The organism is Streptomyces spiroverticillatus (assembly GCA_014650415.1).
In the GTDB taxonomy this organism is placed as follows: Bacteria; Actinomycetota; Actinomycetes; order Streptomycetales; family Streptomycetaceae; genus Streptomyces; species Streptomyces spiroverticillatus.
Genome location: BMUX01000027.1, coordinates 1 through 56,654, shown reverse-complemented (window position 1 = coordinate 56,654; position 56,654 = coordinate 1). Strand labels below are relative to the sequence as shown.

The 56,654-nt window shown below is 70.9% G+C and carries 51 protein-coding genes and 7 pseudogenes (1 of these 58 running past the window's edge); 31 read left to right on the top strand and 27 right to left on the bottom strand.

The features are described from left to right. From IE269_RS39185 to IE269_RS43520, 4 genes are all read left to right on the top strand, one after another. Positions 1-959, top strand: partial view of a serine hydrolase domain-containing protein gene (locus IE269_RS39185; protein WP_189828104.1) — the 3' portion only. Its footprint begins 448 nt before the window's first position; 959 of the gene's 1,407 nt are visible here — the last part of the coding sequence; its start codon lies beyond the left edge, outside the window; the stop codon is at positions 957-959. After that, positions 956-1,915, top strand: a complete 960-nt coding sequence (locus IE269_RS39180) for a serine hydrolase (RefSeq protein WP_229898575.1) — start codon at positions 956-958, stop codon at positions 1,913-1,915. The genes IE269_RS39185 and IE269_RS39180 overlap by 4 nt, the downstream gene beginning before the upstream one ends. Continuing rightward, a complete protein-coding gene (locus IE269_RS39175; protein WP_189828103.1) occupies positions 1,912-3,534 on the top strand; it encodes an ABC transporter substrate-binding protein in 1,623 nt (540 codons plus the stop codon). Before IE269_RS39180 ends, IE269_RS39175 begins: the two co-directional genes overlap by 4 nt. Positions 3,535-3,914: 380 nt before the next feature. Continuing rightward, positions 3,915-4,073, top strand: a complete 159-nt coding sequence (locus IE269_RS43520) for an alkaline phosphatase family protein (protein ID WP_229898574.1) — start codon at positions 3,915-3,917, stop codon at positions 4,071-4,073. Between the two features lie 282 nt (positions 4,074-4,355). On the opposite strand, the gene IE269_RS39165 is transcribed toward IE269_RS43520, so the two are convergent. Further along, the gene (locus tag IE269_RS39165) at positions 4,356-4,517 is read right to left on the bottom strand and encodes a hypothetical protein (RefSeq protein ID WP_189828102.1); all 162 of its coding nucleotides are present in this window, start codon (positions 4,515-4,517) and stop codon (positions 4,356-4,358) included. 3 nt (positions 4,518-4,520) lie between these two features. Then, positions 4,521-6,080 carry an alpha/beta fold hydrolase gene (locus IE269_RS39160; RefSeq protein ID WP_189828101.1) on the bottom strand — a complete coding sequence of 520 codons (1,560 nt, stop codon included), beginning with the start codon at positions 6,078-6,080 and terminating at the stop codon, positions 4,521-4,523. A 311-nt stretch (positions 6,081-6,391) separates the two neighbouring features. Here IE269_RS39160 and IE269_RS39155 point away from each other — a divergent pair. Next, positions 6,392-7,026, top strand: a pseudogene (locus IE269_RS39155) (IS5 family transposase); the annotation flags it as partial. Here IE269_RS39155 and IE269_RS39150 read toward each other — a convergent pair. Continuing rightward, complete coding sequence (locus tag IE269_RS39150; protein ID WP_268253654.1) at positions 6,969-7,961, bottom strand: LacI family DNA-binding transcriptional regulator; 993 nt, start codon at positions 7,959-7,961, stop codon at positions 6,969-6,971. The pseudogene IE269_RS39155 and the gene IE269_RS39150 overlap by 58 nt on opposite strands. Before the next feature lie 283 nt (positions 7,962-8,244). On the opposite strand from IE269_RS39150, the gene IE269_RS39145 reads away from it, so the two are divergent. Further along, positions 8,245-8,844, top strand: a complete 600-nt coding sequence (locus IE269_RS39145; protein ID WP_189828100.1) for a DUF4383 domain-containing protein — start codon at positions 8,245-8,247, stop codon at positions 8,842-8,844. Positions 8,845-8,946: 102 nt separating this feature from the next. Here IE269_RS39145 and IE269_RS39140 read toward each other — a convergent pair whose 3' ends face one another. After that, positions 8,947-11,019, bottom strand: coding sequence for a glycosyltransferase family 4 protein (locus tag IE269_RS39140; RefSeq protein ID WP_189828099.1), 2,073 nt, complete (start codon positions 11,017-11,019; stop codon positions 8,947-8,949). Between the two features lie 329 nt (positions 11,020-11,348). Between IE269_RS39140 and IE269_RS39135 the strand changes: the two genes are divergently transcribed. The 5 genes from IE269_RS39135 to IE269_RS39115 all read left to right on the top strand — a co-directional run bounded on the left by IE269_RS39135 (position 11,349) and on the right by IE269_RS39115 (position 17,886). Continuing rightward, positions 11,349-12,578, top strand: coding sequence for a glycosyltransferase (locus IE269_RS39135; protein WP_229898573.1), 1,230 nt, complete (start codon positions 11,349-11,351; stop codon positions 12,576-12,578). 400 nt (positions 12,579-12,978) lie between these two features. Beyond that, complete coding sequence (locus tag IE269_RS39130) at positions 12,979-14,130, top strand: polyprenyl synthetase family protein (RefSeq protein WP_229898572.1); 1,152 nt, start codon at positions 12,979-12,981, stop codon at positions 14,128-14,130. 68 nt (positions 14,131-14,198) lie between these two features. Further along, positions 14,199-15,785 carry a phytoene desaturase gene (locus IE269_RS39125; RefSeq protein ID WP_229898571.1) on the top strand — a complete coding sequence of 529 codons (1,587 nt, stop codon included), beginning with the start codon at positions 14,199-14,201 and terminating at the stop codon, positions 15,783-15,785. Beyond that, complete coding sequence (locus tag IE269_RS39120; protein ID WP_189828096.1) at positions 15,782-16,816, top strand: phytoene/squalene synthase family protein; 1,035 nt, start codon at positions 15,782-15,784, stop codon at positions 16,814-16,816. The genes IE269_RS39125 and IE269_RS39120 overlap by 4 nt, the downstream gene beginning before the upstream one ends. A gap of 77 nt (positions 16,817-16,893) precedes the next feature. After that, positions 16,894-17,886, top strand: a complete 993-nt coding sequence (locus IE269_RS39115) for a Rieske (2Fe-2S) protein (protein WP_189828117.1) — start codon at positions 16,894-16,896, stop codon at positions 17,884-17,886. Positions 17,887-17,947: 61 nt separating this feature from the next. Here IE269_RS39115 and IE269_RS39110 read toward each other — a convergent pair whose 3' ends face one another. The 7 genes from IE269_RS39110 to IE269_RS39080 all read right to left on the bottom strand — a co-directional run bounded on the left by IE269_RS39110 (position 17,948) and on the right by IE269_RS39080 (position 25,250). Further along, on the bottom strand, positions 17,948-19,498 hold the full coding sequence (locus IE269_RS39110) for an FAD-dependent oxidoreductase (RefSeq protein WP_189828095.1): 1,551 nt from the start codon (positions 19,496-19,498) through the stop codon (positions 17,948-17,950). Continuing rightward, entirely contained in the window at positions 19,495-20,247 is a 753-nt protein-coding gene (locus IE269_RS39105; protein WP_189828094.1) for a class I SAM-dependent methyltransferase, read from the bottom strand. The genes IE269_RS39110 and IE269_RS39105 overlap by 4 nt, the downstream gene beginning before the upstream one ends. Positions 20,248-20,530: 283 nt before the next feature. After that, a complete protein-coding gene (locus IE269_RS39100; protein ID WP_189828093.1) occupies positions 20,531-21,763 on the bottom strand; it encodes a lycopene cyclase family protein in 1,233 nt (410 codons plus the stop codon). Positions 21,764-21,889: 126 nt separating this feature from the next. Further along, entirely contained in the window at positions 21,890-22,900 is a 1,011-nt protein-coding gene (locus IE269_RS39095; RefSeq protein WP_189828092.1) for a MerR family transcriptional regulator, read from the bottom strand. A gap of 50 nt (positions 22,901-22,950) precedes the next feature. After that, positions 22,951-23,697, bottom strand: coding sequence for an anti-sigma factor (locus tag IE269_RS39090; RefSeq protein ID WP_189828091.1), 747 nt, complete (start codon positions 23,695-23,697; stop codon positions 22,951-22,953). 76 nt (positions 23,698-23,773) lie between these two features. Then, positions 23,774-24,394 carry a class F sortase gene (locus IE269_RS39085; protein ID WP_229898570.1) on the bottom strand — a complete coding sequence of 207 codons (621 nt, stop codon included), beginning with the start codon at positions 24,392-24,394 and terminating at the stop codon, positions 23,774-23,776. A gap of 34 nt (positions 24,395-24,428) precedes the next feature. Next, a complete protein-coding gene (locus tag IE269_RS39080) occupies positions 24,429-25,250 on the bottom strand; it encodes a DUF4397 domain-containing protein (protein WP_189828090.1) in 822 nt (273 codons plus the stop codon). Between the two features lie 308 nt (positions 25,251-25,558). On the opposite strand from IE269_RS39080, the gene IE269_RS39075 reads away from it, so the two are divergent. Both IE269_RS39075 and IE269_RS39070 read left to right on the top strand, forming a co-directional pair. Then, entirely contained in the window at positions 25,559-26,269 is a 711-nt protein-coding gene (locus IE269_RS39075) for an RNA polymerase sigma factor (protein ID WP_229898568.1), read from the top strand. 88 nt (positions 26,270-26,357) lie between these two features. Continuing rightward, positions 26,358-26,945: a lipocalin family protein gene (locus tag IE269_RS39070; RefSeq protein WP_189828089.1), complete on the top strand. Its 588-nt coding sequence runs from the start codon at positions 26,358-26,360 to the stop codon at positions 26,943-26,945. Positions 26,946-27,661: 716 nt separating this feature from the next. On the opposite strand, the gene IE269_RS39065 is transcribed toward IE269_RS39070, so the two are convergent. The 3 genes from IE269_RS39065 to IE269_RS39055 all read right to left on the bottom strand — a co-directional run bounded on the left by IE269_RS39065 (position 27,662) and on the right by IE269_RS39055 (position 29,225). After that, positions 27,662-27,928 carry a hypothetical protein gene (locus IE269_RS39065; protein WP_189828088.1) on the bottom strand — a complete coding sequence of 89 codons (267 nt, stop codon included), beginning with the start codon at positions 27,926-27,928 and terminating at the stop codon, positions 27,662-27,664. 14 nt (positions 27,929-27,942) lie between these two features. Further along, positions 27,943-28,218 carry a hypothetical protein gene (locus tag IE269_RS39060; RefSeq protein WP_189828087.1) on the bottom strand — a complete coding sequence of 92 codons (276 nt, stop codon included), beginning with the start codon at positions 28,216-28,218 and terminating at the stop codon, positions 27,943-27,945. Positions 28,219-28,412: 194 nt separating this feature from the next. Then, positions 28,413-29,225 carry a DUF4389 domain-containing protein gene (locus IE269_RS39055; protein WP_189828086.1) on the bottom strand — a complete coding sequence of 271 codons (813 nt, stop codon included), beginning with the start codon at positions 29,223-29,225 and terminating at the stop codon, positions 28,413-28,415. A gap of 271 nt (positions 29,226-29,496) precedes the next feature. Between IE269_RS39055 and IE269_RS39050 the strand changes: the two genes are divergently transcribed. Beyond that, positions 29,497-31,455, top strand: a complete 1,959-nt coding sequence (locus IE269_RS39050) for a PAS domain S-box protein (RefSeq protein WP_189828085.1) — start codon at positions 29,497-29,499, stop codon at positions 31,453-31,455. Positions 31,456-31,793: 338 nt separating this feature from the next. On the opposite strand, the pseudogene IE269_RS43510 reads toward IE269_RS39050, so the two are convergent. The 4 genes and pseudogenes from IE269_RS43510 to IE269_RS39035 all read right to left on the bottom strand — a co-directional run. Further along, positions 31,794-32,051: pseudogene (locus IE269_RS43510) on the bottom strand (transposase); the annotation flags it as partial. Positions 32,052-32,472: 421 nt separating this feature from the next. After that, complete coding sequence (locus tag IE269_RS43505) at positions 32,473-32,973, bottom strand: hypothetical protein (RefSeq protein WP_229898566.1); 501 nt, start codon at positions 32,971-32,973, stop codon at positions 32,473-32,475. A gap of 440 nt (positions 32,974-33,413) precedes the next feature. After that, positions 33,414-36,293, bottom strand: a complete 2,880-nt coding sequence (locus tag IE269_RS39040) for a bifunctional serine/threonine protein kinase/MFS transporter (RefSeq protein ID WP_189828084.1) — start codon at positions 36,291-36,293, stop codon at positions 33,414-33,416. 10 nt (positions 36,294-36,303) lie between these two features. Beyond that, entirely contained in the window at positions 36,304-36,636 is a 333-nt protein-coding gene (locus IE269_RS39035; RefSeq protein ID WP_189828083.1) for a hypothetical protein, read from the bottom strand. Positions 36,637-36,870: 234 nt separating this feature from the next. Here IE269_RS39035 and IE269_RS39030 point away from each other — a divergent pair, with 234 nt between their 5' ends. From IE269_RS39030 to IE269_RS39015, 4 genes are all read left to right on the top strand, one after another. Further along, positions 36,871-37,308, top strand: a complete 438-nt coding sequence (locus IE269_RS39030; protein WP_189828082.1) for a VOC family protein — start codon at positions 36,871-36,873, stop codon at positions 37,306-37,308. A gap of 134 nt (positions 37,309-37,442) precedes the next feature. After that, positions 37,443-37,901, top strand: coding sequence for an SUKH-3 domain-containing protein (locus IE269_RS39025; protein ID WP_189828081.1), 459 nt, complete (start codon positions 37,443-37,445; stop codon positions 37,899-37,901). A gap of 243 nt (positions 37,902-38,144) precedes the next feature. Next, positions 38,145-38,372, top strand: a complete 228-nt coding sequence (locus IE269_RS39020) for a hypothetical protein (RefSeq protein WP_189828080.1) — start codon at positions 38,145-38,147, stop codon at positions 38,370-38,372. A gap of 12 nt (positions 38,373-38,384) precedes the next feature. After that, positions 38,385-38,756, top strand: coding sequence for a fic family toxin-antitoxin system, toxin component (locus IE269_RS39015; RefSeq protein ID WP_189828079.1), 372 nt, complete (start codon positions 38,385-38,387; stop codon positions 38,754-38,756). 138 nt (positions 38,757-38,894) lie between these two features. On the opposite strand, the gene IE269_RS39010 is transcribed toward IE269_RS39015, so the two are convergent. Both IE269_RS39010 and IE269_RS39005 read right to left on the bottom strand, forming a co-directional pair. Continuing rightward, entirely contained in the window at positions 38,895-39,335 is a 441-nt protein-coding gene (locus IE269_RS39010) for a hypothetical protein (protein WP_189828078.1), read from the bottom strand. Between the two features lie 146 nt (positions 39,336-39,481). Next, on the bottom strand, positions 39,482-40,009 hold the full coding sequence (locus IE269_RS39005; RefSeq protein ID WP_189828077.1) for a hypothetical protein: 528 nt from the start codon (positions 40,007-40,009) through the stop codon (positions 39,482-39,484). A gap of 166 nt (positions 40,010-40,175) precedes the next feature. Between IE269_RS39005 and IE269_RS39000 the strand changes: the two are divergent. Further along, positions 40,176-41,230: pseudogene (locus tag IE269_RS39000) on the top strand (MFS transporter); the annotation flags it as partial. Between the two features lie 93 nt (positions 41,231-41,323). Here the strand turns inward: IE269_RS39000 and IE269_RS38995 are convergent. Next, positions 41,324-42,247, bottom strand: a complete 924-nt coding sequence (locus IE269_RS38995) for a LysR family transcriptional regulator (RefSeq protein ID WP_189828076.1) — start codon at positions 42,245-42,247, stop codon at positions 41,324-41,326. A gap of 117 nt (positions 42,248-42,364) precedes the next feature. On the opposite strand from IE269_RS38995, the gene IE269_RS38990 reads away from it, so the two are divergent. The 8 genes and pseudogenes from IE269_RS38990 to IE269_RS38955 form a co-directional block, all read left to right on the top strand. Continuing rightward, positions 42,365-43,348: a fumarylacetoacetate hydrolase family protein gene (locus tag IE269_RS38990; protein ID WP_189828075.1), complete on the top strand. Its 984-nt coding sequence runs from the start codon at positions 42,365-42,367 to the stop codon at positions 43,346-43,348. Next, the gene (locus tag IE269_RS38985) at positions 43,345-44,307 is read left to right on the top strand and encodes a cyclase family protein (protein ID WP_189828074.1); all 963 of its coding nucleotides are present in this window, start codon (positions 43,345-43,347) and stop codon (positions 44,305-44,307) included. The genes IE269_RS38990 and IE269_RS38985 overlap by 4 nt, the downstream gene beginning before the upstream one ends. 35 nt (positions 44,308-44,342) lie before the next feature. Then, positions 44,343-45,479: an FAD-dependent oxidoreductase gene (locus IE269_RS38980; RefSeq protein WP_189828073.1), complete on the top strand. Its 1,137-nt coding sequence runs from the start codon at positions 44,343-44,345 to the stop codon at positions 45,477-45,479. After that, positions 45,476-46,477, top strand: a complete 1,002-nt coding sequence (locus IE269_RS38975) for an amidohydrolase family protein (protein ID WP_189828072.1) — start codon at positions 45,476-45,478, stop codon at positions 46,475-46,477. The genes IE269_RS38980 and IE269_RS38975 overlap by 4 nt, the downstream gene beginning before the upstream one ends. A gap of 5 nt (positions 46,478-46,482) precedes the next feature. Then, positions 46,483-47,421, top strand: a complete 939-nt coding sequence (locus IE269_RS38970) for a VOC family protein (protein WP_189828071.1) — start codon at positions 46,483-46,485, stop codon at positions 47,419-47,421. Between the two features lie 89 nt (positions 47,422-47,510). Then, positions 47,511-48,482 carry a fumarylacetoacetate hydrolase family protein gene (locus tag IE269_RS38965; protein ID WP_189828070.1) on the top strand — a complete coding sequence of 324 codons (972 nt, stop codon included), beginning with the start codon at positions 47,511-47,513 and terminating at the stop codon, positions 48,480-48,482. Continuing rightward, positions 48,479-48,800 (top strand): annotated as a pseudogene (locus IE269_RS38960) (SDR family NAD(P)-dependent oxidoreductase); the annotation flags it as partial. The gene IE269_RS38965 and the pseudogene IE269_RS38960, both read left to right, overlap by 4 nt. Continuing rightward, positions 48,795-49,163, top strand: a pseudogene (locus tag IE269_RS38955) (transposase); the annotation flags it as partial. The pseudogenes IE269_RS38960 and IE269_RS38955, both read left to right, overlap by 6 nt. Positions 49,164-49,195: 32 nt before the next feature. On the opposite strand, the gene IE269_RS38950 reads toward IE269_RS38955, so the two are convergent. The 4 genes from IE269_RS38950 to IE269_RS38935 form a co-directional block, all read right to left on the bottom strand. Further along, entirely contained in the window at positions 49,196-49,531 is a 336-nt protein-coding gene (locus IE269_RS38950) for a VOC family protein (protein WP_189828069.1), read from the bottom strand. A 124-nt stretch (positions 49,532-49,655) separates the two neighbouring features. Then, entirely contained in the window at positions 49,656-49,955 is a 300-nt protein-coding gene (locus IE269_RS38945; RefSeq protein WP_189828068.1) for a DUF6506 family protein, read from the bottom strand. Positions 49,956-49,979: 24 nt separating this feature from the next. Next, positions 49,980-50,855, bottom strand: coding sequence for a LysR family transcriptional regulator (locus IE269_RS38940; protein WP_189828067.1), 876 nt, complete (start codon positions 50,853-50,855; stop codon positions 49,980-49,982). Positions 50,856-50,884: 29 nt separating this feature from the next. Continuing rightward, complete coding sequence (locus IE269_RS38935; RefSeq protein WP_189828066.1) at positions 50,885-51,772, bottom strand: SRPBCC family protein; 888 nt, start codon at positions 51,770-51,772, stop codon at positions 50,885-50,887. Positions 51,773-51,955: 183 nt separating this feature from the next. Here IE269_RS38935 and IE269_RS38930 point away from each other — a divergent pair, with 183 nt between their 5' ends. Further along, the gene (locus IE269_RS38930) at positions 51,956-52,732 is read left to right on the top strand and encodes a hypothetical protein (RefSeq protein WP_189828065.1); all 777 of its coding nucleotides are present in this window, start codon (positions 51,956-51,958) and stop codon (positions 52,730-52,732) included. 118 nt (positions 52,733-52,850) lie between these two features. Beyond that, the gene (locus IE269_RS38925) at positions 52,851-53,255 is read left to right on the top strand and encodes a hypothetical protein (protein ID WP_189828064.1); all 405 of its coding nucleotides are present in this window, start codon (positions 52,851-52,853) and stop codon (positions 53,253-53,255) included. Between the two features lie 58 nt (positions 53,256-53,313). Here IE269_RS38925 and IE269_RS38920 read toward each other — a convergent pair. Next, a pseudogene (locus IE269_RS38920) lies at positions 53,314-54,084 on the bottom strand (transposase family protein). A gap of 133 nt (positions 54,085-54,217) precedes the next feature. Between IE269_RS38920 and IE269_RS38915 the strand changes: the two are divergent. Both IE269_RS38915 and IE269_RS38910 read left to right on the top strand, forming a co-directional pair. Next, a pseudogene (locus tag IE269_RS38915) lies at positions 54,218-54,989 on the top strand (IS5 family transposase); the annotation flags it as partial. 131 nt (positions 54,990-55,120) lie between these two features. Then, positions 55,121-55,525: a DUF4265 domain-containing protein gene (locus IE269_RS38910; protein WP_189828063.1), complete on the top strand. Its 405-nt coding sequence runs from the start codon at positions 55,121-55,123 to the stop codon at positions 55,523-55,525. Positions 55,526-55,552: 27 nt separating this feature from the next. Here the strand turns inward: IE269_RS38910 and IE269_RS38905 are convergent, their stop codons facing one another. Further along, the gene (locus IE269_RS38905; protein WP_189828062.1) at positions 55,553-56,014 is read right to left on the bottom strand and encodes a hypothetical protein; all 462 of its coding nucleotides are present in this window, start codon (positions 56,012-56,014) and stop codon (positions 55,553-55,555) included. Positions 56,015-56,654 lie beyond the last annotated feature (640 nt).

Here is a 56,654-nt window from a genome sequence, read left to right as displayed (position 1 = left end):
CCCAGCTCTTCGCACCGGGCGAGCGGTTCTCGTACAACAACGCCGCCTACTGCGTGCTCGGCCGGATCGTCGAGGTGCTGCGCGGAAAGCCGTACGACGCATGCCTGCGCGACCATCTGTTCACCCCGCTCGGGCTCACCCACGCCGCCACAGGACCGCACGAGGCGATCCTGCACCGGGCCGCGGTCGGTCACCTGAGGCCCACCCCGGACGCCGCCCCCGAGCCCGCTCCGGTGTGGGCGCTCGTCCGCTCGAACTCGGCGGCGGGCTCGATGCTCGCCATGCGCCCCCGCGACCTGCTGGCCTTCGCCCGCATGCACCTCGCCGACGGTCTTGGCCCCGACGGCACGCGCGTACTCGGCGCCGAGAGCGCGCGGGCCATGCGCCAACCCCGGGTGGGACTACCGCCCTTGGGGATCCTGGGCGACTCCTGGGGGCTCGGCTGGGAGATCTTCGACTTCCCCGGCGGCACCGTCGTCGGCCACGACGGCGGCACCGTCGGCCAGTCCGCGTTCCTGCGCGTCGTGCCGGGTCAGGACGTCGCCGTGGCGGTCCTGACCAACGGCGGCGACCCGCTCGCCCTGTACACCGAGATCGTCGGCCGTGTCCTGCGCGAGCTCGCGGGCGTCGAGCTGCCGGCGCTGCCGGTGCCGGACCTGGCCGCACCGCGCGTCAACGCCTCGCGCTACGTCGGGACGTACACCTCGTCGGCAGCCGACACGGAGGTCAGCCAGGACGCCGAAGGGCGGATCTGGGCCGAGCGGCGCCCGAAGGGAGTCTTCGCCCGACTCGGCGGCAGGCGGGAGAAGATCGAGCTGGTCGGCGCGGGCGAGGACACCCTGATCGCCGTCGAGCCCGAGAACGGCATGCACGGGCTGCACGCCTTCGTCGGCGACGACGGCGCGGGCCGTGCGCTGTTCCTGCACACCGGCCGGGCCGACCGCAGGGTCGCGCCGTGAGCGACGTGAGCGCCATGGGCGACGTGAGCGACGTGCACGAGCAGATCGCAACGGTCTTCGAAGAAGCGGGCGCCCAGGGCTTTCTGCACGCCCGCGAGATAGGCCCCGGGACAGCGTCCGAAGTGGCGTTCGGCGCGGACACACCCGTGGTCCTGGCATCGGTCTTCAAGATCCCCGTCGCGGTGGCGTACGCCCGCGAAGTGGCCGCGGGGCGTCTGGACGAAAGGGAACGGACGACAATCCCCGCGCGCTACCGCATCGGAGGCATCGGCACGGCGGGCTGCGCCGACGACGTGGAGATGACCTGGCGCGACGTGGCGCTGTTCATGCTGACGATGAGCGACAACGCCGCCACCGACGTCCTCTGCCACCGGCTCGGGCGCGCGACCGTGGAGAAGGTGCTCGCCGAACTGGGGCTTTCCCGGACCCGGTTGATCGGCTGCTGCGAGGACCTCTTCGCCTCGTTCGCGGCGGATCTCGGTGTGGTGTGGGGAGACATGGCAGGCCCGGGGGGCGAGCCCGGGGAGCTGGAGCGCGTGCTCGCCGCGGCGACGCCCGAGCAGATCTGGCAGAGCTCGGTGCTCGACCCCGCGCGCACCTCGGCCTCGACGCCGCGCGACATCACGGAGCTCCTCGACGCGATCTGGACCGACCGTGCCGGGGCACCCGAAGCATGCGAGCGCGTACGGAGCATGATGGGCCGTCAGATCTGGCCGCACCGCCTCACGTCCGGCTTCGCGTCCGACGTCACGATCGCCGCGAAGACCGGCACGCTGCCCGCCGTACGCAATGAGGCCGGAGTGGTGGCCTACCCCGATGGGCGCCGGTTCGCCGTGGCCGTCTTCACCCGGGCCGCCACCCTCGACGACCGGCTGCCCGCCGTCGACGCCTCGATCGGGCGGGCCGCCCGCATCGCCGTCGACCACCTGCGGCAACCCGCCGGGAGGCACGGATGAGGACTGCGACGAGATCCGCGGCGAGATCCGCGCGGATCGCAGCATCAGCCGTCGGCGCCGCCGCCCTGGGCCTGACCGGTTGCGCCGGGCCGTACAACACCGCGGGACCGGCCTCGGGCGGAACCCTGGCCGACGGCAGGACCTTCACCATGGCGCTGTCGGCCGACCCCGGCACGCTCGATCCGGGCCTGACCGCCATGTCCATCGCCTTCCAGGTCGACCGCTTCCTGTATGACCCGCTGGTCCATGTGGCCAAGGACGGCACCGCGCGCGCGGGCCTGGCCGAGGAGTGGCAGGCGGACGCGACCACCGCCCGCTTCACGCTGCGCTCCGGCGTCACCTGCGCCGACGGTACGCCGCTGACCGCGCGGGACGTCGCCGCGAACATCGCGTTCATGGCCGACGTGAAGAACAGGTCGCCCATGACCGGCCTGCTGGTGAACCCGGGCACCACGGTGAAGGCCGACGCCGCCACCCGTCAGATCACCGTCACGAGCAAGATTCCCGACGCCTTCCTGCTGCGCAACATCGGCATGGTGCCGATCGTCTGCGGCAAGGGCCTCGCGGACCGCGGATCGGTCGCCAGGGGGCACCACGGCACCGGCATGTTCGCGGTGACCGAGGCCGTGCCGGGCGACCACTACACCTTCACACGCCGCAAGGACTACACCTGGGGCCCCGGCCCGTGGAAGGCGGACCAGCAGGGGCTGCCCGACAAGGTCCGCCTCCGCGTCATCCCCAATGAGACGACCGCCGCCAACCTCCTGCTGTCCGGCGAACTGAACGCCGCGCGGCTCAGCGGACCTGACCGGCAACGTCTGCTGGGCCGAGGCCAGTTCCACGCCGATTCGGCCGACCCGTTGGGCGAGATCTGGTTCAACCACGCTCCGGGGCGGCCCGGCCAGGACCCGGCCCTGCGCCGCGCCCTCGTCCAGGCCGTCCGGCTGACGGACATCGGCAAGGTGCTCAGCAGCGGAACCGGCAAGCCCTCCCGGGGTTTCATCACCAACGAACCGAAGGTCTGCAAGGACGACACAGTCACCGGAAGGCTGCCGCCGCACGACGTGGACGCCGCCAAGTCCCTCCTGGACCGGGCCGGTTGGAAAGAGGACGCCGAAGGAGACCGCAGGAAGGGCGGCAAGCGGCTGGCGCTCACGTTCGTCTACCCCAGCCAGCTCGGACAACCGGCGGCGTCCGCCGCCGAGCTGCTCCAGAAGGCCTGGCAGGCCATGGGGGCCGAGGTGACGATCAAGGGCATCGACACCACGGGCGTCACTCAGCTGATCGCGGGCAACGCTTCCTGGGACGCCGCCGTCCTGCCCGTCGGTCCGGCACTCCCGTCCCAGCTCAGGCCCTTCGTCTCAGGGCCGACACCCCCGAACGGCACGAATTTCGCCCACATCGGGAACGACGCGTACACGGCCCTGGTCGGCAGGGCCTCGCGCATGCCTGGCACCAAGGGCTGCCCCCTCTGGGGCCGCGCCGAATCGGAACTGATCGCACAGGTGGACGTGATCCCGTTCGTCGACTCCGTCGTACCGACCTTCGGGGCGGGAGCACGGTTCGAGGTGAGTTTCGGCGGCATCACACCGTCGTCGATCCGGATGTACGGGAACTGAACGGCCTCAGCGTCAACCGCGCGCCACCGGGCCCGCCCTCACGTCCCGGCGCGACGCCGGACGGTCGGTCGGTTTCGTCACGGCCGGTGGCGTGGCGGCGGCGCGGATCCTACGGGCTCCGTCCCGGATCCGGGCGACTCGGCCGATCTCAGCGCTGCCAACGGCACCACGGTCCACGACGCCGGGCGGTGGTGCCGTTCCGGGCTGCGGCCGCTGGCAGCGGGAGGCGACGGGTGTCTGGTTTGGTGCGAGCAACCGACCGCGCCGGGAGCTGGCCGACGAGGCATGGGTCGACCCCCGGGGCCACCCCGGCTTCCTGCTGCACGGCACGTCCGGCAGCCGGACCGCGCAGCGGCCGACCCAGGCGACTCGGACAGCTTGTGCGACCACGGCAGCCGGCCGCCCACAGGCGGCTCGGGCTGCGCGTGCCGACCGTCCTCGTGTCGCCGTTGATCGAGCCGGGCACCGTCTTCTGTGCCCCGCCCGACGCCGGCCAGCTGGACCACACCTCGATCCTCAAGACCGTCCAGCGGCGCTGAACACTGCCCTCGCTCACCGTGCGTGACCGCGCCGCCAGCGACGTCGGCGCGGTGCTCACGCGGACCGCGCCGCGCACGGACGACCCACTGGACGGCGTCGCCGTGCCGGTGGCGGCCGGGCCCAACCCAGCGGCCGGAACCCTCTCCCACATCGCCGAGGTACACGCGGAACTCACCGCCCGCAGGCTCATCCCGCCAAGCGAGGGCCCCGTCCGAGCTGGGTCTAGCAGGAACCGGACACCCCGGAAGCCGTGTTCCTGTCGATCGTGAGGACGGTTCTGCTCACACGGGAAACCCGGTCGAGAGGACTGCCCGCACCGCGATGGCGGTGGTCACGGCGCCGGTACCGGCAGTGACTGCTGCGGCCGGCCCGCACGCCGTGAGGGCGAGTGCGCGGTGGTCGTGCGGGCGCCCGGAGCCGACCGTGAAGGTCACGGTGGTCATGGATCAACTGGCCCCGCAGGCATAGTCGTTGGCGGGCAGCCGATCTTGGGCCAGGTAGCGCGTGACGGCGGCGTCCGCGCAGGACGGGCCGGCCACCACCGCGCCGTGGCCCTCGCCACCGGCCACCGTGACCATCCGCGCTCCGTGCAACGCCCGCCGCATGCCCTGTGCCATGGCCAACGTCGCCTGTGGGTCCCACTCGTTCTGCACGATCAGCGCGTGGGCGTCGTTGCTCACCACGGTGGCCGGCTCGCCTGCCGCCGACTTCCAGAAGGCGCACGGCTGGACACCGGCCCCCAGGTCGCCGGCCAGCGGGTACTTGGCCCGGTCCCGGAGCACGTCCCGGCGGTACTGCTCGGGGTCGCGCGGCCAACTACGGGTATCGCCGCAGAAGGTGGCCCAGGTGACGGCGGGCTGGTTGTCCACCGGAACGTCCGCGCTGAACGCCCCGTCCTTCGCCCTCGCGTCGGCGGACCGGACCGGGGCGGACTCAGGGGCCACCGCCCCTGCCGTCACCGGCGATGCGGCCGGGCCGGCCGGGGCGGGCGGCCCGCCTGCGGCCGAGGCCTTCAGCGCGACGATCCACGGGGTGACGGTCCTGACGCCGACGAACGCACCGTACTGGGAACGGATGTAGCCACCGTCGACTGCCCCGCCCGTCGTGTCGACGGGCGTGCGGTCGGCACGGGCGACGAGATCCCAGTACGCCTTGCGGACCTTCTCCGGGGTCGGGCCCAGCCCGTAGGTGGCGTGGCGGGCGGCGGCCCACTCGGTCCACCGGGTGAAGGCGAGTTCGGCCCCCGGCGCCACCCCTCGGAGCGACCCCCGCCACACGAGCTTCGGGTCGAGCGCGCTGTCGAGCACGAACCGGTCCGAGCGCCGCGGGAACATCTGCGTGTAGACGGCGCCCAGGTAGGTGCCGTACGAGTACCCGAAGTAGGAAATCTTGCGCTCTCGCAATGCGGCCCGGACGATGTCCATGTCCCGTGCCGTGTTGCGGGTGGTGAGGTGCGGCAGCACGTCCCCCGCCTTGGCCCAGCACTTGTCGGCGACCGACCGGGCCCGGGCCACGTCCTTCGGGAACGTCCGCGCGGTGTGCGGGTGGTAGCTGGTCATTTCGTCGGCCGTCAGGCCGCAGCTGATCGGCGCGCTCTGCCCAACCCCTCGCGGGTCGAAACCGATCAGGTCGAAACGCGCCCGCACCTCCGCCGACAACCGCGGTTCCATCCCGAGGGGCATGGTCAGGCTCTCGATGCCGGGCCCCCCGGAGTTCATCAGCAGCACGCCGTGCCGCTCCTTCGCATTGCCCGCCTTGATCCGCGATATCGCGAGGTCGATCGTCCGGCCGCCGGGGTCGCTGTAGTTCAGCGGCACCTTGACCTTCGCGCACTCGAACCCCGCAGGCCCACCCGCTTCGCATCGCTCCCAACGGAGTTTCTGCTGCGCGTACTTCTGGAGCGGATCCCCCGCCGCGAACGCCGTCGCGGGGGTGAGCGCCGCCATCACGGTCGTCACCGCGCCGACCGTGAGTACGGAAATTGTTCGGGCGCCTCGTAGTGCCATGCCAGTCCTCTGTGGGGAGTTCAGTGTCTCGTGTTGCCTCAAGTCTCTGGTTCGCCGCACCCGTATGTCCTGGTGCGCGGGGATGGCTTCAAGATCCAACCAGCGGTGGACGACGGCACGTCGGCGTCCCTCTGAACTCCTGCCCCATGCCGCTCGCCGCTCGGGGTCGGTCCGGGTGAACGGGGGTCCGGGTGGGGGCGGCGCGTAGTTCCCCCAACGCCCTCTGGCTGCCGGACTCCCCTACGGGGCCGCCCGATTCCCCTACGGGGCAGGCCCAACCCCTAGGGCCTGTCGGCAAATGGTGATCTTGAGTGGTGGATCATGGTCGGGTGATACGTCGTCTTGAACTGTCCGATGCTGAGTGGGAGTTCGTCCGGCCGCTGCTGCCCGTGTCGTTGCGGGGGCGTAAGCGGCTGGACGACCGGAGGGTCCTGAACGGGATCGTGTGGAAGTTCCGTACCGGCACGGCCTGGCGGGACGTGCCCGAGCGGTACGGGTCGTGGGCCACGCTGCACACCCGTTTCCGCCGGTGGGCGAAGGACGGCACGTTCGAGGCGATGCTGCGGGCCGCGCAGGCGAAGGCGGACGCTGCCGGGGACATCGACTGGCTGGTGTCGGTCGACTCCACCGTCGTGCGGGCCCACCAGCACGCGGCCGGGGCCCGAAAAGGGGGCTCCGCCCACCGGCCCTCGGACGCTCGCGCGGCGGCCTGACCAGCAAGATCCACCTTGCCTGCGATGCGGCTGGCCGTCCGCTGGCCTTCACTCTCACGGGCGGGAACACCAACGACTGCACCCAGTTCGAAGCCGTGATGGCAGCGATCCGGGTGCCCCGGTGCGGGCCCGGACGGCCCCGCACCCGGCCCGCCCACGTGCTCGGCGACAAGGGCTACAGCTCCCGCGCGATACGGACCTGGCTGCGCCGCCGGGGCATCGACCGGCCCATTTCCGCCACGTCCTGACGGACCGTCGCCAACGGTGGGTGAACCCTCTCCACCACCGAGGCCATGTCGTCGAAGCCCACCACGGCGACGTCCAGCGGAACCCGCAGCCCCCTCTCGCGCAGCGTCGCCAGCGCTTCGGCCGCCATCAGGTCGTTGGCGGCGAACACCGCGTCCACGTCCGGTCGGCGGTCCAGCAGTCCGGCCATCGCCCGCGCGCCGCTCTCCTCGGTGAAGGCTCCCTCACCGATCAGCGCGGACCCGGCGTCCGGCAGTGCCTCGCGGTACCCTTCGGCCCTGTCCAGTGCGGACGTCTGATCCAGCGGGCCCGCGATGTGCGCGATGTTCTTGCCCGAGCGAGACCAGATGCCGCATCGCTTCGCGTGCTCCGCCCCGGTTGTCGCAGTCGACATACGGCACGACGGGAGCCGAGGGCGACCCCTCCGCCGTGACCCGGGCCGGCCGCCGAACACGGACGGCACCTTGGTCCGGGCGACGATCGCGGGCAGTTCGCCGTCGTCGTGCAGGGAGAGTGCGAGGGCCCCGTCGACGTGACCGCCTCCCAGATAGCGGGCGATGCGCTCGTAGTCGCCCGGCCCCTCCACCCAGAGCAGGACGAGCTGGGAGTCGTGCGCCGCCAACTCCCGGCTGATGCCGCGGATCTGCTGGGCGAAGAAGGGGTCTGAGAAGATCCTGAACTCCGGCTCCGCGATGATCACGGCGACGGCACCGTTGCGCCGGGCGACCAGGGTGCGGGCCGCGTGATGGGGAACGTATCCGAGCTCCTCCACCGCCCGGCGCACCCTCTCCACCACCGGCTCGCGGACCCCGGCACCGCCGTTGACCACGCGCGAGACGGTGGCTCGGGAGACACCGGCACGGGCCGCGACCGCTTCCAGGGTGGGGCGGGCCGTTCCGAACCCCGGATTCCGCTCGGGCAAGGGGCGCTCCTCGGCTGCGTCACTCGACTGCCGGGACAGGTTACCCGCCCCCGATCCGCGTCCGCCGGTGCCGTCGTGTGCGCGAACGTGCTCCCCCTGGGCGCGAGGAGCGTCAGATTCACTCCTCGCCCGACGGCCCGTACAACGTGGGGCGGCTCGCTGCGGGGAGCGGCCGGCGCGAAGCGATGCGTGAGCGATGCACCGCGCCGACTTCTGGTGGCAGAGCCACGATCAAAGTCCGGGGAGGGCGCATCGACCGTCAGCCGCACGTGAGGACAGCGCAATGAAACTCAAGGACGAACTTCCACAGGACCATCGCCTGGCACAGGTCTACCGGTTCGGGGCAGCCGGCTGCGGTGTGATCCTGGTGGCCTTCGGCTGCCTCGGATTCGCGGACCGGCTCGCCTTCTTCGACACCCGCGGGGTCAGCGTGGCGGGCATGTCCTCCAACGGCCTGCTGAGCCTCATCTCCGTGCTCGTAGGGCTCCTGCTGGTGGGGGCGGCGTTCGTGGGAGGGAACTTCGCCTCCACGGCGAACATGGTGGTCGGGGTGCTCTTCCTGATCGCCGGGTTCGCGCACCTGTTCGTCCTGGACAGGTCGGCCAACATCCTCAACTTCCGGATGTCCAACGTCCTCTTCAGCTTCGTGATGGGGCTGATGATCATGACTTTCGGCATGTACGGCAGAGTCAGCGGCGGTCTTCCGCACGACAACCCGTACTGGCGCAGCCGCCACCCGCGCGAAGCCGCCGCTGAGGACGCGCGGCGTGCCCGGGCCGCTCTGGCGGCGCGAGGCCTCGCGCCGGCCGGCCCGACCTCGGCCGATGCGCTCGTACGCGGGGGTGCGGTGCAGCTGCCGTCCGCCGAGGGGCAACAGGGGTAGGGCAGGTGACGGCCCACCCGTACCAGAAGGAGGTGTCCCGAGAATGCGCCGAGGTGCATCCTCGGGACACCTCCCGGAGTGACGCGCGGGGAACCCACTGCGTCAGACGGGGGTGACGTCCGGCGCCTCGCTGGGGCGGGCGAGCGCCAGGTATTCGTGTGCCAGGGTCTTGGCCATGTCGGAGACGCGGTACGACCGCACCACCGTGTCCCTGGCGGCGTCCCCCATCGCCCTGCGCCGTGAAGCGGGGACGGCGACGAGGCGCCGCAGTCCGCGCGCGAGGCCGGCGGCGGAGGACGTGTCCAGCAGCGTTCCGTTGACACCGTCGCGCAGGTAGTGGGCCACTCCGCCGTTCCGAGGACCCGCTGCGGGCAGCCCCGCCTCCATCGCCTCCAGCACGGCGATGCCGAACTCCTCCTTGGCGCTCGGGCAGACGTACCAGGCCGCGATGTCCGCGCCGGGGTCGCCGAGGGCGTGCTCCAGGCGGCGGACCTCGTCATTTCCCAGGGCCGGCAGCAGGGCCAGACGTCGCGACGCCTTCTCCTGTCCGACGAGCATCGACCCCAGAACGGCGCGCATCCGCTGCTCCTCCGCGGTGGGCCGCTCCGTGCCGCCGCCGATGAGGACCAGTGCGGTGGTGCGCCACAGCTGCGTGCTGAGCCAGGTGCGCAGCAGTAGGTCCTGCTGTTTGACCGCGTGGAGACGGCCCACGCACAACAGCAGCGGCAGCGACCTGTCGGCGGGTGCCAGCGCGTCCGGGCGGTCGCCTCCGGCATAGAGATCCGCCAGCATCTTCCGTCGTCGTGCCTCCTCGTCACTCACCGCTACGTACGGCACGAGCCCCTCGGGCGGTGCCGGGGGTCCTGCGGGGCCGTAGCGCTCGGCCAGCACGGGAAAACAGTGCAGCAGCTTCTCGGTGCCGCACCGGCCGGGGATGCCCACCACCGTGTCGGCACGTTCCACCAGCTGGTCGGCGCAGAACACCCGGTGCAGGTCCGCGCGCAGCCGCTGCCTGCGCCCCGGATCCTGCGGAGGGGCCGTCGCGTACGCCCGGACCACGGTGCGGTGGGGGTCGGGGGTGGCGGTGAAGCACAGGCCGCTGCCGATACGGGCCGCCGCCTGCGCGAGTGCCAGACCGCCGTCGTCCGCGAACCTCACGTGGAGGACGTCGACAGGGCGCGGCAGGCTGCCCAGGAGGCGGGTCGCCCACCAGCGGACGGCGGCCCGGTGTGCGGGCCACTCGTCGGGCGCGGGCGACGTCGGCGCGTCGACGGGCAGGCTGAGCACCCAATGATCCGCGAGGCGTCTGCGCAGCAGCGTCTGCCTGCGCCCCAGTTCGTCGCGTCCTGCGGCGACCAGGGTCAGAACCGATGCGATGCGCTCGGTACGGGCCAGTGCGTCGCCGAGTCCGCCCAGGAGAACGGACATTCCGCCGCTGGATCCCTGCCCGGGAGTGTCGAGCCCGCCCTGGAGCATGCTCTGCGCGACGACGAGTCCGGCCTGCGGCCACCTGTCTTCGGTGAGGCGACCGGGTGGAGCGAGGAGTAGGCGCTCGTAGGGATCGGTGGCGGTGTGCGCTGCGGGCAGGTGTGCGCGTCCGTCGCGGACATGGTGCAGGTAGCGCCACAGGGCGTGCCGGGCACAGCGGTCGTCGTACGGCGCCAGACGGACGGCCTCAGCGGCGGACAGCGGGCTCAGTCGGGCCGACTCGGCGCAGTCCAAAAGGAATGCGAGGCGGGCGGCTTCACACCGTTCGTCCAGCAGCGACGCGCGCAGCACCTTCTCAGCATGATCGGCCCCGTGCCGGCGCACCGTCTCCGGCCACATCTCTGCGAGCACCGTCAGGGTGCGCGGATCTCCCGACGCGTGGCCGAGCAACTTCTCGGGGGTGAGCGGGATGCGGAGACGGCACGACCGGCGCAGAAGGGCCAGATCGGCGTCGTCACGGCTGAGGGGGTCGGAAACGAGTGGAAGGGCCAGGACCTGGCGCTCGCCGTACTCGATCTCCAGCAGGCGTTCGAGCTCTCCGGTGCACGGACGGTCGTGGGGGGCGCGCGGCGACGGAGCGGGCGACTTGCTGAAGAACGCCTGCCGGGCCGCGAGCAGCGCGTCGGGTTCCCTGTCTGCGGACAATGCTCCCACCGCGTCCAGACGGTGGGCCGAGGAGGCGGGCACGCGGTCTCCTTCGTGTGTGGGCGGGCGACGCTGCGTACTACCGTCGACGCGCCCCGCCCAGATGCACGCACGCTGCCGCGCCGCCCCTCTCCCACGTACACGGATCCCGCGCTCGGTGTGCACCGGGCCCCTGCTGTGTCGGGGAAGACGGGCACCGCGGGCTCATCCGTGGGCAGGGCCGGGACCGTAACAGTCGTATGTCGCGCATTGTGATCATCAGTCCGCCCTTCCTTTCGCACGCCCGTCCGCTGTCGGTGCTCGCCTCTTCCCTGCGGGCGCAGGGCGCTGAGGTTCATTTCGCATGCACGGAGGCCTTCGAGGACCTGGCGGTGAGTTCCGGGGCACGGTTCGAGCCCCTGACGGTCACCCGCAACGCGAACACGGGGGTTGCCGAGAGCACACCGCAGGAGGCGGCGGAGTCCGCTCGGCTCTCGGAGTTCCTGGCGGCCACCCGGGAGGGTGCGGTCCCGACGCTGGTGACGCAGGCCCTGCACCGCCGCGCCGACATGTGCGCCGATCCGGAGAAGGTGTACGCAGACGTGGCGGAGCTCCACGCGCGGCTGCGCCCCGACTGGTACCTGGTGGACCAGCTCAGTTACGCGGCGACCTTGGCGCTGCACTGCCTGGGGGTGCCGTACGCCTCGTACTGCCCAGGACATCCGACCTACGTTCTCCGCGACGACGACGCCTGGTTCGGCGTGCCCTACGCCTGGCCCGAGCGCCTGCACCCGGACCCGCGCGAGGTGTCCCGGCTCCTGGCCGTGGCCCGCGACAACGACCGGGCCTTCACGGAGCTGTTCCGCGGGTTCGCCCTCAGCCGGGTGCCGTCCGCCGCGCCACCGGGCCGTGCCTTCGCCCTGACGTCGCCCCACGCCGTGGTGTACATGTATCCGCGTCTGTCGTGGCTGCCGTCACCGCGCCGGGGTCCCGAGCATCTGTACGCGGGCCACCTGGGGGGCCCGACCGTGCCACTGGACCCGTCGTGGGCAGCCCGGCTGGCCCGGTTGCGAGAACGGGCCGACAGGATCGTCCTGATCGCCTTCGGCACGTTCCTCACCGCCCGCGACGACGTGGTGCGCACCGTGGTCCGGGGTGCGCTGGCGGGCGACGACCGGGTGGCGCTGGTGGTAGCGGCGGGTGCGCGGACGGACGCGCTCGCCGACCTGGCGTCCGACCGCGTCGTCGTGGTGCCTTCGGTGCCCCAGCAGTCCTTGCTGTCCCACGTGGACGCGATGGTCCACCACGGGGGCAACAATTCCTTCACCGAATGCCTGCGGGCCGGGGTTCCCGCCTTGGTGCTCCCCTTCTCCAGCGACCAGTTCGCCGTGGCCCACGACGCCGAGCGAGCGGGCGTGGCGGTGGTGCGCGACCCCAATCGCCTCACGCCCCACGACGTCGCGCACGCGCTGGACGAGGTCCTCGTCCAGGTGCGCCCCCGAATGGCGGGCTGGGCGTGCCGGCTTCGTGCGCACGGACCCGACCGGGCCGCGACGGGTTTGCTGGACGTCATGGGTACGTCCGCGGCCGTACGGGCGGCTGTGAGCGGGCCACCGCGATAGGGCCGGCCCCCGGACAGGCATCGGGCCTCGTGTCCGCACGTCCGGTTCCGCCGAGCGCGGTGCGTGCCGTCCGCGAGGGCGTGGCGCTCAGTCGGCCGCGGACGGCACCCGTTCGCGGGGCTGCGGCGGAACGGCTTCGGGGTACTCATGGGGAGATTCCGGTCCTGCTGCATCCGAGCAGGTCCGGCGGAAGGAAGAGCAGGACACATTCCCGCCGGCGCCCGAGGAAGGCAGCACGATGCACCGTACGCGGAGGAGCGAAGACCCCTGGGGCAGCGGGCGTTTCGGCCCCGGGGCAGGGCACACGGCCCGTGCGGCCCCCTCGGAACACCGGGCGGCGCACGGCCGGGACCCGGCGTTTCCCGGAGACAGCGTTGCGGCGCGCCGCGTCGACCGGGACGTGTCCGGCGCCGTCCGGGAGGTGCTGGAGGAGCTGCTGCGCGGGCGCGTGCAGGACGCCGCGGCGCTCGACGCGACGTTCGCGGCGGAGGTAGCGGCGCGGGTCGCCGACTTCACGCTGAACGGTGGCAAGCGGTTGCGGGCGCAGTTCCTGTGGTGGGCGTTGCGCGCCTGCAACGGGGGATCGCGTCCGGCGACGGTCAACAGCGCGCTGCGGCTGGCCGCCGGGCTCGAACTCATCCAGACGTGCGCCCTGGTGCACGACGACGTGATGGACGGCTCCCCGGTCCGTCGGGGCGGGCCCGCGCTGCACGTCGTACTGGGCGCCGGGCGCACCCTGCCGGGCGCATCGGACGCCGGCGTGTCCTTCGGCTCGGCCGCGGCCGTTCTGGCCGGGGACCTGGCCCTGTGCTGGGCCGACGACGTGGTCGCGGATGCCTGGGACGCGTACCCCGTGGGCGCGGAGGCGCGCACGCGGGTGCGCGCGTTGTGGCAGGCGATGCGCACCGAGATGGTGGCCGGCCAGTACCTGGACCTGCACGGCCAGGTGTCCGGGTCGCGCACGGTGGGCGGCGCCATTCGCATCGCGACGCTCAAGAGCGCCCTGTACTCCGTGGAACGCCCGCTGGCCCTGGGGGCCGCCCTTGCCGGGGCGGACCTGCGGACGAGTGCGGCGTTGTGCTCCGCGGGGCGATGCGCGGGCATCGCCTTCCAACTGCGCGACGACCTGCTGGGGGCGTTCGGCGACCCGCTGGACACGGGCAAGCCGTCGGGGGAGGACATCCGCGACGGGAAACCGACCTACCTGACGGCGATCGCCAGGGCCCGGGCGCAGGCGTCCGGGGACCGGACCGCGACCGCCCTCCTGGACGCCTCGCTCGGTGATGCCACGCTGTCCGACGACGGCCTGGACCGCGTCAGGGGGGTGCTGGAGGACACCGGTGCCCGAAACGTGGTGGAGGCGAAGATCTCGCGGCTCGTGGCCGTGGCACACAGACACCTGGCGTCGGTGCCCCTCGTACCGGGGGCGCAGGAGCGGCTGAGGGAGCTGATGGCGGGGCTCGCCGCCGCACCCGGTGCGGGCGCGGGGAGAACAGCGAGCGGTCCGCGTCGGACCGCGTTCCACGAGGAGGAGACCCGGTGGGCTCGATGAACGGGCGGACGACGGAGACGACGGGCCCCCCTCGGAGGTCGGCGGCGACGTTCGCCGGGAGGACGCCCTTGTCCACGCGGGCCGCGCACACCGGTGCGAAAACGGTCAAGGGGCCCACTGATCACGTCGTGGTGGTCGGTGCCGGGCTGGCCGGCCTGTCCGCCGCGCTGCACCTGCTCGGTGCGGGCCGGCGGGTGACCGTGGTGGAACGGGCGGACGAACCCGGCGGGCGGGCCGGTCTGCTGGACCGTGGCGGGTACCGCATCGACACCGGTCCCACCGTGCTGACCATGCCGGACCTGGTGGAGGAGGCGTTCGCCGCCGTCGGCCACTCGATGGCGGGGAGGCTGGACCTGGTCCCGTTGCATCCCGCCTACCGGGCCCGCTTCGCCGACGGCAGCGCACTGGACGTACACACCGACGGGGCGGCCATGGAGGAGGAGATCGCCCGGTTCGCCGGGGCCCGGGAGGCAGTCGGCTACAGGAAGCTGCGGGCCTGGCTGGAGCAGCTGTACCGGGTGCAGATGCGGCGGTTCATCGACGCCAACTTCGACTCCCCCCTCCAGCTCCTGCACCCGGATCTGGCACGGCTCGCCGCGCTCGGCGGCTTCGGCCGGATGGACGCGCGGATCGGACGCTTCCTCTCCGACGAACGGCTGCGCCGCGTCTTCACCTTCCAGGCCCTCTACGCGGGGGTGCCCCCCGCCCGGGCACTCGCCGCGTACGCGGTGATCGCTTACATGGACACGGTGGCGGGCGTCTACTTCCCGCGCGGCGGCATGCACGCGCTCCCGCGTGCCCTGGCGGCGTCCGCCGCCGAGGCGGGGGCCGATTTCCAGTACGGGCACGAGGTGACGCGGCTGGAACGGTCCGGCACCGCCGAGCGCGTGACCGCGGTCATCACCGACCAGGGGCGCATCGCCTGCGACGCGGTGGTGCTGACTGCGGACCTCCCGGTGGCCTACCGGCTGCTCGGCAGGTACCCGCGACGGGCCGCGCCGTTGCGGCACTCGCCGTCCGCGGTGATCCTGCACGCGGGCACCGACCGGACCTGGCCGGAGCTGGGGCACCACACCATTTCCTTCGGCGGTGCCTGGAAGGAGACCTTCCGGGAGTTGACCCGCACCGGCGACCTGATGTCGGACCCCTCGCTGCTGATCACCCGCCCCACCGCGACCGATCCCTCGCTCGCTCCCCCGGGGCGACACCTGCACTACGTACTGGCACCCTGCCCGAACACGGTGGTCGGGCCCGGTGTGCGGGAGTGGGCGGACCTCGGGCCCCGCTACCGCGACAGCCTCCTGCGCACCCTGGCCGACCGTGGGCTGGAGGACTTCGGCGCGGCGATCGAGGAGGAGTGCCTGGTGACCCCGGCGGACTGGAGTGCCGAAGGGCACGGTGCCGGGTCTCCCTTCTCCGCAGCCCACACGTTCCCGCAGACCGGTCCCTTCCGGCCGCGCAACCTGGTGCGCGGCACCGAGAACGCGGTCCTCGCCGGATGCGGCACCACTCCGGGGGTCGGCGTGCCGACCGTACTGATCTCGGGCAAGCTCGCGGCCGCCCGGATCGTCGGCACCGCGAGGACCGCACGGTCCTCCCCCGCCGCTTCGCTCTCCCCCCGCCGATCCCGCCACCCGGAAGGCCCCCGTGCATGACCGACCGTGAACTCGATGCCGCCGGCATCCGCGATCCCGAGCTGCGCGAGGCGTACCGCCGGTGCCGTCGGCTCAACGCCCGGCACGGCCGCACCTACTTCCTGGCGACCAGACTGCTGCCCGTCGAACGTCGTCCGGCCGTCCACGCGCTGTACGGGTTCGCCCGCTGGGCCGACGACATCGTCGACGACCTGCACTCCGCGGCCTCACCGGCACAGCGCGCGGCGGCTCTCGACGAGCTGGACGCCCGCCTGCGCGCGGGCCTTGCCGGACAGCCCACCGACGAGCCGGTCGTGCGGGCGCTGGCGGACACCGCCGCCCGGTACGACATCGCGCACGAGCACTTCACCGATTTCATGGCCTCCATGCGCAGCGACCTGGTCGTCACCGGATATCCGACGTACGACGACCTGCGGGCGTACATGCACGGGTCGGCGGCGGTGATCGGACTCCAGATGCTGCCGGTCCTCGGCACCGTGGTGCCACGTGCCCAGGCGGCACCGCAGGCCGCCGCGCTCGGTGTCGCCTTCCAGTTGACCAACTTCCTGCGCGACGTGGGCGAGGACCTCGACCGCGGGCGCGTCTATCTGCCCCAGGACCTACTGGCGGCCCACGGCGTCGACCGCGACCTGCTGGCCTGGAGCCGGCTGACGGGGCTCCCCGACCCGCGGATCACCACGGCGCTGCGGAACGTCGCCGAGCTGACCCGCGCCGTCTACCGGGAGGCCGCCCCGGGGATCGCACAGCTCGATCCGGTGTCACGGCCGTGCGTGCGCACCGCGTTCGTGCTGTACGGGGCGATCCTGGACGCCGTCGCGGACGACGGGTACCGCGTGCTGCACCGGCGGGCCGTGGTGTCCCGGCGACGCCGTGCGACGGTGGCCCTGGACGGGCTGGTCCGGACCGCGGCAGCCCGGATCCGGCCCACCGGCACCGGGCGCCGCGGCGTCACCGAGGGGGAGCACGGCGGCGCAGCAACGAACGCGAGGCCCTCGGCCCATGACGGGCAGCCACGGAAGGAGACGGTGTGAGCGAGACCCCTGACGCGCATCAGACACCTCGCCCGGAGCGGCACGGCGATCCGGCCTCACGCACCGGGCGCGTCCCGCTGCGGCTGCGCCGCCACCCCGTGCCCTGGGAGCGACAGCGACCCACCTGGCGCGACGCCTCCCCCGCGGTCATCGCCACCGCCCTGAAACGGGCACAGGCCCGCCCTTCGGGCAACTGGTACGTGGTGGGGGCGTCCGGGGACGTCCCCACGGACCGCCCGCTGGGGCGGACGGTCGCCGGGTGCGAGATCGTGCTCTGGCGCGGCGGCGACGGGGGCGTACGAGCCGGTACGGGGGCCTGCCCGCACCTGGGGGCGCCGCTGAAGGACAGCAAGGTGCGGTGCGGCACGCTGGTCTGCCACTGGCACGGGCTGGCCCTGGACGGGGCCCCGTTCGCCGGGTGGGAGCCCTTCCCCGTGCACGACGACGGTTTGCTGCTGTGGGTCCGGCTGGACAGGGCGGGCGGCGAGGAGTCGCTGGACCGGCCGGTGATCCCCCGGCGGCCGGAGCCGGCCGCCGCGGTGGCGGCCGTGTGCACGGTCGTGGGGCGGTGCGAGCCCGAGGACGTGATCGCCAACCGGCTCGACCCGTGGCACGGAGCCTGGTTCCACCCGTACTCCTTCGTCGACCTGACGGTCGTCGGCTCACCGGACGCGCCCGCGGACGGGCAGCGGGACGAGGGCGGCGACGACTCCTTCGTCGTCGACGTCTCCTTCAAAGTGGCGGGGCGCGCGGTGGTGCCGGTGCGAGCGGTCTTCACCGCGCCCGAGCCCCGTACCGTCGTCATGCACATCACCCGGGGCGAGGGCGCGGGGTCCGTCGTCGAGACGCACGCCACTCCCCTGGGCCCGGACGCCTCGGGGCGCCCGCGCACCGCGGTGGTGGAGGCGGTCGTCGCGGCCTCCGACCGCAGGGGGTTCGCCGTGGCGCGGGCCGCCGCGCCCGCCCTGCGCCCCCTGATGCGCGCGGCGGCGGGACGCCTGTGGCGCGACGACATCGCGTACGCGGAGCGCCGCTGGCTGCTGCGCAGCACCGGGCGCTTCCCGGGCTGATCCACCGGCCCCGGTGCCGTGCGCCCCGTCGTGGCGTACGGCACCGGGGCGGCCCCTCGGCTCAGGTTCCGGCGAGGCGGGCCAGGGCCCGCAGGCCCGGCACCCGGCCCCGGTCGGGCACCGTCCACAGGGTCTGTCCGCGCAGGCCCCACTGCTCCAGGAGCGCGTTCGCGGCGAGGAAGCCCGTCGTCGCGGCCCGCTCCATCAGCGCGACCGGCAGGGAGGTGCGTACCAGGTCTCCGGCAAGGACGACGGCCGGGTCGGGGGTACGGACGCCGGGCCGCTCCCGGTGGCCTCCCACTTCGAACAGGGGGCAGTCCGCCCGCCATTCGTGCCGTGCGTCGACCACCTTCGCGTCCCTGGTCTCGGGATACACCCGGTGGAGTTCGGCCAGCGCCCGGTCCTGGACCGTGGTGCGGTCGGCGGCCGGATCGACGGCGTAGGCGTGGAGCTCGACGACGGAGCCTTGGGTACGGGCGGCCCACCGGGCGGCCTCGCCCTCCCAGCGCTCCAGCACGCTGACGTTGTCCAGCGGGCCGAAGCCGCCGGTGCCGAGGAAGCCGGGCCGGTCGGCCGCCACCGGGCGGTCCAGCCAGAGCCGGGAGACCAGGAAGGGCGGGGCGGTGCGCAGCTTCGCCACGCGCTGCCGCCAGGCGGCGTCACCGAGCGACGGCGAGCCTTCCACCACCCTTTGCAGCCCTGCGGTGTCCAGGGCGAGGACGAGTCCGTCGTACGTCTCACCGCCCGCTGCGGTGCTGACGGTGACGCCGCCGCCGGGCGCGGGGGCAGCGGCGAGTACGGCGGTGCTGGTGCGCAGGTCTGCGCCGAGCCCGGCCAGGTACGCGCCGAGGGGCTCCCACAGGGCCGTGGGGAAGGGTTCGCGGGGGACGTCGAAGAGAAGCCCCTCACTGGAGCCCAGGAAGTAGATGTGGAACATCAGCACCAGTTCGGCGGCAGACAGGTGGCGCGGGTCCGCGAAGAAGCTGCGGGAGAAAACCTCGAAGGCGAGGTGTTCGGCAGCCGCGGGGAAGCGAATGCGGTCGAGGAAGTCCCGGGCGCTGACGTGGTCGAGGCGGTCGTACACCTCAGGAACGCGTACGTCGAGCAGGGGCAGGGCGGCACGGGCATCCATGCGGGCGAGGTCGCCCCAGCCGAAGGCGGGGCTGAGCGCGACGAAGCCGAGCGCGCTCCACGGCGGGGTGCGCGGCACCCGGGCGAAGCTGTCGTGCAGCCCGTTGCTGTGCCGGAGCGGGTAGTCGGGCAGGCCGGTGAGGGTGTCGAGCCGGGGGTCGACCCGGCGGAGCAGGCCGCGCAGGTTGTAGTACTGGCGGAAGAAGGCGTGGAAGCCGCGGCTCATGGTGGCGGTGGAACCGTCGGCGAGTTCGACGGGCCAGCCCGCGAGGCGCCCGCCGAGTGTGTGCTCCCGTTCATACAGGGTGACGCGTACGCCGCGTTCGGCGAGGGCGGTGGCTGCGGCGAGGCCCGCGATGCCGCCGCCGACGACCGCGACCGCGGGGCCCCGGCCCTGCGCGCGCGCCTGTCCGGCGGGTCCGGGTACGGTCACCGCACGGCGGTCGCGGCCCCGGCGGGCCGCGTACGGACGCGCCCTCATCGGACCGACTCCGCTCCGGAGTGGGCGAGGCGCGCACGGCCCACCGGGGCGGCCGCGAGCACGGTGTGGACGATGCCGGTCTGCCATCCGGGCATCGGCAGCACGCGCACGTAGGTGAAGCCCGCCCGGCGCACGCGTTCCGCGCACGCGTCGGCAGTGTCGAAGTCCACCACGCTGCGCAGCAGATGGCGGTAGAGGTCGCCGTCGCCGAGGGCCCGACCGGCGGGGAGCACGACGCCGCGGCAGACCGCGCTCCAGACCACACGGTCCAGGGGCCTGCCGCTGAGGGTGTACTCGTGCACCGCGAGCCGTCCGCCGGGGGCCAGCAGAGTGCGTACGGAGGTCAGCACGGCGTCGGGGTCACTGACGTTGCGCAGGAGGTAAGCGGCGAGCACCGCGTCGAACGGGCCGTCCACGCCCGCCTCGCGCAGTCCTTCGGCGGGGGCGTGGACGAAAGTGACGTTCGGCGGCCAGGGTTTGGCCTCGGCCTGGTCGAGCATGCCGCGCGACGCGTCCGCGGCGACGATCTCGGCCCGGGGGGCGACCCGCAGCAGTGCGGCGGTGGAGGCGCCGGTGCCGCAGCCGAGGTCGAGCAGGCGCAGCCCCGCGCCGCCGGCGGGCAGTCCGAGCCGGCGGGCGGATCGGCGCAGGTGGGCGTGGTAACCGGGGTTGGCCGCCGTCAGCCGGTCGTAGGTGCGGGCGGCGTGGTCGAACGCGGTGGACAGGGCGTCGTCGCGGAGCAGGCTCATGCGGTCCTTCCGGGGGGTGGGCGGTGCGGTTGTCGCTGCCGCGGTCGAGGGCGTCGGGTGCGGAACCTCGGCCTCGGTGGCGGGTCCCGCGACCGTGGGGTGCGGAACTTCGGCCACGGTGGCGGCTGCCGCGACCGTGGGGTGTGACGACTTCGCCGACGGCGCTGCGCCGGCTGGGGAGTACGGGACCGCCGAGGGCCCTGTGCGGCTCCCTGACGGGACGCGGCCGCGCCGGTCGTGGCCTGCCCGGTTGCCGGGGTCCGCCGAGCGCACCCGGAGCCGCTCACGACCGGGTGCCCGCGCGCCGGGGCAGCCAGGGCAGTTCCGCGGCCGTGCGCAGCATGGGCAGGACCGGGGTGCGCAGGCCGATCGCGAAGTCCTCGGACCACGAGGTGCGGCCGTCCAGGAAGCGCAGCATGCGCTCTGGGCCAACGTCCCGGAAGAGCCGGGTGAAGAACCGCCCACCGTCCACCCGCCCCGTGGCCAGCGCACGCAGCAGCACGCCGTCCATGGCCCGGGCGCGGGCCGGGTAGGCCGGGGGCGGCTGCGGCAGCCGTCCGCGCGCCAGGGCGTGCGCGACGGCCGCGCTCTGACGCTGCACGGCGGCGAAGGTGTAACCGGTGGACGGCCTGGTGGCACCGCCCGCGGTGCCGATGCGAAAGACCGAGGAGCCCGTACGGCGCGGAAAGCGGGCGTCCGTCATCGGAATGACGCCCTGTTCGACGCCCGTCACGTCGAACGCGCCGAGCCCCAGGACCCGGGAGGTGTAGTACCGCAGCGCCCGGTCGTAGCCGTCGTCGTCCAGCGGTCGCGCGGAGAACTCGGTGTACTCCACCAGTGCTTCCCGCGTCCCCAGGGGCAGCACGTATCCGAAGGACAGGCCGTGCGAAGGCTGCGGGGTCCGGAAGTCCATCAGGTCGGCGACGGCGGGGTCGAAGCACGCGTGGGCGGTACGGACGAACCATCCGCGGAAGTGCTGGAGGAGCAGGGTGCGGGCAGGGGGCAAGGCCCGCGGCGGGCGCGAGTCGAACACCCACCGGGCCCGCAGTCGCAGCGGCGCCCCCGCGGGGTCCCGGCCGCGGACGACGGCTCCCGGGCCCATGTCGGCGATGCCGTCCACGGTCGCCTCGACACGCCGCACCCGTGGGGCCGCGTCGAGACGTTCGTACACCATCCGCTCGAAGTCCGGGGAGCGGAGCATCTTGTAGCGGGAGGGCGCCAGCGGACAGTGCACCTCCTCGCCGGTGCGTCCGCGCAGGCGCAGCCGGTCCCAGGAGGCGGTGAGCACGTCGTCGTACGCACCGCCCGGTTCCTCCCAGAAGCACCAGGTGCGCTCGGGCGGCCGCAGCGGCCCCGGCGGGACGTCGACGAGCGTCACCTCAAGGCCGCGCCGGCCGCGGGCGGGCTCGCAGAGCCGGTGAGCGAGGGAGAGACCGGCCGCACCGGCGCCGATGACGGCGATCTCCGTGTCGTACGACGTCCGGGGGCCAGGGGTGCGCGGGTGCGAGGGGGACAAGGTGCGCCTCCGTTCTTTCCTCTCCCGCCGGGCGGGCGGGTCGTGCGCCGAGCAGGCGGGTCGCCCAGCATTCCGCGCGGAAGACACATTCGGATGCACCCGTGGCCGGGCGGGTGCACCAGGACATCAGGGACGGGCGGCGGACGGCCGTCGGCGGACGGCCGCGAACTGCGCCACCCGTGACTCCACCGCCGTGACGGCCTCCGCGAGCCCCTGCGGGCGCACGAGCCCCGAGGCGCTGGGCCAGCCGGGGCCCAGCGCGAGAACGGCCGGCTTCCGGCGTGCCCCCTGCGGGCCCCATTCCGCGCTCGCCACCCGCTCCGCGAGCTGACGGTCCGCCGTGCCGCGGGACTGCGCCCACAGGCCCACGACGACGGGCCCCGTACGGTCCACCGCCGCCAGCAGGCACTCGGCCGGCAACGCGGCACCGAACATGCGCACGGGAAGGGCGCGTTCGGTCAGGGAGGCCGCCAGTACCTCCAGCGGCAGCGTGTGGCTCTCGTCGGGCATACAGGCCAACAGGGTGGTGCCACCCGCGTGGCCCGGCGGGAGCGGTGGGCACGCCCGGCGCAGCGCACCGGAGACGTGCCAGGACAGGAAGTGCTCGACCTCGACGTACCGGTCCGGCTCACCCTCCCACTTACGGCCCGCCGCGTGCAGCGCCGGCATGATCACCTCTGTCCACGCCGTGACCAGGCCGAGGTCCCGTATGGCGGCCGTCAGCAGTTCGTCCAGGGTCCCGGCGTCGAGCCGCAGCGCCGCCCTGGCCACCCCCCGGCATTCCGCCCGGACCTTTCCGAGGGACAGGCCGCCGCCGACCCGGCTCGGTGCGACGTGGCCCGGGGGCGCGGGAGTCGGGTCCGGCCCGGCGGTCGGAACACTGTCGGAGGACGCCAGGCGGGCCGCCTCGGCGGGTGGCACGCCCGTCGCGGTCAGCGCGCACATCCGTTCCAGCCGGGCCATGTCCTGCGCGCTCCACCGGCGGTGGCTGCCCCGGGTGCGGGCCCCGGCGCCGATGCCGTACCTCCGGTCCCACGAGCGGATCGTGGTGGGCGACACCCCGAGACGTCGGGCGACCTCCCCGGTGGAGAAGGTCACTTCTTGCCGTGCGTCGGCCGCGGGCACAGTGGTGTTCACGGCCCGACCGTACGCCGTGGGGCGGGCGGGGCCGCGCACCGCGGTGACGGTCAGCGCCACAGGTCACCCCGCAGGACGCTTCTGCCGGAGTGCGCGGGGTCCCCGTTGTCGTCCTGGGCGGAGATGTCGACGAGGGGGTAGGCGGCGAGGTCGATTCCCTCCGGAGCGGGCAGCGTGGCTGTCCCGTCGAGGTGGAGCACTCCCAGGGCGACGAGCTTGCGGTGGGTGCGGTCCATCAGCCAGACCTCGTAGAAGCCGTCGATGGCGGGCAGGCCCGTGACGGCGAGCACGATGTGCCGGCCGTCCCCGGCCTCCTCGCGCGTCTCGACCGTGCCGCCGGCCGCGCGCGCCGGACCGAGGCCCACCATGCTGCGTCGGGTCCCCGAGACGGCCGGAGCCGGCGCGGAGGTCGGCCGGCCGTCGAGCACGACATGGGTCACCGCGCCGCCCAGGACCATGCCGACGCCCAGCGCCGCGGCCGCCAGCAGGACGGCCGGCCTGCGTCGGCCCGCAGGGGCCCCGGGCCCGCGCGGAGCCTCGGGGACGGTCGTGTCGGGCGGGTCCTGTTCGGCAAGGCCCGCGGAGATGGACTCCCAGAGGGACGCGGGGGGTTCGACGAGCAGGTCGTCGCTGGTGATGTCGCGTGCGGTCCGGATCGCCTCCCGCAACTGGTCGATTTCCTTGCGGCATGGGGCACAGGACCTGAGGTGGGCGCGCTGGGCGGGGGTGAGGAGGGCGGTTTCGGCCGGCCCGAGGGCGAACGCGGCCAGGTCGTCGGCGTCCAGGTGATGGGGCATCAGGGCCTCCGCGCGAGCGGGTGTGCACCGCACGAGCAGGGTTGTCCGGGGCGAGGAGGGAGGGGCGGCGCGGAGTTCAGCCGGGGTCGGGAACGGCCGTCACCACAAGGTTGCGCCGGTATCCCCCGCTCTCGGGACGGTAGGGGGGCGCGCACGTGATGAGGGTCAGCACCGGGGGTCCGCCCCGGGCGAAGGCGCTCGCCGGCAGGCGGTCGCGGTCGACGGTGACGCGTCGCACGATCCGGTAGGTGACCGGTGGCGCGCCGGCCCGCCGGACGACGGCGCGGTCCCCAAGGGCGACGTCGGCGAGCCGGGCGAACTCGCCGAGCCCGCCGGTGCGGGAGTCGACGTGCCCCATCAGGGTCGCGGATCCTCGCGGTGCGCCGGGTGCGGGGCCGTGGCGGTACCAGCCCGCGAACGCGGGGTTCGCGGGGACGTCCGCGCTGCCGTCCTTCCGTACTCCTACGGGCGTCACCGGCGCGTTCAGTCCGGCACGGGGGACGGTCACCGCCACCGGCGGCGGCACGGCGACGGCTTCGGCCGCCCGAACGGGACGGGCCGACGGGGCAGGACCCGCGGACGCGGGCGGGCCGAAGTCGGCGGCGGGAACCGGAAGCCGCGGTTCTTGCCCCGTGGCCGTGCAGGTGAGGACCGCGGTCCCGGACACGGCGAACACGGCGGCGGCCACCGTGTGCACGAGACGCGTCCGGGACCTGGGGCGGGAGGCGGGTTCAGGCACGGCCGCGTGCCGCGGAGCGCCGGACGGCCACCACTCCTGCCAGCCCCAGCAGGGCGGCCCCGGCGGCGAATCCCGGCCAGGTACGGGAGTCGTTGCCGGAGTCCGGTCCGAAGCCGGCGTGGACGCCGGAGGGTGCGGAGTGCAGGTCCTTCAGGGACTGGACCTTGAGCGCTAGGTTCTTGTCCGCAGCGCTTCCCCATGCGTAGACGACGGTGGAGGTGCCTTCCTCCAGCTTCAGGTCGGCCGGGCCGAGGGCCACCGTGTCGGTGCCCGCCAGGACCACGTCGGCCTTCAGGGTGCCCGGTGCGACGTCGGCCGACGCCTCCCGCGGGTTGGCGAGGTCCTTGAAGACGGGGGTGCCCGCCGCCCGCACGTCGACCGGCGGTGCGGCGGCGACATGACGGACGGTCAGACGGGCCTTGCCCGCCGGGACCTTCGCAGTGTCGTTGACGAAGGCGTCGAGCTGCGGCTTGCCGTCGGCGGACAGGTGGGCGACGACGGTCGCGTTCGCGCCGGCGGGCACGTCGATCTTCTTCTGTACGGCGGGTGTCCCCCGGGGACCTTCTCCGTCCCTGAAGACCTTCAGGTCATAGCTGCCCGCGGGCAGCGACTGGGGGGCGGAGAGGGTGCCGGGCCTGAAGTCGGGGAGCAGTTCGTCACCGTTCGCGAACACGTCGACGGTGAGCCCGGGGACGGCGTGCAGGACGGAGACGGTGGCCCGGTCGTTCTCGGCGGCAAGGGCGGGCGCAGTCATGAGGGCGAGGGCGCAGACGCTCGTCGAGACCACTGCGGCGGAAGTCCGGAGATTCATCATCGGAACCCTTCGGGGGGTCCGCTCAGGACGGGCGGACGGTACTGGTGGCTACCGCGTGCGGCGGGCGGCTGGATGCACCGGCACGGGCCCGCTTTCGAGAGTGCATCGGTTTGCCGTGGCGGCCACCTGACGGAAGTTCTTCCGGCCCACCCCGCTGAACTGGTGCGTTCCTTCCCAGACGGATATGACCGACTCTTCTCACGGGTCGCGGAATTCCGATGCCTAACCGATGCGACTTGGAGAGTGCATCGCTTTGCCGAAGGTTTGGAGCACGTCGTGAACCGACCACGTTCCGCGAGGAGTGCACCATGCCCGCAGCTCTGCCCACTCCGTACCGACAGCCGGCCACCGCGTGGTCCTCCCGGCCTCCCGGTCCCCCCGACAGCAACATCGCTGCGTCCGGTTCCGCCGAGCCCGGTCCCGGTCCCGGTCCCGGTGACTACGGCGCGCACGACGATCACGCCGCGGAAGCGGCGATCGCCGCCGGCCTCGCCCGGGGGGACGAGGCCGCACTGGCCGCCGCGTACCGGCGGTGGGGTTCGCTCGTGTATTCGCTGGCCCTGCGCGCGCTGCGCGATCCTCAGGACGCGGAGGACACCGCCCAGCAGGTGTTTCTCGCCGCCTGGCGCGGTCGCCACGGGTACGACCAGACCCGGGGCCCGCTGGGCGGGTGGCTGGTGGGGATCACCCGGCACGCGGTCGCCGACTGCCTCGCCGCTCGCGCCCGGCAGACGAGGCTCACCGGCCTGGCGACCGCCCAGCAGCAGGACGCCCTGCGTCACCCCCGGTCGAGCGAGAGCGACGACGCCCTGAACCGGGTGATGCTGCTGGAGACCCTGGGCCGACTGAGCCCGGTCCAGCGACGGCTGCTGGGGCTCGCGGTCTGGGGAGACCTGACGCAGACACAGATCGCCGAGGAGACGGGCCTCCCTCTGGGAACGGTGAAGAGCCACATCCGCCGCGCCCTGCACGCGCTGCGCCGCATCGTCGAGTCGCCTGCGCACCTGCCTGCGGAGTGAGGGCGACAACAGAGGAGTGCATCCGCACGGTGGGCGCCGTCCGTAGTGCCCGTGTTCCCGTAGTCCACTCCTACGAGGTGTCTCTTTCGTGTTTCCCCTTCGTGCGCGTGTCCTGACCCTCTGCACGGCCGCCGCCCTGACGGCCCTGGTGTCCGCCTCCCCCGCCTCCGCGTCGGGGACCGACGCACCGGAGCGGCTCGACATCGGCCGGTACGCCGGCGACTGGTACCAGGTCGCCGCGGTCCCCCAGCTCTTCGAGCTCCAGTGCAAGAAGAACGTACGGGCGCAGTACGCACCGACCGCCCGCGGCACCGTCTCCGTCCGCAACACCTGCACCACCTGGTGGGGTTCCACCAGCGCCATCGGTGGCGAGGCGAAGCCCCTGGATGCCCGCGCCACCGAGTTGAACGTGTCGTTCGTCCCGGCCGCCGGAGGCGGCTACCGTCACACCCGCGACGCCAACTACCGCATCGTGGGCCTCGCATCGGACTACTCCTGGGCCGCCGTCACGGACAGCGACCTGAAGTCCGGCTTCATCCTCTCGCGCACCCCTCGGCTGGACACCGCCGCACGGGACCGCGCGGCGGCCTCCCTCCAGGAGGCCGGGGTGAACCCCTGCACCCTGCTGATCACCCGTCAGGACGGCGGGGAATTGCGGCCGAAGCAGCTCTGCTGAACCCGCATGGCACCGAACGAGTCGTGCGCTCCCGCCACCGGCCCGGTGGCGGGACGGGCCGACGAGTACCCACTTGCCGGGCTTCAGTCGCTGCGGCCCCTCTCCTGTTCCAGCAGGATGCCGAGGTGTGCAGCCTGTCCGGGCCCCGCACCGCCTGGGTCATCCGGGCGGTGCGCTCGAACCGGTCGCGGTGGCGATGCAGGAGGCCGGTATCCGCCGGTGAACGGGCAGGGGCCATGACCCAGTCGTAGCCGTCGACGAAGCAGCGGGGGAGCCAGTCGGTGACGGCACCGGGCTCCCAGCCGCGCTACAAGGCGAAGTTGCCGGAATCGCCAGGCGGGGAATGTGGTGGGTCCAGCACGTCGTGCGGACCTGCTCCAATCATCGGAACAGGCAATCGGCCTCGGTCCCCTCCGGTGCGAGGTCGGTACACCACTCCGGCAGCGCCCCTGCCAGCAAGGCCAGCGCATCGGAGAAGTTCCTGGTTGAGGTCTCCCGCGCCGGCGCACCCCGTTTATGCAAAGGATCACGGCTACGGCGTCCTCATCGAGGCTGAGCGAGTCGATCTCCTGGCACGAAACCGGGTTTTCAGCGTTGCTTCGAGGGTGGGCAACAGGTGCGGGAGCTCGCACCGGACGACCGGCCAGGTTCCTGCCGCACGAAGGCGCACGACAGGACCGCACCTGACGGCGGTGCGGTCCTGAGATCGCCTTCCTCTACTTGCGGACGAGGACAGGACTCTGGCCTGATACGTCGACCCGGTACTCCGCGATCATGCGGGTGAGCTGCTCAGTGAGGTCTTCGCCGATGCCGTGCCCTGATGCGGCGGTGGCGGGCATGTCCGCTGGAGTGTCGGGGAGTTCAACCTCGGCGACGGACTGCTCGGGCTGGCCGAGCAGGGCCTGCCTGCCGGTGTCAGGTGCTGCCGGGATCCCGGCAGAGGTGATGGTGCCGTCCTTGTCGTACAGCACGAAAGCGCGCATTGTTTCCCCCCGGATCAGACGTTCTGGGCAACGAAGATGCCGTAGTTCGCCGTCGTCGAGCCGACGTTCCTGACGACGACGTTGATGGTGCGCACCCCCGAGGCGCTGACCCACTCACCGACGCGGGTGACTTCCAGGCGGCGCTCCGTGCCGGGCAGTGCCAGCGGGTGGGCGACGAACCAGCGGACCTGCCCGTAATTCTGGTCCGCCTGGGTCCAGGAGTGCTCCTGCCCAGGGGCGAGCCCGATGCCGGTGGCCCAGAGGCCGGTGTCCAGTTTCGCAATGGCCATGAGGTGCCTCTTCCCTTGCGACGCCGCGGACTTTCACGGCTTGGGGGCACCGTCCCGCCGACAGGGGTCACGGTCAACGCCCCCTACGTCATGCCGTACGCCGAACAACCGACGCGCGGACGCGCCTTGGGCGGAGTCCAACGCCGCCATGGGCTCCGCCACCCGGCTACCGGCCGGCCTCCCGTCCCCGGAGTTCAGCGGGTGACGGAGTAGCCGTCGCGATGGTCGTGTCCGTAGGTGGTGGTGGCGCTGACGATCTGACCGGCCAGACCGAGCAGCAGGATCAGCACGAGGAGGACCTTGGCGCCGGTGTCGAGGATCAATGGCCGCGTTCCGGACGGGGTCGTTCCCTCGGCAGGATGGGAGGAGGGAGCGGAAGCGGAGACGGGCAGAGCGGCCTCCCCGAACAGCCGCTTGGGGTAGGCCGGGGTGAGCAGGTACGCGTACGCGTTCAGCCGTAGGTTGTACCGGGCGACAGCCGCCGTCGCACCGTACAGCGGTGCGGGCTGCCGGCCCAGGACGAGAGTGACGAGCCAGAACATCCAGCTGACCGCGGCCCAGCCGCTCTGCAGGAGGCCGGCGATGATCGCCGCGGGGATCAGCAGGAAGAGCCGGAAGAGCACCGCGAGACGGTTGAGCGCAGTGGGCCGCACTTCGATCTGCACCGGGTAGCGGGGGGCTGCGAGTGAGAAGGGCGGGTAGCTGTCCACCAGGAGCGCGGCACTCGCGTGGACGCGCGTCGTGTAGGCGAGCACAGAACTCAGGAACTGGAAGATGCCCTCGGGCAGCCGCCCCGTGAACAGGGCCGCGAACCAGCCCACGATCGTGACGAAGAAGGCCGCGATGCCCAGCGCCCAGACCACGATGAACTGAGGGATCAGCAGCAGCCAGCGCAACAACACGGTCCAGCGCCGCTGGGGTGCGGGAGCAGGTACGTCCAGAACCGGCAGCCACTCGCCACCACTCCCGGGGACGGCTGCGGATGGGTGCCTGTGGTCTGTCGTCATGAGTACTCCCTCACGAGGTACGGCCGACACAGCCATGCTGCTCTCTTTCCCTACCGTCCGCACGGCCGGAGAACACCGGGGGAAGCCGCGGGAAGCGAGCGTCCAATGAGCGATGCGGTACTGGCGTCTGTTCCCCTACGGCGTGAGAAGGAGCTCCGCGTGGGGGATGCACGCAGCCTCGGGTTCAGCGTCAATCCGGCTAGGAATCGTCATGAACGAACTCTTGGCGACAAGCCGCCCGAACCAGGGTGGGTTGATGCTGAGATGCCCCATGGAACCGTCCAGGAACAGTACGCACTCCCGAAAGATCAGCGTGACGGAGGAACCGTTTCGCGCGCTGCTGGAGGCAGCACCCGACGCCATGGTGATCGTCGACGACGACGGCGTGATCCGGCTGATCAACGCCCAGACCGAGACACTCTTCGGCTACCCCCGGAGCGAACTCCTGGGCCGCCCGGTGGAGATCCTGGTCCCCCATCGGTTCCGCGACCAGCATCCGGGCCACCGGTTGGGCTACTCCGCGAACCAGCAGGTCCGCCCGATGGGCGCCAACCTGGAGCTGTACGGACTGCGCAAGGACGGGGCCGAGTTCCCCGTCGAGATCAGCCTCAGCCCCCTGCAGACGCCCGACGGACTGCTGATCTCCGCCGCCGTACGCGACGTCAGCGAACGCAAGGCCGCCGAAGCACGCTTCCGAGCCCTGCTGGAAGCCGCCCCGGACGCCATCGTCATCGTGGACGACTGCGGCACCATCCAACTCGTGAACGCCCAGACCGAAGCCCTGTTCGGCTACCGGCGCGAAGAACTCCTCGGGCACCAGGTGGAAATCCTGGTCCCGCAGCGCTTCCATCACCACCACCCCTCACACCGCCACGGCTACGTCGACAACCGCCGCGTCCGCCCCATGGGCGCCGGCCTGGACCTGTACGGGCTCCGCAAGGACGGGGCGGAGTTCCCCGTCGAGATCAGCCTCAGCCCCCTGGAGACCCCGGACGGCACCCTCGTGTCCGCCGCCATCCGCGACGTCAGCGAACGCAAGGCCGCCGAGGCCCAACTCGCCGAACTCTACGAACAGCAGCGCCACGTCGCCCTCACGCTGCAACGCAGCCTGATGGGCTCCCCCGCCCCACTGCCCGGCATGGACGCCTCCCACCGCTACTTCCCCGCCCGGCAGGGCCCCGGAGTGGGCGGGGACTGGTTCGACCTCATCGCGCTGGGCGGAGGGAGAGTGGGCGTCCTGATCGGCGACGTCATGGGCCGCGGGCTGGAGGCCGCCGCCGTGATGGGCCAGCTGCGCTCGGCCTCGCACGCACTGGCCAAGACCGGCATGCCGCCCTGGCAGCTCATGCGGGCCCTGGACGCGGTCGTCAGCGAACTCCCCGACCAGCTCGTCACCTGCTGCTACCTCATCCTGGACCCCGACGACAGCGCCCTGACGGTCTGCTCCGCCGGCCACCTGCCTGTACTGCTGGTGGACCCCACCGGCCAGGTACGCAGGCTCCCCGTGCCCGTCAGCGTACCGCTGGGTGTCGGCGAGGTTCCCCACCAGGAGACCCGGCTCACCGTCCCCCCGACCTCGGTCCTGGCCCTCTACACCGACGGCCTGGTGGAGACCCCCACCAGCGACATCGAGGAACAGATCGACGCCCTCGCCATCGCCCTGGAGAAGGCCACGGCCGACACACCCTGCCTGGAGGCTTCCGCCGACGCAGTCCTCGCCGCCCTGCTGCCCGACGCGCAGGACTACGCCGACGACGTCACCCTGCTGCTCGCCCGCATCCCCCCGGCACCCGTGACCGCCGTCTCCGCGCTCCTGCCCGCCCAGCCGGTCAGCGTGGGCGCCGGACGGCGCTTCCTGCGCCGCACCCTGGAGGACTGGGACTGCGGCAACCTCACCGACACCGCCTGCCTCCTGACCTCCGAACTGCTGACCAACTCCGTACGCCACGCCTGCGATCCGCTGCGCCTGCGGCTGCGCCGCACCAGAGACGAACTCCACATCGAGGTCTGTGACGGGAGCCCGGTGCTGCCGCACGCCAGAGCCGCAGCTCCAGACGAGGAGTCGGGCCGCGGACTGGCACTGCTCGACCAACTCGCCGCCACCTGGGGAACCCTGCCCACCCAGGAAGGCAAAGCCGTGTGGTTCTCCCTCCCCCTGCCGGGCCCCGCCCAACTCCAGGAGGAACCCGCAGCAGAGGTCCGTACAACGGACAGAAACGGATGGGCCTGATCGCTCCGGCGGCGTGGCATCGTTGGCCTCCCGCGCCTCCCCCATGCCCTCCCTCGCGGAGCAACTCCGAGGCCCGGCCGGTGCCGTCCGGCTCGCCGAGTGGACCAATCGGCCCAGTGCACCCGGACCAGTGAGCGACTCTGTCGGGAATCGTGAGGTTCCACGGTCACTTGCCTTGGCACCAACCAGAGGGGTCTGGGCAGCCCGCGGGCTTCGAGGTACTGCTGGAACGCTGTGGGTCGCCCGGGACGGTGGGTGGAAGTGGCGGGTTCTTGTTGGGCGAGGCGCTCCATGTTGACGGCGATGGCGGTCAGGACGTGCTGGACGTGAGTCCTGGCCAAGCCGCGGTAGCGGCAGCGCCGCGTCTGATGGTTGTTGACGAACTCGTTCACCGTTCCTTCGACGCCGGAGCGGGAGGCGTAGAGGCGCCGCCGCTGGTGGTCGTGCGGGTCAGCACGATGACTTGTCAGGAGTTCACGGAGGTGGCGCGGGAGGAAGTGCACAGTGCGTACGGAGCGACCGGGCACACATGAAAGGCGGTGATGACAGGGGTTGCACTGCGTGCCGTGGAAGCGGACGACCGTGCAGGGGGCCATGGACGGTGGTTCCAGCCAGGTCCGGCTGGTCTGACCTGCGGGGCAGGTGACCTGGCGTTGGTTGAAGTCGATGGTGAAGTCCTCGCGGGCGAAGCCCTTTTCGCGTCTGCTCCTTTGCAGGTTGCCCCGGTTCAGAGGCCCGGCTAGATCAACACGGTGGTCGCGGGCGGCAGCGTCGAGCAGGCGGACAAAGGTGTGGCCACCGTCGACCAGGTGCTGCGCGGGCAGCAGACGGCGACGCCGGAGCCGGGCGTGGATGCCGGGCAGGGCAGTGCTGTCCGCCGCGGACGCCACGGTAGCCACGTCCGTGATCACGTTGATGCTCGTCTCGTCGCAGGTCTCGTGACGTGGGTGAGGTATCCGGTCCAGCGCGTGTCGCCCCGAAGGACCCACCGGGCCTCGGTTTCGTAGGCGACTCGATTCAGATCCTGCCCGGTGCCGGCCCGTCCCGCTGTGTGCGCGGCCGAAACCGCCCGCGGGCATCGACGACGAAGTGCTGCACCATGATCTGCCGCAGCACTTCCAACATCGGTCCCAAGTCCCGGCGGGGGCGACACTCCTGGAAGCATCCGAGTAGGTCACGGGCATCCAGGCCGGTTCGGGTGAGCCGAGCAACGGGGTGACTGGGCTGGCTGCACATTGGCACCGGCCGCCCGTACCGTTCGCCCCACTCGGCCGTCACCAGGCGGTCCAGCACCTGGGGCACGTCGCGGGCCACTTCTTCCACGGCCGCCCGAACCGCCTCAGTGACCGGCTCCCGCCGAGTCAACTCCCATGCTGTGGCCAGGACATGTGCGGAGTCGGTGCGCTGCCGTCCGCGCTCCTTGACCAGCCCAGCCGTCCTCAAACGCTCCAGCATGAGATCCAGCAGGCCATCTGCCCGGTCCCCCTGGGCCAGCCGGTCACGGAAGTCGGACAGCACACCGTGGTGGAAGCCGGGATCGTCAAGTTCCAGGCCCAGGGCGTACTTGAAATCGATCCTGCACCGGACCGCCTCGGCCGCCTGTCAGTCGGACAGCCCGTGCAGGAACGCAGCACACAGACCGTGGCCAGCTGGGCCGGAGGCATGCCCGGCCGGCCATTCTGCGGATACCAGGCCACGAAATCCTCGTCCCGCCACAAGCCATCCAGCCGGTCCCGCACCCATATCGCTGTCGCCCCACCGGGATTGCCCGCCCGAGCCACCCGCGCAGTCAGGGCGGGATCTGGAGACAGGAGCACGGACGGATGGACATCGGGCACCTCACGTACGGCCGTCGACCTGATGAACCACCCCGAGCATGCCCGCCGATCGAGCCACCGCGCCTGAAGTCCTCAAGATTTCCGACAGAGTCGCTCATGGATTGATCGGCAACGGATTCGTCAGGGCTGGTCGCCTGCTGGCCACTGCTCCAGCCGGAACGCGAGGCCCTCGGCCGCCTCGCTGTCCAGCGGGAACGGGGTGCGGCTGATCACCGGACCGGCCACAATCGCAGCTCCGGTGACCGGCTCGAAGCCGTGCTCGGCCATGAGACGGCTCGCGACCGGATTGGGAGTTCCGGCGCCGACGGTGTGCCAGAGGGTCAGGTCTGTGCCGAGCCTGGTCATCGTGACGTTCTCGGACCGCAGCAGGTGGCTGATCTCCTGGAGCAGATCCATCCCGCGAAACTCCGTCGGTATGCGTGTGACGCGGCCGTTCTGGACGAACAGCAGGCCGTTGGCTGCCGTGCGGCCCGGTGCCGTCGGCCGGCCCGCCGGGTGCGGCTCCTGTCCGCTGTCGGCGTCCCCGTCCGAGGGCCTCGCCCTGACCATCAGTCCTGCGGTCAACGCCGCGACCAGCAGGGACCCGGCCTCCAGGTACAGGAGCGGCGGACCGCTTTCCACGTAGGTGAACCAGACTTCATGTCCGGCTCCGGCTCCGGCCAGCAGCGCGAAACTGAGTTTGGCGCCCACGAGCTGGCTCAGCGCGATGAGCCCGGCCCGTCCGCCGGAGTCGTGTGCGGCGATGCCGTCCATGACGGTCGAGTAGAGCACCGTGCCCGCGATGCCGATGCCCAGGCCGAGGCAGATCACGGTGGGGTAGGTGCCTGCGACGGATTCCCCCGTGGCCAGTTGGATGAGCGGACCGACCGCCGCAACGAGCAGACCCGACACCAGCAGGGGGCGCGGCCCGACGCGGGGCAGCAGCCTGGCGGCAATGAGCAAGGAGCCGACGAAGCACGAAGAGGGCAACAGCAGGAAGGTCACGACCGTGGGCACGTGTCCAACGTTGGCGTTCAGGAAGTCCTTGAGGTAGACGATCGCGGCCGACAGGGCCAAGCCGATCATGAACAGGCCGAGCACCGCGCCGAAACTGTCGCGGCCCTTGGTCGGGTAGCTCGGCAGGATCGCGCTCCGGACCTTCGACTGCCGCCGGGCGAAGGCCGCGATCAGGAGGATGCCGGCCACGAGAGACAGGGAGGGGAGGGGAGCTCCCCATCCGACGGCCACGGTCTCCGCGAGGCCGAAGACAAGGACAGCGACACCGAGCGTGCTCAACCATGCGCCGGGGGCGTCGAAACCGGCGGAGGTGCGTCGGCCGGACAGGTCGCGGACCAGGGTCACGGTACCGAGAAGGGCGATGAGAGCCAGCCCGACCGTGACGTACAGAGACACGCGCCAGTCGGCCAGCAAAGAGGTGAACGGCACCACCAGAGCGGAACCGCCGACGCCGATCACGGCATAGATCCCAATGGCCTTCCTGCGCGAACGCGTCCGGGTGAACTGGGCGGCGACCAGACCGAGGGAGGCCGGGATGATCAGCGCTGCGAACGCGCCCTTGAGGACCTGGCTCCAGACAAGTACGGCAGGCACGGGAGACGCTGCCGCCGCCGCAGTACTCAGCGCGAAACCGCTCAGGCCGATCAGCAGCACCGGTTTGCGGCCGAGGTGGTCCGCCAAGTGCCCGCCGACCAGCAGCAGCGCACCGAAGGCGAGAGCATTGCCGACGTACATCCACTGCGCGGAACGCAAGCCAAGTTCCACGTCAGCGCTGTACAGCATGCCGGGCAGTGTCGTCGACACGTCGAGCAGCACTGCCAGTTGCGCAAGGAGGCCCATGCCGAGGCCCCACCGGCGCCTGCTGTGAGGCCCCCCGTCATCGCCCGCCGGCCCCGAGGGTGCACGTACGGGTGCGGGTGCGGGGCGGGCGTCGGGCAGCGAGGTCGCCGGTGATCCGAATCCCGCCACGGGCCGGGCATTCACCCGGGCCGTCGGATCATGCGGAGCCGGCGCCGCAGCCGGCGGCAGGGGGTACGAGGTCGGCTGGGGCCGCGCGGCCGAGGAGTCCGCGTGGGCCCGGGGGTCCAGCCGTACGCCCCGCGGCTGCGGGGTGAAGTCCAGCACCTCCGCTGCCCGGCGCCCCAGTTGGGCGAGTACGGGCCCGGGCAGCCATTCCTCGGCCCGGTCCGTGGCCGTGGCCTCGATCACCTGTGCGGGCGTGGGCCGCATCGCCGGGTCCTTGTTCAGACACGCCCGCACGAGCGCGAGGAGCGCATCGGGTACGCCGGTGAGGTCCGCCTCCTCTTCGGCGATCCGGAACAGATGCGCGTTCAGTCCGGTGTCCGTGGCGCCGAAGAGAAGGCGTCCCGTGGCGGCGTAGACGAGCACCGCGCCCAGGCAGAAGACGTCACTGGCCGAGGTGAGTTCATGGCCCCGGACCTGCTCCGGAGACATGAAACCGGGGGAACCGATCAGCATGCCGGTACGGGTGAGCAGACTGTCCCCACCGATGCTGTCGAGGGCTCGGGCGATCCCGAAGTCGATGGCCCGGGGACCGTCGACGGTCACCAGCACATTCGACGGCTTCAGGTCGCGGTGGATCAGGCCCGCCTCGTGCACCGTCTGCAGGGCGAGGGCGAGACGGTTGGCCAGGGTCCGGACCGAGTGCTCGGGCAGCGGACCGAATTCCTTGCCGACCACCGTGGTCAGGTCGGGGCCGGGGATGTACTGGGTCGCGACCCAGGGCACGGCCGCCTCGGTGTCCGCGTCCAGCACCGCGGCCGTCCAGTTGCCGCCCACCCGCCTGGCCGCGGCGACCTCGCGAGTGAACCGCTTGCGGAATTCCGGGTGCTGAGCATGGTCGGCCTGCACCACCTTCACCGCAACCGTGCGGCCGAGATCGGACCGGCCCAGATAGACCAGGCCCATTCCGCCCTCGCCGAGGCGGGCTATCAGACGGTAGGGGCCGATGTGTATGGGGTCCTGCTCTGTCAGCTGTTCCACGATGAAGAGATCAGCCCTTCAGACTGAGGCTCAGCTGGTGGCCGAACCATCTGTTGACGGCGTCCACCAGCGGTCCAACCGGCGTCGAGCAGGCACTGCGGTCACGGCGGTTGACGAAGCTGCGGTACGGCACCCCGTCGTACGCGACCACGTTGCCGTCCGCATCCGGCACCGTCAGGCCCCCAGGAAGAGGAGCCTTGCGTCCTGCGGCTTCCTGCGTGCGCAGCCCTGCTTCGTCGGAAGCGTGTCGGCCCGGCCACCCGGGCCGCGGCTCGGCAGCGCGAACCGCTTCGGGCATGGGCGGCCGCCAGGTGCGGATGTGCGCGATCTCGTATGTGGCCATGCGGCAGTCCCCCGTCGAAGCTTGAGGGGATCAAAAATAGAACAACTCCCCTTAGCGCCGAACCGAGTTACCGAAAAGCGAACGAGCGACAGCTGCCAGCCCGCCCCCGCCCCCACCATCGGCAACACTCAGGGCTCGGCTCTTCGAGCAGACCCGGCAGCGCACGCTTGAGGCAGCAGTCAGCAGGTGTCGGAGGTGCGCGCTACAGTCGGTTCATCCGACTGGGGAGGGCTCATGAGGACCGAGTGGAGCTTGACGATCGACTGCGCGTACCCGGGGAAGCTGGCCGCGTTCTGGGCGCTGGCGTTGGGCTACCAGGAGAAGCCCGCGCCCGCAGGGTTCGGGAGCTGGGAGGAGTGGTTCTCGCATCATGAGGTTCCGGAAGACGAGTGGGATGACGGGGCGTACCTTTCAGATCCGGACGGAGTGGGCCCCACCTTGTCCTTCCTGAAGGTCCCGGAGCCGAAGGTGGCGAAGAACCGGCTGCATATCGACGTGCGAGTTGGTGGCGGCCGTGAAACCCCGTGGGAGGTGCGCTGGCCCCGCGTGGTCGAGGCGGTGGAGCGGTTGACCGCTGCGGGCGCGACCGTGGTCCGCGAGGACGAGTTGCAGGGCAGGCCGGATCACGTGGTGATGGCAGACCCGGAAGGTAACGAGTTTTGCCTGGTTTGACGGGGTCGGTCAGACTGGCTTTGTAGCTGATGTGGGGCTCTGGTCCACTTCTTGTGGTGCGGTCACACGCTGTTCTCTCTCGGGTCGTCTGCTGGGATGATCGCCTCAAGCTTCAAGCTGGGGGTGTGCCTGTCATGAGCCAGTGGTCGCCGGAGGTTCTGGAGGCTTCTGGATGGACGGCGGGCAGCCGGGTCGACACGACCGGCTGGCGGTCCAGGTTCGAAGCGGTCGGGATCGTCATGCATGACGCTGCCGAGCAGTTTCTCCAGGAGTTCGGAGGGCTGACCGTGAACATCGGCGGCCCGGGAATCAACCGCGCCCGGGAACCATTCGAGCTGGACCCGGAGCTGGTTTGGGGAGAGGATGACCGGTTCTCCGAGTGGAGCGACTCCTTGGGGAGACGTCTCTTCCCGCTCGGCGAGCTCGATCACGGCAGGTTCTTTCTCGGTATCGATGAGGACAGTGAGATCCTCCTTGTCGAGACCTGGGTCGCCAGCTTCGGGTCCATGCCGCACGCCCTCGAAGCTCTGATCCTCGGCGTGATGCCCCGCAGGATCGATGACGATCACAGACAGTCGGATCAGGCCCGCTGACATGGTCATTTGGCGAGCAGGACGCGCTTGCGGAGGAACTCGAATCCTGCACGACCGAACATCTGGCGCTTGGTGCACCGAGGGTATGGCCTTGCGGGCCCACGCGCGGCAGGCCGCGTGGCACCTCTTACGCTCCGTCATCTGCGTTGCACCTCGATAAGGCCGTAGCCTCGTCTCCTCTGAACGGCCCCGGCGGTCGCCGTTCCCCTGCCGCCCGCCCGCCCGGGCGGCTACCGTGGGGGCATGGCCCGGGAAATCCGCATTGAGATCAGCGACGAGGCGTACGAGCAGCTTGAGCGTGCCGCCGCACGCAAACGCGTCCCCGCAGAGGCGTACGCCGGCCAGGTCCTGGACGCCGATCTTGCCCGGGAACGCTTCCATGAGGGCGCCCGTCTCTTCCTGGCCGAGCACGCGGAAGGCCTCGCGGAGCGCTTCGGCCGCCCCTCTGCCCGCAACGCCGACGCCGCCTGACACCCGGTGAGCATGTTCCTGCAGATCGACGTGCCCTGGCTGCTGCGCATCGCCCATGCGGAGCTCCCGGGCGATCCCGAAGTCGTCGACTGGGGTCCACTGGAGGCCGCCCGGTCCAGGCACTGCTACCAAGTGATGGACACCCCGGTGTACGACCAGCCGCACCACCGTGCTGCCGCACTGCTCCAGACCTTGATCCGGCTGCCCGCCCTGGAACACTCCAACGAGATCTTCGCGGCCGCGGTGGCCGCTGCGTATCTGCACGCCTCAGGGCTTCGGGTGTCCGTGAGCACGAAGGAAGTCGGCGACCTCCTGGAACAGGTGGCGGCCGGACAACTCGACTTCCGCCAGACCGCGGCAGTGATGCTGGAATGGACCCTCTGATCGACGGCTGGCACGCCGTCGAGCGGGTCCCGCATACGTGCCCGCAGGGGCCACGGGGCCACGGGCGTCATATCACGCGCGGATGTACGGTCCCGAGACCGTGACACGTCGCACCAGTGGAACGTGGCCACTGGCGGATCACTTCACAGGGTGCGCGTCCAGCCACCGGGAGAGGGTGTGCGCAGATCCGAGAACATCCGGCCGGTTGGTGAACTTGTCCGACCCGGCTTTCATCCCTCGTTCCATGGTGTCGATCAGCGCGTACGCCTCCGACCAGAACGCGGGCCCCGTCCCCTGATGACCGTTCATGGCCGTGCGGAGCTCGCGTGCGGGCTTCATAACCGCGGTCATCTTGTCCCAGCACTCCCCCACAGCCTTGGGACACCCGTCCGTCGAGTCGAACTGCGTCACCGCATCCTGATACGCCGTCGTTGCCGCGGCCAGGTCTACGACCTTCTGCTGCGTCGTCGGCTTCGGATCTGCCTCGGCCGGTGTCCCGCTGCACCCGCTCACCGTCACGACGGCAGCGGCCCCCAGCAACACGCCGGCGAACCCCTGTCCCCACTGATGCTTCCCCATAACGGGCGATCATGCCACGCACCGGTCCTGGGTGTTCTACCTGCCCGGATGGAAAGTTGAGCGCTCTTCGCGACGCAGGGCGGCATCGCACCCGCGCTTGAACACCTCCTCTGAAGTGAGTAGTCCTATCGCAGGGCCCGCACATGTCACTTCTGGGGCGCTGGAACTCCCGTCGGTGCCTTCGGGGGCCACACGCTCGCCGCCACCGGCCAGAGCAGGCTGTAAATGAGCACCTTGCTCAGCGGGTTGAGCCAGATCAACAGGGGCGCGCCTCGGTCCAGCCCGCCCACCAACAGCACCAGGCCGAACAGCAGCCCGGCACTGATCGCGTATGCCAGCAGGAAGGTCAGCCAGGACCTCCAGGCGTCGACGACCGCCGCACGCCCGTAGAGCCGGGGCCGCTCCGGCAGGGCCGCACCCTGGTACCGGTGCGCGAACTTTGCGTCCGCCCAGCGCACGGTGCGGTGTCCGTACACGATGGTCAGCCCGAGGTACGCGGCGGACAGCCCGTGCCAGATTGTGGGTTCGGCACCCGCCCGGACGCTGAGCACGGTCGTCACGAGCAAAACGACGTCGATCAGCGGCACGCACAGCAGCAGCGCCGCGCCGAGCGCACGCTGCCCCAGGGCGTAGCGTGCGGCAAGCCCGGCCCCGAGCAGCACCCAGAAGAGCACGTCGCAGGCGATGATGACGTAGAGGATAGCTCCGCCCTTTCCTTGCCTGACCTCTTCTTGCGGTTCTCAATTATTGAACCGTGGGCACCCGGGCCGGGCTCTCCGCCCGGAGGGTGGTCGTCTGCGGGACGGGTCATCCTTTCGATGTACCGCCCAACGCGGTGCGTCCGTCTTCCACATCAACGCTCCCATCGGCATCATCGCCCTGGTCTACAGCGCCATCGTCATGCCCCAGAGCAAGAACACGGCAGCTGCGCAAGAGAAGTTCGACCTGCCCGGCGTCATGCTCTTGGCCGTCGGCCTGCTCGCCATGGTGTTCGGTGTCGTCAAGGGCGAGACGTGGGGATGGACGTCGGGCGGCACCCTGGGGGCCATCGGGGCCGAGGTCGCGGTGCTGCTGCTGTTCGGCTGGTACGAGACGCGGGTGGCACACCCGCTCCTCCCGATGCCTGTTCCGTGACCCGGCCCTGTCCATCGGCACCGTGATCACCGCGCTGAGCTTCTTCATCCTGCTCGGCATGGTCTTCTTCGTCATGCTCTGCCTGCAGAGCGTCCGTGGATTCACCCCGGTCCAAGCGGGCGTGCGACCCCTGCCCCTCAGCCTCGCCTCCGTCGTCACCTCTCCCCTGGGCGCCGTGCTCACCCAGAAGTACAGCCCGCGCCTGACCATGCCGCTCGGCATGGTTCTGCAGGCCGCCGCCTGCTTCGCGATGCTCGGCTGGAGCGCCGACTCCTCGCACTCCGCCCTGTGGCCGCCCTTCATCACACTCGCCCTTCATCGCACTCGGCCTGGGCGTCGGCATGGTCATGGCCTCCTCCTCCGACGCCAGCGTCGGCAATGCCCCGGTCGAGGACGGCGGCGTCGCAGGCGGCCTGCAAGCCACATCCCTGCAGATCGGCGGTGCACTGGGTACCTCCGTGCTGATGTCGCTCATCAGCAGCCGCGTCGGCTCAACACTCACCGGCGAACTCACCTCGGCCGACGTGCCCGCCGCCGCGGCCCAGGGATTCGGCGAGGCCCAGGACACTGTCACCATGGGCGTGGCCCCTGTTTCGGCTCAGATGCCCGATCAGCTGAAGGACGCGGTCGTCGAGGGAAGCCACCAGGCGTTCATGAACGGCGTGCACACCGCGGCACTGATTTCCGCCGTGCTGGCCGTCTTCGGCGCGCTCCTTGCGGTCGCCGGTGTCCGGCGCGCCCCTGAAGCAGCCCGTCACTAAGGGCGGACGGGCCTGCCCGGCCGAGTCGAACCGTGGGGACGGCGTCATCACGGCTTGACTCGGCCGGGCCTTTGCCTTGTCGACAGACGTCTTTCAGGCGTGCCCGACTTCTTCTTCGCCCAACGTGGCACCTACCTCCGCCGCCTTCTGGCGCAGCCAGATGTGTGCCGCATCCTGGTCGTGCAGCGGGTGCCACCACATCGTCTCCCGTACTGGGACAGCCTCGAACGGGCACGGCAGCATGCGCACCGCGGCGAACTGGGTGATGCGCTGGGCGAGCCGCTCTTGGATCATCGCGATGCGGCGGGTTCCCTCGACCATGCGCGGAAGCAGCTGGAACGACTGCACAGAGACTTCAACGCGCGGGCTGATACCGAGCATGCTCAGCTGCCGGGTGGCGGGGGCGTCGTACGGGCGCTGGTAGACGACCCAGGGGAGATGCGCCAAGTCCTCAAGGGAAAGGGCGTCACCGAGGTCGGCATGGTCGTCGGCGACGATGCAGACCCATCGGTCCTCGTAGAGGTTGATCGTGGGAAAGCCCTCGATGATGCCGTGCGGCATGAGCAGCCCATCGACGGTGGACAGCATGGTCGCAGGATTTTCGACCATCGCAGGTGAAGTCTGCTGGAAGGTCAGCCGGATGCCCGGGGCCTCCTGATGCAGCCGGCGTGAGAGCTCCGCTCCGAAGATGAACGCCCCGTAGTCGGATGTGAGCAGCGTGAACTCCCGGTTCGCCGCTGCCGGGTCGAAGTCGGCCTGGGCAGAGAAGAGTCGGTCCAGCAGGTCGCACGCGGACGCGCTGCGCTCCCTCAAGGCCAGGCCCAGCGGCGTGAGCTCGTACGCGCCACGACTGCGCATCAGCAGGTCGTCGTCGAAGTGCCGTCGCAACCGGCTCAGGGCCGCGCTCATCGCGGGCTGGCTGAGCCCGATGCGTTCTCCCGCCCTGGTGACGTTGCGCTCTTCCAACAGTGCGCGCAGGGCAATGACCAGATTCAGGTCGAGGCGGGGCGGGTTCATCACATACTCCTCGGCAGGTCCACTATCCATGTGGTGGATTTAGCCCATAACAAAGATTGATTTCCGTGATTCGGCGTCGACGGCCAGAGTAGACGCATCACAGCAGGAGGAAATCTCATGGCAACACTGGCGCAACCTGCAGGTTCATTCGGGCTCGGCACCTTCTCCGTCGGCGACGGCCCCCAGTTCCCTGGACTGCACATCGCCGAAAACGTCCTTGATCTGCGACGCGCTATGGACGCGGCCCCCGCTACCGTGCGCGACATCGCCGAAGGATGGGAGAACTACCTCCCCGCCCTGCGCGCCCTGGCCAGTGACACCACGCAGGACTGGCAGCCGCTGGCCGGCCTCCACGTGCACGCGCCGCTCGCCCCGCGCCAGATCTTCCACTCCGGGGCGAACTACCGGCAGCACGTGATCGACCTGGAGGTCGCGCACCGCTCGCCCGACGACCCGCGCACCGTGGAGGAGGCGCGTGCAGAGACCGCCGAGCTCATGGACCGGCGCGCACGGGAGGACCTGCCGTACGTCTTCATCGGTCTGCCGAGCGCGGTCACCGGGCCCTACGACGACGTGGTGCTGCCCGCCTGGGCCGAACAGCCCGACTGGGAGCTGGAGTTGGCGGTCGTCATCGGCAGGCCTGCCTATCAGGTCTCGCAGGAGGACGCGCTCGATCACGTCGCCGGGTACACGATCGCCAACGACCTCACCGACCGTGCGACCGTCTTCCGCCGCGACATGAAGGCGATCGGCACGGACTGGCTGCGATCCAAGAACGCCCCCGGCTTCACGCCGCTCGGCCCCTGGCTCGTGCCCGCCGAGTTCATTGCCGACCCTGGGGACCTGCGGGTCACCCTGAAGCTCAACGGCGAGACCATGCAGGACGAGTCGACCAAGGACATGCTCTTCGGAATCGCCCGTCTCATCTCCTACATCTCACAGACCGCCCAGCTCCTGCCCGGCGACCTGGTGCTGACGGGCTCGCCCGCGGGCAACGGCATGCACTGGGGCCGGCTGCTGCGCGACGGTGACGTGATGGACGGCTCGATCACCGGTCTCGGCGTCCAGCGCACCCGATGCGTGGCGGAGGCAACGTCGTGACGGTCGATCGCACCGACCCCGAAGGCGAGATCGCCCAGGCCGCCAAGGCGTACTCGAACTGGGGGCGTTGGGGCGATGACGACCGGATCGGCACGCTGAACTTCCTGGACGAGACCAAGCGCCGCGAGGGCGCCGCCCTCGTCCGGCGCGGGTCCAGCTTCTCCCTGTCCCAGCGCTTCGACATGGACGGCCCGCAGAAGGGCTGGCGGCGCCGCACCAACCCCGTCCACACCATGCTCGACACCGGCACCGACGCCGCCCTCGGCAACCAGGGGTTCCCGCACGGCATCGGCGGCGCCGACGACGTGATCGCGATGCCGCTGCAGTGCTCCACGCAGTGGGACGGGCTCGGCCACATCTTCGACCACGGCAAGGCGTGGAACGGCCGCCCGGCCGAGCAGGTCGTCACCTCCGACGGCGACCTGGTCACGGGCATCGAGCACATGGCACCGTACGTCGCCGGGCGCGGCGTCCTCCTCGACGTCGGCCACGTGGTGGGCGAGGACGGCGAGTTGCCGGACGGTTTCTCGATCACCGAGGAGCATCTGAGCGCGACCGCCGAGGCGCACGGCGTGAGCGTCGGCCGCGGCGACATCGTGCTGGTGCGCACCGGTCAGCTCGCGCGGGCCCGGCGCGAGGGTTGGGGCGAGTACGCGGGCGGCCCGGCACCCGGTCTCTCGTTCACCACGGCGGGCTGGCTGCACCGTACCGAGATCGCGGCGATCGCCACCGACACCTGGGGCTTCGAGGTCCGCCCGAACGAGTTCGAGCACGCCTTCCAGCCGCTGCACCAGGTCGCCATCCCCAACATGGGCCTGCTCATCGGCGAAATGTGGGACCTGGACGCGCTGGCCGCCGACTGCGCGGCCGACGGCCGGTTCGACTTCTGGCTGACCGCCGCTCCGCTGCCGATCACCGGCGCCGTCGGCTCGCCCGTCAACCCGATCGCCGTCAAGTAGTCCTCGACCTCCCTGAGGGACAAAGGAGTTCCCCCATGAGCACACCCCGCACGGTTCTCGTCATCGGCGGTGGCGCGGCCGGCAACGCCGCGACGATTCTGCTGCGCCGCGCCGGGTTCGCGGTCGACCTGATCGAGGCCAAGGACGACTGGAACGCCACCGCGGGCTCCGGCATCACCCTCCAGGGCAACGCCCTGCGCGTACTGCGCGAACTCGGCGTGTGGGAACAGGTGGAGAAGTCCGGCTACGGCTTCGGCGCGGTTGGCATCACCGCCCCCGACGGCACCGTCCTGCACGTCGCCGAGGATCTGCGCACCGGCGGCGACGACCTGCCCGCCACCATCGGCATGCAGCGCCCGCAGTTGCAGCGCATCCTGATCGATGCGGTCCGGGCGAGCGGCGCGACCGTACGCCTCGGTGTCCGGGCCACGTCCCTGGCGCAGTCCGGCGACGGGACCGGCGTCACCGTCGCCTTCGACGACGGCAGCGAGGACCGCTACGACCTGGTGATCGCCGCCGACGGGCTGGGCTCCACGACCCGCGCCGCCATCGGCATCACAGACAAGCCCGAGCCCACCGGCATGGCCATCTGGCGCGTCGCCGCGCCGCGGCCGGCCGACGTGACCCGCACCGACCTCGCCTACGGCGGCCCGGCCTACATCGCCGGCTACTGCCCGACCAGCGAGAGCACACTGTACGCGTACGTCGTCGAGGCCAACCGTGACCGAGCCGGCCTCCCGGCGGCCTCGTACGCCGACGAGATGCGCGCCCTGGCACGGCACTACGGCGGTCACTGGCCGGAGATCACCGAGACCATCACCGACCCGGCCCAGGTCAACTACACGTGGTTCGACCGCATGTTGGTCGAGGGCTCCTGGCATCGCGGCCGGGTCGTCCTCGTCGGCGACGCCGCGCACTGCTGCCCGCCCACCCTCGCCCAGGGCGCGGCCATGTCGATGGAGGACGCCTGGGTGCTCACCCAGATGCTTGCGGCCACCGACACCTGGGACGACGCGCTCCTCCAGGCCTACTACGAACGACGGATCCACCGCGTACGGTCCGTCGTCGAAGCCTCCGTCCAGATCGGCCAGTGGCAAATCGACGGCGTCCGCGACGCCGACGTGCCAGGCCTCATGGGACGCACCATGACCATGCTGCGGGAGCGGCCGTGACGACACCGCCCACCGTCGACGTGCACGCCCACGTCCTGCTGCCCGAGATAGAGGCGCTGGTGGACGGCCTGCCGGGCCTTGCCGATGCGAAGGCCCTGGACGCCCGCCGCAACGGCCCCGCCGCCCTGAAGGTCAACGGCCCGATGATCGGCGAACGCATCCCCCGCCTCACCGATTCGTCCGCGCGTCTCGCCGCGATGGACACCCAGGGCGTGGACGTCCAACTCGTCAGCCCCTCCCCCTCGCACTATCACTACTGGGCCGACGAGCAGACGGCCGAGAAGGTGTACCGGCTCGCCAACGAGGCAACCGCCGCGCACTGTGCGGCCACCCCCGAACGACTCCGCGGCCTCGGCCTCGTACCGCTCCAGCATCCTGAACAGCTGAGGCGTGCTCTCGATCACGCCCTGGCACAGGGTCTCGCAGGGGTCGAGATCTCCAGCCACGCCCCCGGGCGCGAACTGTCCGACCCGGCCTACGAACCGTTCTGGGCCGGGGCCGAAGAGACGGGCGCGATCGTCTTCCTGCACCCCTTCGGCTGCACCCTCGATGAGCGGCTCGACCAGTGGTATCTGTCCAACTCGGTGGGCCAGCCCACCGAGAACGCCGTCGCGCTCTCCCACCTGATCTTCTCGGGTGTCCTGGACCGCCACCCCGGTCTGAAGATCATCGCGGCGCATGGCGGCGGCTATCTGCCCACGCACATCGGCCGTGCCGACCACGCCTGGCGGGCCCGATCCGACTCCGGGTCCGGCTGTGCCCACCTGCCCAGCAGCTACCTCAGGCGCCTGTACTTCGACTCACTGGTCCACGACCCGTACGTACTGCGGGAGCTGGTGCGCGTCGCGGGCGCCGATCGTGTGCTGCTGGGTTCCGACTTCCCCTTCGACATGGGCACCGAAGACCCGGTCGCCGCCCTGCGCGCAGCACGGCTCAGCGACGTCGACTTCCACGCCGTACGGGGCGGCAACGCGACCGCCCTCCTGAGGAAGGACTGATCACCATGAGCGGACGTCTGCTCACCCACCTGCGGCACGTCGACCTCGCCGTGCCCGACTACGACAGGCAGCTCGACTTCTACTCCGGCGTCTGGGGCCTCACCAAGGTCGCCGAGGACTCCGGCATCTCCTTCCTCGCCGCCGAAGGCTCCCCCGAGCAGTACGTCGTACGGCTGCGTCAGGCCGAGGAGAAGCGCCTCGACCTCGTCTCGTACGGGGCGGCCTCACCGCAGGACGTCGACACGCTCGCCGAGCAACTCCTTTCTGGTGGTGTTCAGTTGATCTCACAGCCCGGGAAGGTCGACACCCCGGGCAGCGGATACGGCTTCCGCTTCTTCGACGTCGACGGGCGCACCATCGAGGTCTCCGCCGACGTCGAGGTCAGGCAGCACCGCAAGATCGAGGAGAAGGAGGCCATCCCGGTCAAGCTCTCCCACGTCGTCCTCAACTCCCCGGACCTGAACCGGACTCGGCAGTGGTACGAGCGCCACCTCGGCTTCGCCCTCTCGGACACACTCTCCTCCCCGCACATGGGCGAGGTCATGCACTTCATGCGGATCTCCAACCAGCACCACTCCATGGCCATCGCGCAGGGCCCGCACACCGCCCTGCACCACGTCTCCTTCGAGATGCGCGGCCTCGACGAGTACATGCGCGGCTCCGGCCGGGTGATGCGGGCGGGCTTCAAGAAGGTCTGGGGGCCGGGGCGGCACATGGCGGGCGACAACACCTTCACCTACTTCCTCGACCCGCACGGCAACACCGTCGAGTACACCACCGAACTGGAGCTGCTGGACGAGGACACCTGGCACCCGCACGTCTACGACTTCTCCCAGCCCGAGGTCACCGACCAGTGGGGCACGGCGAACGCGATGAACGAAATCGTCGCCAAGGAGTCCTTCAACGACGTCGACCACGGCGTGTTCATCGCCCCGCCGGTCTGACCCCGCCCCAAGTTCCGGGGGCGCGGCGGCCCTGTCCATGCCCTGACCCACCTCCGCGCCCCCGGCCCCTCCTCGCGCCAGGAGTCCTCATGCGATTCGCCACTTACGTACACCATCACCGCACCCGCGTCGCCGTCGTCGAGGCGGACGGCACCCTCTACCCGCTGCCCGGAATCGCTTCTGTCACCGAACTGATCCGCTCCGGCGGCGGCCTGTCGGCCCTTCTCGACGCGGGCGCCGCCGCGCTCGACGTACCGCCGGGGCCGCACGTCTCCCAGGTGCGGCTGCTGCCCCCGCTCCAACCTTCCTCCATACGGGACTTCGTCACCTTCGAGGAACACGTCGAAGGCGTACGCAAGGCCGTGGACGGTGTCGCCGGAGTGCCCGAGCAGTGGTACGCGGCGCCCACCTTCTACTTCACCAACCCGCACGCCGTGTTCGGCGCGCACGACGACATCCCGATGCCCCCTGGTTCGACCGCTCTCGACCACGAACTCGAAGTCGCCGCCGTCATCGGCCGCGAGGGCAGCGACCTCACGCCCGAGCAGGCCCGCGACCACATCATCGGCTACACCGTCTTCAACGACTGGTCCGCCCGCGACCTCCAGTCCGCCGAGATGAAAGTGGGCCTCGGCCCCTGCAAGGGCAAGGACACCGCATCCACGCTCGGCCCCTACCTCGTCACAACCGACGAACTGGAGCCTTACCGCGACTCAGACGGCTTCCTGCGCCTCGCGCTGACCGCCGAGGTCAACGGCCAGGTCGTCGGCAAGGACCTGCTCTCCAACATGAGCTGGACCTTCGAGGAGATGGTCGCTTACGCATCACGCGGCACGCCCGTCGTCCCCGGCGACGTCCTGGGTTCCGGCACCTGCGGCAACGGCGGCTGCCTCGCCGAACTGTGGGGCCTGCGCGGCAAACAGACCCCACCGCCGCTGACACCCGGCGACACCGTCACCCTCACCGTCGAAGGCATCGGCACGGTCTCCAACACCGTGGTCACCGGCGCCGCCCCGGTCGTCCTGCCCACCGGCCGGCGCCGCTCCCGGGAACGGCCGTGAGCGATCTGCTCCCCAAGCGGCTTCTCGGCAAGGTCGTGGTCGTCACCGGCGCGGCCCGCGGTCAGGGCGCCGCCGAAGCCGAGGCCCTCACTCAGGAGGGCGCCCGCGTCATCGCCACCGACGTCACGAAGGCCGCGGGCGTCCGCCCCCCTCGACGTCACCGACGAGTCGCAGTGGGCCCGACTCGCCGCCGAGCTGGGGGAGTCGTACGGACAGATCCACGGCCTGGTCAACAACGCGGGCATCACCTGGCGCGCCCGCCTCGACGAGATACGCGCCGACGACTTCGCCCGCGTGCACGCCGTGAACGTCACAGGTCGGGCCGCCCGGCCCGACGGCTCACCGGCTTACGTGATCCTGGACAACCTGTCCGCGCACAAGGGCGCCAAGATCCGCGCCTGGGCCCACAAGAACAACGTCAAGCCGTGTTTCACCCCGACCTACGCGTCGTGGGCGAACCCCATCGAGGCGTACTTCGGGCCGCTGCGGCAGTTCACCCTGGCGAACTCCCACCACCCCAACCACACCGTCCAGACGTGGGCGTTGCACCGGTATCTGCGCTGGCGCAACACCCACACCCGGCATCCGGATCTTCTGGCCGCACAGCGCCGTGGACGCGCCCGGGTCCGCAGCGAGAAGGGCAACCGCTGGGGCGGACGCCCACTCACCGGCAGGGCCTGAGCCCAGCACGGCAATCGGCTCCGGGCCCAGCGTCACCCCGAGACGCAGAACTCGTTGCCCTCCGGGTCCCTCAAGGTGGTCCAGGACAGCCCGGGCACCGTGTGCTCGCTGACGACAGTGGCACCCATGCATACCAACCGGTCCACCTCGTCACCGCGACTGGCAGAGGAGAAATCCACGTGGACACGGTTCTTGACCCGCTTCTCCTCGGGGACGCGCTGAAACCCCAACGCCAGGGGGTCCGCGGCGACCATAACGAAGTCCCCGAAGTCCACGGACACCTCTGCCGCCAGTGCGGCAGCCCACCAATCGGCCAGAACCCGAGGCTCCGCGCAGTCAATCGTGATCATTTTCGCAGTCAGTGGCATACGCCCATTATGGGCAGTGCCCATGCACAACCTCTGTCACAACCATCCCGAGCCACCCCGGCAATCGTTTCCGGGCACAGCACTAGGCCCGTCGAGGCACTGCCTCAGGCCCTCCGGCAATCGCTCAACCGTCCGCAAAAATCCGGTGCACCTGATCCACCGCCTCCGGGCCATAGCCGACAACGCCCACCGGCACGATTCCGTCGATCGCCTCGATGATCCGTCCGGCCCAGACCGGGCCGAATCCGCCGCACAGCTCAATAAGCTGCACCCCTTCCGCAACCAGGCGGCGCGCCGCCGCAAGCCCGTCCGCCGGGCCGTCGACTCCGATGAAGACCGACCGGCAGACGGGGGTGTCGACCACGGTCCTCTCCAGAACAGAACCGGCGGCCGTGTAGATGAATCCCCAGTGAGTGAGTGCCATGCCGCGTAGCAAAGCGCGACAGTTTCAGCCCCGTCCACGAGGCGATGTCGTACGCGTCTGAGGCGCGGCCTCACGCACCAGCTCAGCGATCTCTTCCGCGCGGGAATGCGTCCGGGACCACACGAACGCGTGCCGCACCCGTGGTGCCTCAGCCAACAGAGGAATCCACTCCAGGCCCTCCCCCGCCTCCCACTCCGGGCGCAGCGCCACCACATCGCCGCCGCCACTCAGCTCAGCGGCGAACATCCTTCTGCGCGGCGGCCGTTCGCGCACCACCCGGGGCGCCCAGCCGGCGGACCGGCAGAATCCGAGCACCTCGTCGTAGTAGCCCGGCGCGAACTCCCGGGGAAACCAGAGAAGTTCCGAACCGGCAAGATCAGGCCACGCCACGGTTTCGAACGACGCCAGCCGGTGGCCCTCCGTCACCAGCACCCCCAAGGCCTCGTCGTTGACCACCTCAGACCCGAACCCGACGATGTCGACCGGCAGCGGCAGGACCACCAAGCCAACGTCCAGTGACCCGCGGCGCAGCCAGTCCAGCAACGTGGACGTCTGCGCGTCGGCCGCCGTCCAGAGTCGGCGCAGCACCCACGGCGGGCAGCCGGGTGTCACGCCGACCCGCAGCGGGTCGCGATCGCCGGCGGCCGCGCCGCGCACCGCCGAACGGGCCGACTCCGCGGCGTCGAGCGCCGCCCGGGCCTGCGGGATCAGCGCAAAGCCAGCTTTCGTCGGGGTCATTCCGGACGGTGTGCGGACGAACAGCGGCGCGCCGAGGTCCCGTTCCAGCGCGATGATCTGCTGGCTGAGCGACGTGGCCCGGATGCCGAGCAGTTCCGCCGCCCGGGTCACGTTGCGTTCCTCGGCCACCATGCAGAAATACCGCAACTGGCGTAGTTCCATGGGCGGATCGTATAACCAGGGCCGGTCGCTCAGCGCCGCTGTTCCAGCATGTCGGTGTAGTGGGTGAGGAGTTCCCGCCAGCGGGCCATGGGGGCGTCCGCCCCTTCGCTCCAGACGGCAGGGGTTCCGGCGAGCGCACCAGCCAGATGGTCGAGGTGGGTGTGCCAGCCGGCGAGGGAGGCGGCGAGGTGTTCACCGGCGTCGACCACCGTGCAGACGAAACTCAGCCGGCAACCGTATGCCTCCTCGGCGAGCTCAAAATGGAGATGGCCGTGGATATCGGTGCGGTAGTCGACGACGTGCGGCGGACGGAGGGCGTCCACCGTGCCGCGGGCGACGGCTTCAGCGTTGAGCCAGCGGAACTCGACGTGGCCGCCCGGCCGCAGGTCGATGTCGGCGGCGGCCAGCCACTCCGGAAGCCGCGCCGGGTCCGTGATCATCTGCCAGACGTCCCCGATGGGGTGCGGCAGCCGGCGGACGAAGGCGACGACGTCGCGGCCTTCCAGATGCGGTACGTGCCGCGTGCCGACGAAGCGGACCGTGCGCTCACTGATGCCCGCCGCACGCTCGACGCCGACCCGGCCAGCTTCGTCCCGGGCCGCTTCGGTTTCGATGCCGCCGAACTCGCACTGCACGAGGCCGAGGCACAGGCCAGTCTCGGCCGCACCGTGCAGGCCACCTCGTGCGCGGAAGCCTCCCTGGCCGCCTGCACCCCCGACACTCCCGGATGAGCCGCCGCATCCCTCACCCTGGCTCAGGCCGAGGCCCCCGGCCACCCCGCCGACGCCGTCCAGCGCGCGCTGGACGTCCTCGACCGCATCCCCGCCTCCCGCCTGCGCTCCACCACACGCACCAGGCTCATCCGCCTCGACCACTCCTTCGGTCCCGCCGACGCCGCTGGAATCAGCGACCTCCACGACCGCCTCCGCGCCCTTCCCCCGCACATCGACACCCACGGAACAGCCACCGCCTGACCCACACACGGTGACTACCAGTCCCCCGGGACACGACCACAGACCGTGGTGAGGCGCAGAGGATCGAGTCCCCAGAACCGCCGGACAGCGTCGGCCCGACACGTTCCCGTAGGCTGCGCTGACGCCATGGATACGAACGCCGAACCCGAGCTGGCCCAACACACCACGAACGCTGCTGGTCCGCCCATCCGGCAGCTGTTCCGGGACGTCATCGCCGACCGCATACAGGGTCCCCGGCCACCCCAGGCCGCGATACTGTTCGACGACGAGGTCGACCCCTGCTGGGACGACCGGAGCTTCCTCGGCGACTTCTACAGCGAGATCCTTCACCAGGACACCTGCCAGCCGGCCACCGCTGACGGCCTCGCCCTGGTTGCGGCCCTCGCAGTCGACGACCGTGTTCTCGCCCAACACCGGTTCCAAGCCGTCGACCTGCTGTTCAGGGCGGCCACTGTCGCGGAGCGCCATCTCGCCGAAACCTGGCCGACCACCCCACAGCATGCCGATCCCGACAGCGAGGCCCGGGCCCGCAACGCAGTCCAGGCGCACGTTCCAACTCTGCTGGCCCGCTGGACGGCCGAATGCACCGCGGTTCGCCTCGCCCTCGCCGGACTCGCCGTGGTCTTCCCGACGGACCGCACCCTGCCCGCCCTAACACCACGCCTGCAGAACTTCCTCCACCAGCACCCCCAGGGCACCGACATCGGCGACTACCTGCGATTCGTCGTCGTCCTGGCCACCCAGAACGACGACCGGATCCTCACGGCAACGGAGCAGCTCACTGACGCCCACTGGACGGGAACGGCGCGCGGAGTGCCAACACGGCCACGGGCCCCCCACCTCCTCGGCCAAATGCTGACGAAGGTCGGAATCGGACTCACCCGAGCACCCCCCAGGCAGTGACACACCGCGCGTCGCTCAGCCTGCTACTTCTCGGGTTCTGGCTCAGCTTGTGGGCTCTGTCGATGTTTTGGGGAGAGTGGCTGATCGATCACGGCGACAGCAAGTTACGGCGCCGCAGGTGGTCGAAGTTGACCTGGCCGTACCTCTGTCTCTTGAGCAGCTTGATCCTGGTGACGTTGCCTTCGCCAGCGCCCGAGGTGTGCGTGGTGGTGAGGTCTTGAGGGTGGCAGCCCGGTCGCGCATGGCACTGGCGAAGAACGACGAGCAGATGGCGTTCCGGACGGCATACGGCGAGCAGGGCCGCTCGCCCGCCGCGCTCTGGCGCGCACGGATCTACGCGGTCCGCCACCTTGGTTCCGTCCGTCTGGAGCACCACCAACTGGGCAACACCGAGGGCGTGCAAAAGTCGTACGGGTGCAGTTCCTCTGAAGGGCAGGCTGGGCACGGGGACCGCTCATTCAAGGGGCTGCTGGAACGCGAGCACCCGGACCACCGTGCAACGTATGGCGCTGATGGTCGCTAAAGGGTGTTGCACAAGGCGGTGTTGGCACAGTTCAGGGCCTGTGAGAGCGGTTTTCTGGTCAGGATGCGAGGGCGAGGTTGTGCATCTGGGCGACGGCCTGGACGGCGTGGTGGAGGCCGTCGCCGTGCTGCCGGCAGTCGCGGAGGATCTTGATAGTTGCTCATCCGGCCGGTCAATGCTCCACCCGGGCCCGCACCGTGCGGTGCGCGGCGTTGTCCGCCTCCTCGCCCGCCAGCAGGGGTCGTCGAGGCCGTTTACGGTGGGGCACGGCCATGCCGCAGTTGAGGTAGGCGCCGTCACCCAACACAGTCACGCCCTGGCAGAAATCGGCCAGCCCGGAGGCCCGCCAGACATGCGCGTCTGCGGTGGTACCCGGCATCGGGCGGGCGGCGGCAATCACCAGCCATGTCTCGGCGTCGACTATGACCTGCACGTTTACGGAGAACCGGTAGTTGCGTGAGGACGTACCGACGCGCCGGTCGCGGACCAGCAGCAGGGTGCCGTCCACGATCCACAACCGGTCCGCCGCATCGGCCGGCCGGGACACCGGTTCCGGTGCGAGCAGCGGGCCGAGCCGCTGGATCACCCGGCACAGGGTTGAGAAGGAGATTCCGAAGAGCGGCGCCAACTTCCGCATGGTCAGGTTCGTGCGGTAGTACACGACCGCCACCAGGACCCGTTCGGCCAGCGGCAGGCTCCACGGACGGCCCCGCAGCGTACCGTTCCCACTCCGGTCACGAACCGCCTTGAGCAGGCGGCCGAACTGCTCCAGCCGCAGCCCGGTGAACGTCTCCACCCACAACGCCTCAGCCCTCAACACCCCTGCCATATCTGGGAGATGCCCAGTTCACAGCCTTGTGCAACACCCTTAGAACTCCTAACGAAATGATCTTCGAGGTGGTTGGATCGCGCTGGAAGTGACGATCCGGGGGTGTGGGGCGGCTCGGCCGAAGCCGTGGTATGTGGACGACGAACTGTGGGCGGTGATCGAACCGCTGCTACCGAAGGTGGAGCGCCGTACTCGCTGTCCCGGGCACAAGCGGCATCCGGGCCGGCTGGTGTTCCAGGGCATTCTGTTCGTGCTGCACACCGGGATCGCCTGGGAACACCTGCCGCAGGAGCTCGGCTTCGGCTCAGGCATGACGTGTTGGCGCCGCCTGGCCGAGTGGACCGAGGCCGGCGTCTGGCCCCGGCTCCACGAGGTCCTCCTGGCCGAACTCCGCAGGGCGAACGTGCTGGACTTCTCCCGGGCGGCGGTCGACGGCTCCCACGTCCGGGCGTAAAAGGGGGCCCAAGACGGGACGAAGCCCTGTTGACCGGGGCAGGGCAGGCAGCAAAGACCATCTGATCACCAATGCCTCCGGCATCCCGCTCGCCGTCGCGCTGACCGGCGGGAACCGCAACGACGTCACTCAGCTCATTCCGCTCCTGGAAGCGGTGCCGCCCGTGCGGGGCAAGCGCGGCCGTCCACGGCGGCGTCCCGATGCCGTCCTCGCCGACCGCGGGTACGACCACGACAAGTACCGCCGCCTGGTCCGGGGGCTCGGAGTGAAACCCCTGGTCGCCCGCCGGGGCACCGAGCACGGCTCCGGACTGGGCACTCAACGCTGGTTCGTCGAGCGCGCGTTCGCCCATCTGCATTGGTTCCGCCGCCTGCGGATCCGCTGGGAGATCCGCGACGACATCCACGAAGCCTTCCTCACCCTCGGATGCGCACTGATCTGCTGGCGACGTCTGAACGCACCCCGCTGCATCCAGGCCGAGGCAGCTGTTGCAGGATCTGAGAGTCGGGATCCAGCTCCGGGAGGCACCCCATCACCATCATCACGCACGAAGACCCGATCGGACGGGATACCACCAACTACATGATCCACGCCGACCTGTCGGACGGGCTGGACAACTGTCGCGAGCAACTGTGGACCCGCCAGCTCACCGAGGACACCTTCGAGGTGGCCTGTCTGCCCTTCTTCACCTACGGAATCTGCTACCGCGACGTCGTGACCATCGACAGCAACCACCTGGTGACCAGAGTCGTGCGCAAGTCCGGCCACCGGACCCTTCGCGTCGCACTCGCCGTGGGACACGCAGACCGAGACCAAGTACACGAGCTCCTGCACGGCAAGGCCGTCGACGCCGGCCTGCCACATGAGTGGCTCCAGGGCACCTACCTCGCGGTGGACCTCCCGCCCGGCTCGGACGAGGCGTTCTTGGTCGAGGTGCTGGAGCCCCTTGCCCAGACTGGCACCCTCCACTGGGAGATCGACGCCTGACCCGAAAGATCATTCTGTTAGGAGTTCTTAAGCGACGAACCCTGCATCGCCACCCACGTTGGTGATCATCCGCCGCAGCACCTTGATCGCGGCGACGTACTCCTCGTCGCTGACTCCCGCGCGCAGCCGCGTCTGCGCACCCGGGATGACCTCGCCAGTGACCTGCTTCCACGCCGTAGTCCCCGCCTCGGTCAGTGTGAGCCGGCCCCGCTGGTCCTCTGCGAGCCAGCCCCATTCGACGAGGTCCCCGATCGCTCCGTCGATGACGGACACGTCGACGTACGGCCGCGTCTCGGCAACCTTCTTGGCCGCCTCGCCCCGAGTGAACCGACCCTCGCTCTCTCCCACCCGGAACAAGGACCAGGCGTGCGGCTGCCGGATGCCAAGCTGTTCGAGGGAGTCGTTCATGTGCCCGACGATGGCCTGCTGGGCGGCTCCGGCCCAGTAGCCCATGGGCTGGGTGAGGAGTTCGGCATCGGTGAATTCCATCAAGGGGCCTCGCAGTTCGCGTCGAAGGTGTCTTGCTTGCTGAGCACTTTGAACGCTAAAACCTCAAGTGAGGTTGAGGTCAAGTCGTTGCAGGAGAGGGGCGGCTTCCGGGAGAGCGGCAGACTCTCGCGGATCTACCACCTCACGGCATGAACGTTCTCACCGCGGAAGAAGAACCACACCCATTGCAGAAGCCCGACCCAGTGTCGGGTCTGCACATCGGGCAGACCTTCGCCCCATCCTCCAGCCCCCCGGGCGGGTTAGGGAGGAGGGCGAGAACGGCTGCGAACTAGCGCCACATTTTCCGGTGTTGGCGGGCCGATCGCCATTTCGAGCTGGAAGCACCCACACTGCAGGCATCACCGAATGAAGGTTCTACGGGACAGCGGCGCTAAGCGGAGCTGGTGAAGTTGGGTGTGTCGGGTAGGTGTCCTGTGGGAGAGACGCCATGGGGAAGAGCCTCCGAGTTGAGCTGACTGACGTTCAGCACCGTGATCTGCACGGGTTGCTGGCCCGCGGTGATCTGACCGCGTACACCCGGCAGCGGGCCGAATGCATCCGCTTCCTCTCCTCGACCGTGGCCGGACCACCGTCGAGGTCGCCGACTTGCTGGAATGCCACCCGGTGACGGTCCGCGCCG

What these genes read in the sequence shown, in the direction of transcription:
- IE269_RS39175 (WP_189828103.1), top strand. Translation starts at nt 1,912, where the DNA reads ATGAGGACTGCGACGAGATCCGCGGCGAGATCCGCGCGGATCGCAGCA.
- IE269_RS39165 (WP_189828102.1), bottom strand. Translation starts at nt 4,517, where the DNA reads ATGACCACCGTGACCTTCACGGTCGGCTCCGGGCGCCCGCACGACCAC.
- IE269_RS39160 (WP_189828101.1), bottom strand. Translation starts at nt 6,080, where the DNA reads ATGGCACTACGAGGCGCCCGAACAATTTCCGTACTCACGGTCGGCGCG.
- IE269_RS39145 (WP_189828100.1), top strand. Translation starts at nt 8,245, where the DNA reads ATGAAACTCAAGGACGAACTTCCACAGGACCATCGCCTGGCACAGGTC.
- IE269_RS39120 (WP_189828096.1), top strand. Translation starts at nt 15,782, where the DNA reads ATGACCGACCGTGAACTCGATGCCGCCGGCATCCGCGATCCCGAGCTG.
- IE269_RS39110 (WP_189828095.1), bottom strand. Translation starts at nt 19,498, where the DNA reads ATGAGGGCGCGTCCGTACGCGGCCCGCCGGGGCCGCGACCGCCGTGCG.
- IE269_RS39105 (WP_189828094.1), bottom strand. Translation starts at nt 20,247, where the DNA reads ATGAGCCTGCTCCGCGACGACGCCCTGTCCACCGCGTTCGACCACGCC.
- IE269_RS39090 (WP_189828091.1), bottom strand. Translation starts at nt 23,697, where the DNA reads ATGCCCCATCACCTGGACGCCGACGACCTGGCCGCGTTCGCCCTCGGG.
- IE269_RS39080 (WP_189828090.1), bottom strand. Translation starts at nt 25,250, where the DNA reads ATGATGAATCTCCGGACTTCCGCCGCAGTGGTCTCGACGAGCGTCTGC.
- IE269_RS39075 (WP_229898568.1), top strand. Translation starts at nt 25,559, where the DNA reads ATGCCCGCAGCTCTGCCCACTCCGTACCGACAGCCGGCCACCGCGTGG.
- IE269_RS39065 (WP_189828088.1), bottom strand. Translation starts at nt 27,928, where the DNA reads ATGCGCGCTTTCGTGCTGTACGACAAGGACGGCACCATCACCTCTGCC.
- IE269_RS39060 (WP_189828087.1), bottom strand. Translation starts at nt 28,218, where the DNA reads ATGGCCATTGCGAAACTGGACACCGGCCTCTGGGCCACCGGCATCGGG.
- IE269_RS39055 (WP_189828086.1), bottom strand. Translation starts at nt 29,225, where the DNA reads ATGACGACAGACCACAGGCACCCATCCGCAGCCGTCCCCGGGAGTGGT.
- IE269_RS39050 (WP_189828085.1), top strand. Translation starts at nt 29,497, where the DNA reads ATGGAACCGTCCAGGAACAGTACGCACTCCCGAAAGATCAGCGTGACG.
- IE269_RS39035 (WP_189828083.1), bottom strand. Translation starts at nt 36,636, where the DNA reads ATGGCCACATACGAGATCGCGCACATCCGCACCTGGCGGCCGCCCATG.
- IE269_RS39030 (WP_189828082.1), top strand. Translation starts at nt 36,871, where the DNA reads ATGAGGACCGAGTGGAGCTTGACGATCGACTGCGCGTACCCGGGGAAG.
- IE269_RS39025 (WP_189828081.1), top strand. Translation starts at nt 37,443, where the DNA reads ATGAGCCAGTGGTCGCCGGAGGTTCTGGAGGCTTCTGGATGGACGGCG.
- IE269_RS39020 (WP_189828080.1), top strand. Translation starts at nt 38,145, where the DNA reads ATGGCCCGGGAAATCCGCATTGAGATCAGCGACGAGGCGTACGAGCAG.
- IE269_RS39015 (WP_189828079.1), top strand. Translation starts at nt 38,385, where the DNA reads ATGTTCCTGCAGATCGACGTGCCCTGGCTGCTGCGCATCGCCCATGCG.
- IE269_RS39010 (WP_189828078.1), bottom strand. Translation starts at nt 39,335, where the DNA reads ATGGGGAAGCATCAGTGGGGACAGGGGTTCGCCGGCGTGTTGCTGGGG.
- IE269_RS38995 (WP_189828076.1), bottom strand. Translation starts at nt 42,247, where the DNA reads ATGAACCCGCCCCGCCTCGACCTGAATCTGGTCATTGCCCTGCGCGCA.
- IE269_RS38990 (WP_189828075.1), top strand. Translation starts at nt 42,365, where the DNA reads ATGGCAACACTGGCGCAACCTGCAGGTTCATTCGGGCTCGGCACCTTC.
- IE269_RS38980 (WP_189828073.1), top strand. Translation starts at nt 44,343, where the DNA reads ATGAGCACACCCCGCACGGTTCTCGTCATCGGCGGTGGCGCGGCCGGC.
- IE269_RS38970 (WP_189828071.1), top strand. Translation starts at nt 46,483, where the DNA reads ATGAGCGGACGTCTGCTCACCCACCTGCGGCACGTCGACCTCGCCGTG.
- IE269_RS38965 (WP_189828070.1), top strand. Translation starts at nt 47,511, where the DNA reads ATGCGATTCGCCACTTACGTACACCATCACCGCACCCGCGTCGCCGTC.
- IE269_RS38950 (WP_189828069.1), bottom strand. Translation starts at nt 49,531, where the DNA reads ATGCCACTGACTGCGAAAATGATCACGATTGACTGCGCGGAGCCTCGG.
- IE269_RS38945 (WP_189828068.1), bottom strand. Translation starts at nt 49,955, where the DNA reads ATGGCACTCACTCACTGGGGATTCATCTACACGGCCGCCGGTTCTGTT.
- IE269_RS38940 (WP_189828067.1), bottom strand. Translation starts at nt 50,855, where the DNA reads ATGGAACTACGCCAGTTGCGGTATTTCTGCATGGTGGCCGAGGAACGC.
- IE269_RS38930 (WP_189828065.1), top strand. Translation starts at nt 51,956, where the DNA reads ATGGATACGAACGCCGAACCCGAGCTGGCCCAACACACCACGAACGCT.
- IE269_RS38910 (WP_189828063.1), top strand. Translation starts at nt 55,121, where the DNA reads ATGATCCACGCCGACCTGTCGGACGGGCTGGACAACTGTCGCGAGCAA.
- IE269_RS38905 (WP_189828062.1), bottom strand. Translation starts at nt 56,014, where the DNA reads ATGGAATTCACCGATGCCGAACTCCTCACCCAGCCCATGGGCTACTGG.